The organism is Actinokineospora alba, assembly GCF_004362515.1.
Taxonomy (GTDB): Bacteria; Actinomycetota; Actinomycetes; order Mycobacteriales; family Pseudonocardiaceae; genus Actinokineospora; species Actinokineospora alba.
On the sequence record NZ_SNXU01000001.1, the window covers coordinates 1771374 to 1828505 of the forward strand.

Below are 57132 nucleotides of genomic sequence, written 5' to 3' on the forward strand. Positions count from 1 at the left end.
CGAGGGTCAACGCCGCCGAGCAGACGACCGTGGTGACCAAGACGACGGAGTACACCGTCTACCGCACGCCGACGGAGACGGGCGACCCCCGTGCGCTCATGTCCTCGCCGCCGCCCCCGGTCGACGAGACCACGCCGGAGGAGACGAAGCCGCCCGCGCCCGCGGAGACCTCCGAGGAACCGGTTTCGACGAAGCCCGAGCCGTCCTCGACCACGGCCGATCCCAAGCCGACGATGATCACAGCCAGTTGATCATCGCTTGGCCCGGTGGGACAATCGGTCGGGTGATTACCGCGGGATCGATTCACCCGTTGAGTCCACCGCTGACGCGGTAACGTGTCTCTCGGTGTAGTGACTGAATGTGGTGGCCCGGTTACCAACGCCGAGAGGCAGGACATGACGCGCCAGGTTCGCGACGTGAACGGCAGGCTGTGGACGGTGCACGGCACGCTGGAATGGCGTACCCCGGCAACTGAGGACGACTTCGAGCACGATGTCGCCGCCGGGTACGTGCCGGGGATCGTGATGATCATCTTGATCGCCGCGCTGGGGATCGTGCTGGTCTCCTGGATGCCGGGCGACGTGGTCGTTCCCGGCTGGGTGATTCTGCTGCTGCTCATGATCGCGCTGTTCTTCCCGGTCCGCTGGGCGCTGCGCAGGCCGTGGAAGCTCGTCGCCGAGACCGGCGACGACGGCGACGGCGAGCCGGTAGAGAAGTGGATCGGGACGGTCCGCGGCTACTTCACCGCCCGCGGCGAGATCGCCAAGGTGGCCAAGAGCATCACCCAGGACACCCAGCCCAGCTACGAGGGCGTCCTCAAGCCTCAGGCATGACAGGACCGCGGTTACCGGCAAGACTGGTGCCGTGCCGGAACTGCCCGAGGTCGAGGCTCTAGCCCACCATCTGCGCGAGAACGCGGTCGGTCGCACGGTCGCCCGCGTCGACGTGGCGTCGCTGAGTGTGCTCAAGACCGTGAGCCCGCCGTGGACCGCGTTGCACGGCCGAGAGGTCACCGCGGCCACCCGCCACGGCAAGTACCTCGATCTCGACTGCGAGGGCGTGCACCTGGTCACCCACCTAGCCCGCGCCGGGTGGCTGCGCTGGGCGGACACCATGTCGGCCGCGCCGCCGCGCCCCGGCAAGGGCCCGCTGGCGCTGCGCGTGCACCTCGGGCCACCGGGGCAGGGGCCGGGTTTCGACCTCACCGAGGCGGGCACGAAGAAGGGCCTCGCGGTGTGGATCGTCGAGGACCTCGCCTCGATCGAGCAGATCTCCACCCTCGGGCCGGACGCCCTGGCGCTGACCCGCGACGAGTTCGCCGAGCTGCTGTCGGATCGCGGTGAGCGGCTGAAGACGGTCCTGACCAGCCAGCGGGTGATCGCCGGCATCGGCAACGCCTACTCCGACGAGATCATGCACGTGGCCAAGCTGTCGCCGTTCGCCACGCCCGCACGGCTCGACGACGACGCGGTCGACACGCTGTACGCCGCGATGCGGTCGGTGCTGACCGACGCTGTCGACCGCTCGGTCGGCCAGGACGCCGCCCGACTCAAGGGCGAGAAGCGCTCCGGCCTGCGGGTTCATGCCAGGACCGGGCTGCCGTGCCCGGTCTGCGGGGACACCGTGCGGGAGGTCTCGTTCGCCGACAAGTCGTTCCAGTACTGCGCGACGTGCCAGACGGGCGGCAAGCCGCTCGCTGATCGCAGGATGTCCCGGCTGCTCAAGTAGCCTTGCCACACCTTCGGTGGAACAGGGAGCATGATCCGGTGGCCCAGCTGCTGACCGAGCGCGCGTTCGTCGGTGTGCTCGCGACGCTTCTCGTGCTCGGCCTGTTCGTGGTCCTGTGCCGACCCCGCAAGTCCGGCTCCGTGCACGACGCCGTCCTGGACGCGGTCCAGCGGCTGTCGAAGGCGGCGCCCGAGCTGCGCAACGGTCTCACCGAACAGGCCGCGGACGAGGCGACCAAACACCTGCTCGAGATGCTCAAGTGCGTGGCCATCGGCATCTCCGACGCCGAGGGCAGGCTGCTGTCCTGGGACGGCGCCGCCAACGAGCACTACGTGGACCTCGCCGAGCCGACGGTCGAGGCCGTGCGGCGCAGCCAGCGGGCGCACATCCAGCACGAGAACCTGCAGTGCCGCCACCGCGGCAGCTGCCCGATGCGCACCGCGGTGATCGTGCCGCTGATCATCGACGGCCAGGTCGAGGGCGCCCTGATCGTCGTCGGGGGCGTCGACAGCAAGCGCTTGATCCGCGCGGCCGACGAGGTCGCCACCTTCCTCTGCATCCAGCTGGAACTGGCCAAGCTCGACGAGTCGAAGCAGCAGCTGGCCCGAGCCGAGATCCGGGCCCTGCGCGCGCAGATCTCGCCGCACTTCATCTACAACACGCTCAACACGATCTCGTCGCTGATCCGCACCGACCCCGAGCACGCCCGTGAGCTGCTGCAGGACTTCGCCGACTTCACGCGGTACTCGTTCCGGTCGTCCGGGCTGTTCGCGACCCTGGCCGACGAGCTGAGCAACATCGACCGCTACCTGACCATCGAGTGCGCGCGGTACAAGGAACGGCTCAACGTCCGGCTGCGGATCGCGCCCGAGGTGCAGTCGGTCGTGGTGCCGTTCCTGGTGCTGCAGCCGCTGGTGGAGAACGCGGTCCGGCATGGGATCGCGAAGAAGCCCGGGGGCGGGACCGTCAGCGTGTTCGCGCACGACAACGGGTCCGAGGCGTTGATCGTCATCGAGGATGACGGCGTGGGGATGGACGCCGATCGGCTGTTCGAGGACTTACGGGACGCGCACAAGACCGGGTCACATGTGGGTGTCGGGAACATCAACCAGCGGATGCGGCAGGTGTTCGGCGACGAGTACGCGCTGATGGTGGAGACGGCGCCGAACGCGGGCATGAAGATCACTTTGCGGGTGCCGAAGTACTTCCCCGGGGTGCGGCCGGATCTTCCGGACTTCAGTGAGGACTCCGAGGAGATGGACGGGCCTTCGGGGCCGCCGCAGCCTGGGCCGTTGGCTCCGCTGCCGAGTCCGCTGCCCATGCCGCAGCCGGGAAGCTGACGCGTCGCCGCCGCGTCCTCAGCTTCCCGAACGTATCTTGGGGCCATGAGTGTGACCGACAGGCTGGCAGCGAAACTTCCGCGCATCGGTGACCGGGGGGACCGGTCCCCGGTCGTCTCCGTGATCAAGCTGCACGGCGTCATCACGCCCACGCCCTCTCCGCTGGCCCGCGGCACGATCAACATCAACACCGTCGAGTCCGCGCTGACCAGGGCCTTCGACCACGACCGGCTCTCCGCTGTCGCGCTGGCGATCAACTCGCCCGGTGGCGCGCCCACGCAGTCCGCCCTGGTGGCCGAGCGGATTCGGGAGCTCGCGGACAAGAAGGGCGTCCCGGTCCTCGCCTTCTGTGAGGACGTGGCCGCGTCCGGCGGGTACTGGCTGGCCTGCGCGGGCGACGAGATCTTCGCCCACCGGTCGTCGCTGGTGGGGTCGATCGGGGTCGTGTCGGCGGGGTTCGGGCTCGCCGGCCTGTTGGAGCGCTTCGGGGTGGAGCGGCGGGTGCACACCGCGGGGACGCGCAAGGTGCGGCTCGACCCGTTCCAGCCGGAGAACCCGGAGGACGTGGTGTGGCTCAAGAGCCTGCAGTCGCAGCTGCACGACCAGTTCGTCGGGTGGGTGAAGGAGCGCCGCGGGGACAAGCTGACCGGGGCCGAGGAGGACCTCTTCTCCGGTGAGGTGTGGACCGGGGGCAAGGCGCTGGAGCTCGGACTGGTCGACGGCGTCGGCTCGCTGCGCGGGGTCATCGCGGAGCGGTTCCCGGACGCGGAGATCGCCGTGGCCGAGCCGAAGCGGCCACTGCTGGCCCGGCTGGGGATGGCGGGCTCCACCATGTCAACGTCCGATCGGGTACTCGCCGCTATGGAAGCGATGGAAACGCGGGCGATTTGGTCACGCTTCGGGTTGTAAAACGGGCCTGAATCGAACGCTCGGTCACGGAAATTCACCCGGAGGGTTGGCCTGTGGATTGACCATGGACAGGTGCCCGACGCGGTGGGCAAGATGCTGCTCACAGTGAGTACTACAAACAACACCTCAGGGCTCGTCGTCCTGGCCGTCGACGACGAGCAGGACGGCATGGCCATGCTCGAGGAGCGCCTCGAGGGCAACCGGCACGTGCGGCGCATCCTCAAGGCGTTCGACGCCACCGAGGCGTTGCAGGTGCTCGCGGGCGACGACACGGAGCTGGCCGCGCGCAAGGAAGCCGGTATGCCGGTGGTCGACGCCGTGTTCGCCGACCTCGACATGCCCGGCCTCACCGGCATGGAGCTGGCCAAGCTCCTCGCCGGGTTCAAGCCCGCGCCCGTCCTCGTCTTCGTCACCGCGCACAGCCATGAGGCCGTCGCCGCGTTCGAGCTCGGCGCGGTCGACTACCTGCTCAAGCCCGCCGAGCAGCCGCGGATGAACAAGGCCATGGAACGGGTGCTGGCCAAGATCCACCAGAACAGCGCCAACGGCTCCTCGGCCGCGGTCCCCGAGACCCGCGACGACGAGGTGATCCCCGTCGAACTCGCGGGCACCACGAAGCTGGTGTCCCGGGCCACCGTGCGCTGGGTCGAAGCACAGGGCGACTACGCCCGGCTCTACACCTCCGACGGCTCCCACCTGGTGCGCATCCCGCTGGCGCAGCTGGAGGAACGCTGGGAGAAGGCGGGCTTCGTCCGCATCCACCGCTCCTATTTAGTCCCGCTCGCGCTGATCACCGAGCTGCGGATGGGCGGGTCCGGCTACTCGGTCGTGATCGGCCACGAGGAGAAGATCCTCCCGGTCAGCCGCCGCCACACCCGCGAACTCAAGGACCGCCTCGTGCGGGGCGCCGGGCCGTGAGCAAGCACGCGGCCACCGGTCCCTCGGACGGCGAACCGCCGACTCCCCGGCCCCGCCGCAAGCGGGTCGTCCTCGCGGATTCGCGCGCCCCGGTAACGGTTCTGCGCACGGTTACCGAACTCGAAGAGCAGACCAGCTGGGCCGAGGAAGTCGTCCGCGGCTTCATCCGCACCCAGTTCCGCACCGCCGTCGCGCTCGCCCTGCTCGTGTTGCTGCTGTTCGGCAGCCTGCCGCTGCTGTTCTTCCTCATCCCCACGATGTCGCAGGTGAGCGTCGCGGGTGTCGCCCTGCCGTGGGTGCTGTTGGGAATCGCGCCCTTCCCAGTGCTGTTCGGCATCGGGTATTGGTACAACGTGCTAGCCGAACGGCACGAGCGCGACTTCGTCGACATGGTCGAGAAGTAGCGCTCCCGGACAAGACAGAGACCGGTCGACTTGGAACTGAACGCCTGGGCGATGGCCGGGATCCTGCTCGTCGGTCTCGCCACGTTCTCCATCGGCTTCCGCAGTTCCCGCCTGGCCAACACCACCCAGGACTTCCTCGTCGCCCGCCGCACCGTGCGGTCCCGGCGCAACGCGGCGGCGATCTCCGGTGAGTACCTGTCGGCGGCGTCCTTCCTCGGTGTCGCGGGCCTGGTGCTCAAGGACGGCGCCGACGCACTCTGGTACCCGATCGGCTTCACCGCGGGCTACCTGCTGCTGATGCTGTTCGTCGCCGCGCCGCTGCGCCGGTCGGGGGCGTACACGCTGCCCGACTTCTGCGAGGCCCGGCTCGGGTCGACCGGGATGCGCAAGCTCGCCGCCGTCTTCGTGATCTTCATCGGCATCCTGTACCTGGTCCCGCAGCTGCAGGGCGCCGGTCTGACGGTCCACCAGATCCTGCCGGACGCACCGGTCTGGGTGGGCGCGGCGGTGGTCTCGGGTGTCGTGTTCGTGAACGTCTTCGGTGGCGGCATGCGCGCGATCACCGTCGTGCAGGCGTTCCAGTACTGGCTCAAGCTCTTCGCGATCGCCGCCCCGACCTTCGTGATGGTGGCCCTGTTCTTCGGCGACGGCGGTGTGCGGGGTGCGGGCGTGACGGGGCTGACCGAGCCGCTGCCGCCGCGGTTCCCGACCGACGTAGTGATCACCGTCGAGACGCCCGTGGTCCTCACCGTCACCGAACCGGTGACGCTCACCGCGACCGGCGGCCGGGTCGACGGCGCCCTCGGCGGACGGGTCTACTGGGGCGCAGGACAGCACACGGTCGGCGAGGGCACCGAGCTTCGCTTCACGGCCGGGTCGCCGGTTCCGGTGGTGCGGGGAGCGCCGTCGGACAATGAGTCCTGGCTGCGGCCGGTGTCCGGCTCGGGCGACCTGTTCACCACGTACTCGCTGATCGTGGCCCTGTTCCTGGGGACGATGGGCCTGCCGCACGTCCTCGTGCGCTTCTATACGAACCCCGACGGCCGCGCCGCGCGCCGCACGACGCTGCACGTGCTGATGCTGCTCGGGCTGTTCTACCTGTTCCCGATCATGCTGGGCGCGCTGTCGCGGCTGTACGTGCCGGAGCTGCTGGTGACGGGCCGGACGGACGCGGCGGTTCTCGCGCTGCCGATGAAGATCGCGCCCGGCCTGCTCGGGCAGATCCTGGGTGCGGTCACGTCGGCGGGCGCGTTCGCGGCTTTCCTGTCGACGTCGTCCGGGCTGGTCGTGAGCGTCGCCGGGGTGCTGTCGACCGACGTGTTCAAGGGCAAGATCCGGGACTTCCGGTTCGCCACGTTCATCGCGGTGGCCGCGCCGTTCACCATCGCCTGGCTGCTTCGCCCGACCGACATCACGCTGTCGGTCGGGCTGTCGTTCGCCCTGGCCGCGTCGACGTTCTGTCCGTTGCTGCTGCTCGGCATCTGGTGGCGCAAGATCACTTGGGTCGGCGCCGCGGCCGGGATGCTCCTCGGCGGCGGGCTGGTGCTCGCCGCGCTCATCGCGAACATCGTCAGCGGGTACACCGGCGGCTGGGCGCCCGCGTTCTTCCAGCAACCCGCATTGGTGACGGTGCCCGCGGCGTTCCTCGCGGTGCTGATCATGAGCAAGGCGACCCAGAGCCAGCTGCCGCTCGACGCCAACCGGATCCGGATGCGGATGCACGCCCCGGACCGGCTCGGATTCATCCGCGACCGCGACATCGCCCGCTTCGGGGCAGCTGAGGACCGCGCCCGGCTGGCCAATGGCCGACACCGCCGCTGACTCGCCGCGAAATCACTGTAAACCCGTTTGGGTGGTGGGAATTTCACCCTTTCGAGTCATAAGCTGGTCCGACGGGTAGTCGCACGTGTGCTGCCGTGGGACTGTGTGCCCGCTACGGAGTCGATCACGTGCGGAGGGTCACCAGTGACCAGTTCAGAAGAGACCGACTGGATACAGGTTCAGGAGAGCCCGGAGTTCGTCGAACTCAAGCGGAGGCTCCGCCGTTTCGTCTTCCCGATGACCCTCGCGTTCCTCGGCTGGTACCTGCTCTACGTGGTCCTCGCCGACTACGCGCACGGGTTCATGGCGACCAAGGTCGTCGGCAACATCAACGTCGGACTGGTGTTCGGGCTGCTTCAGTTCGCCTCCACCTTCCTGATCACCTTCCTCTACGTCCGGCACGCCGACCGCAATCTCGACCCGCTCGCCGAGGAACTCCGCGAGCGCCTGGAAGGTGACCGGCGATGAACTCCAACGCGCTGCTCAACGGCGGGATCTTCGCCGCGTTCGTCGCCGTCACGCTCGTGGTGGTGTTCCGCGCGAGCAAGAACACCCGCACCGCGTCGGACTACTACGCCGCGGGGCGGGCCTTCACCGGCCCGCAGAACGGCATCGCCATCTCCGGCGACTACCTCTCCGCCGCGTCGTTCCTCGGCATCGCCGGGGCGATCGCGCTCTACGGCTACGACGGTTTCCTCTACTCGATCGGGTTCCTCGTCGCCTGGCTGGTGGCGCTGCTGCTGGTCGCCGAACTCCTGCGCAACACCGGCAAGTACACGATGGGCGACGTCCTGAGCTACCGGATGCGCCAGCGCCCGGTGCGCGCCGCGGCGGCGACCTCGACGCTGGCGGTGTCGTTCTTCTACCTGCTCGCGCAGATGGCGGGCGCGGGCGGTCTGGTGGCGCTGCTGCTCGGCATCGAGAGCAAGGCCGGGCAGGCGGTCGTCATCGCGATCGTGGGCGCGCTGATGATCCTCTACGTGCTCATCGGCGGCATGAAAGGCACCACCTGGGTGCAGATCATCAAGGCCGTCCTGCTGATCTCGGGCGCGGCCGTGATGACGGTGTGGGTGCTCGCCAAGTACGGGATGAATCTGTCAACCCTGCTCGGCGCGGCTGTGGACAACAGTCCCGCCGCGGGGGAGAGGGTGCTTGGCCCGGGCCTTCAGTACGGCGCCAGCGGGATCAGCAAGCTCGACTTCCTGTCGCTGGCGATCGCGCTCGTCCTCGGCACCGCGGGCCTGCCGCACATCCTGATGCGCTTCTACACCGTGCCGTCGGCCAAGGAGGCCCGCCGCTCGGTGGTCTGGGCGATCGTCCTGATCGGCATCTTCTACCTGTTCACCCTCGTCCTCGGCTACGGCGCCGCCGCGCTGGTCGGCCCGGAGGCGATCAAGAACGCGCCCGGCAAGGTCAACTCCGCGGCGCCGCTGCTCGCCGAGGCGCTGGGCGGACCGATCCTGCTCGGCTTCATCGCCGCCGTCGCGTTCGCCACGATCCTGGCCGTCGTCGCCGGGCTGACGATCACCGCGTCCGCGTCGTTCGCGCACGACATCTACGCCAACGTCATCAAGCGCGGCGCGGCCGACGACAAAGACCAGGAGGTCCGGGTCGCCCGGATCACCGCCGTGGTCATCGGCGCGGTCGCCATCGTCGGCGGCATCGTCGCCAACGGGCAGAACATCGCGTTCCTGGTGGCACTCGCCTTCGCGGTCGCCGCGTCGGCGAACCTGCCGACGATCCTGTACTCGCTGTTCTGGAAGGAGTTCAACACCGCGGGCGCGCTGTGGAGCATCTACGGCGGGCTCGGCGTCTGCGTGACGCTGATCGTGTTCTCGCCCGCGGTCTCGGGCAAGTCGACCTCGATGTTCCCGACCGCCGACTTCGACTACTTCCCGCTGGCCAACCCCGGCCTGGTATCGATCCCGGTGTCGTTCTTCCTCGGCTGGCTGGGCACCGTCCTGTCACTGGAACACGACAAGGCCAAGTTCGCCCAGATGGAGGTCCGCGCCCTGACCGGGATCGACTCGGAGAAAGCCACCACGCACTGACCTTCCTTCATGCAACCTGATCCGGCGCGGGCGCGTATCAGGGATGACACGAAGGGGGCCTCGGGTGCGCACACGCGACACAGAGGAGTTCGCCGAGTTCTTCTCGGCGCGCTTCGACACCTACCGACGCATCGCGCACGCGTTGTGCGGCGACTGGGACGAAGCCGAGGAGATCACGCAGGAGTCGTTCGTCAAGGTCTACGCCCGCTGGTCGAAGATCCGCCGTGACACCGTGGACGCCTACCTGCGGACAGTGCTGACCAGGTCGTTCCTGGACACGCGGCGGCGCAAGCGGGCGCGCGAGGACGTCGTCGCCGAGGTGCCCGACGCCGGCTCCCGCGACCCTGAGACCGCCGAGCGGCTCGCGCTGGGCTCGGCGCTGCTGTCCGTTCCGCCTCGGCAGCGGGCCGTCCTGGTGCTGCGCTTCATCGTCGACCAGTCCGTGGAGCAGGTGGCCGCGACCATGGGCTGCTCGGTCGGGACGGTCAAGAGCCAGACCTCGCGCGGGCTCGACACCCTTCGTGCCGCCTACCCCGAGACCACGAGGAGTGCCTGATGGAACGCCTGCGAACCCTGGTGGACGGACCGGCGCCCACCCCCAAGACCACGCTCGACACGGTGATCCGCCGCGGCAGGCGCCGAGTGTGGGCCCGGCAGGCCGGGACCGGCCTCGGGGTTCTCGCACTGGTCGGCGTCGTGGGCGCGGGCGCGCTGGTGCTGCGCCCGGCTGCACCCGACCAGATCATGCCCGCCGACACGCCGACCACCGTGGACTGGCCGCGGATCGACGCCCGGACCGACGTGCGGCCCGAGCCCTTCCAGCCTGCGATGAGCGCGCCGGTGCCCCCCGGCCGAGCCCTGGTAGACGCACCGTCCTGCTACCAGAACATTCCGGATGGCCGCATGATGACCCGACCAGGGGTGGTCGACTCATCTCCCGAGCTGCGACAGGCGTTCGTAGAATCGGCGCAAGTGCTCGCCCCACCCGCGAAGGTCGGCGAACTCACCCAGAACCCCGGGCCCAACAACCTCGGGTACTACCGCTACGAAGTCGACGTGACCGACTCGCACGGCACCGGAAGTGTGTCGATCAGGACGGGCACCTTCACCGGTGACCCGGTCACCGCCGCCGACGAACGGGCCTTCGAGCTGTCCAACTGCGACCCGCCCCAGCGCAAGGTCCTGCCGGACGGGACCGTCCTGCAGCTGTACTCGGTGCGCGCCTCGGAGCCATTCCAATCATTGACCCGGTCGGTGTTCGTGTTCCGTCCGGGCGGCAAGCTCTACGAGGTCGCGATGCACAACTTCGGCAGCCCGGACTTCGCTCCCAATCCGGTTCAGCCGGAACACCCGTCCAGGGTCCGCGCGGGTCGCGACACGCTGCCGCTGACCGAGGTGCAGCTCGCGGGCATCGCCGAGCGGATCGCTCAGGTCGGGTGAGCCTTCACGACCGTTCTACGGGTGGGCGTGGCAGCATCGTCGCTGTGATGCCTAACAACGTGCCGAGCGTGGACGTCCCGGACCTGCCCGTCGAGCTGCCGACCGACGTGACGCTCCTCGACGTGCGTGAACAGGACGAGTGGGACGCCGGGCACGCGCCCGACGCGCTGCACATTCCGATGGGCGAGCTGGCCGGAAGGCTCGACGAGCTGCCCGCGGACAACGCCGTCTACGTGATCTGCCGTTCTGGCGGCCGGTCGGCGCGGGTCACCCAGTACCTCAACGCCAACGGCTGGGACGCGACCAACGTCGACGGCGGAATGCAGGCGTGGGCGCACTTCAGCAGGCCCATGTCGTGCGTGTCCGGCCAGGAGCCCGAGGTCCTCTAAGTGCAGTACCCACCGCCGCGACGGATGCCGATGGACTGGGTGGCGACCCCGCCACCCGGCCCGTCGACGCCCGCGCCGCCGCGCCGGTTCACCCGCTACACCGGCCCACCGTCCTACCGGACCCCGCCACGCTGGGGCTTCCCCGCCCTGGCCTGGCGCTGGCCGACGGCCGTGCCCACCGGCACCGAAGCGGCACCGATCGCCGAGTGCCTGCGCGTCCGGGCACGGTTCGCGGTGGTGATGCTGACGATGCTGTCGGTCTTCGCGGTCCTCACCGCCGCCGCGGAGATCTGGCGCTACGTCCTGCTGGTCGAAGCCCGAACCAGCGCCCTGCGCGCCGGGACAGTGGACCTGTCCGACAGCCTGGTGATCACCGGCGCGTACCTGACGCTGTTCGTCGGCGCGGCCGCGATCGCGGCGACCCTGTGGTGGCTGGTGCCCGCGAGGCAGGCGGCGGCTGAGGTCTCGGGCTACGAATCGGCCCGGCCCGCCACCCACGTAGTGCTCGCGTTGCTGATCCCCGGCCTGAACCTCCTCGTCCCCGGCGCCGCCGCGGCCGAACTCGAACACGCCGCGCTGCGAAGGCCAGCCGACGAACGTCCGTCGCCGAGCAAGTTTGTCCGCTGGTGGTGGGCGACCCTGTGCGTCAGCGGAGCACTGTTCGCCGCAACCCTCCTGTGGCGCCTGCGCGACGGCGTCCAAGCGCGGGCGGACGGGGTGCTGCTGACGGCGGCGACCGATGTGGCGGCGGCGGTGTTCGCCGCGATGACGCTGGTGCTGGTGGTCAGACTGTCGGCGCTGTTGGCACCAGTCGACCCCGCGTCGGCACGACTGATGCGAGTGATTCGGGTGGAGGGCGCACCCGCCCCACCACTGCGGACCTCACGACAGCCGGGTGCCAAGCGCTGAGTTGCCGGGCTAGCGCCCGACCGGCAGTGCGCGGAGGCCCCTGATGACGAACTCGGGTCGCCGGACCACCTCGCCGCTCAGCCTCAGGTCCGGAATCCGCCGGGTCAAAGCCCCCAGCGCGGCGGCGATCTCCACCTTCGCCAGTGGAGCGCCGACGCAATAGTGGATTCCGGCCCCAAACCCCAGGTGCGGATTGGGCGACCGCCCGACGTCGAACCTGTCCGGAGAAGCGAACACCGCGGGATCACGCGCGGCGGCCCCCAACAGCGCGGCGATCTTCTGCCCAGGCTCGAGCACGTACCCAGCGACCTCGACCCGTTCAGTGGCAGTCCGCTCAAAGAGCTGCAGGGGCGCGTCGAACCGGATCATCTCGTCGACTGCCGTGGACACCAGCCCAGGATCGGCGACGACCCGATCCCACTGCTCTCGGTGAGTGAGCAGCGCGTACATCCCATTGCCGATCACGTTGACCGTCGCCTCATGCCCCGCCATCAGCAGCAGGATCGCGGTCGCCACCAGTTCGTCCTGGCTGAGCCGGTCACTCCCGTCGCGAACCGACACGAGGTCGCTGACCAGGTCGTCGCCGGGGTGTCGGGCTCGTTCGTCGGCCAGCGCGCGCAGGTAGTCGACGAATTCCTGGGCCGCCGTCTCCGCCGCCCGGGTCTGCTCGTCGGTGAGCCCGTACTCGTACATCTTCACGATCGCGTTCGACCACGGCCCCAGCAGTCGGCGGTCGGCCGTGGGGACCCCGAGCAGTTCGCCGATGACCTCGATCGGCAGTGGCGCGGCCACGTGCGTGAGCAGGTCTGCGGACCCGTCGGCGTCGATATGGGCCACCAGGTCGGTCACCATGCGGTCGGCGAGGTCCTCGACCCACGGCCGCAGGCGCTCGGTGTGACCACGGGCGAAGGCTGTCGAGATGAGCCGGCGCAACCGGGTGTGCGTCGGGGGTTCGTTCTCCAGCAACGAATTCCGGTGCACCAGGTTGAACGCGGTGAACGCCTCGGCCGGTGCCGCGTCCGTCCACAGTCGACCGAGTGACCGTTCGCGCAGGACGGTCGAGCACGCCGCGTGCGATACCGCGACCGCCATGCCGAGGCCGTCGTGCCAGTGCACCTGCGCCCGCGCGCGCAGTTCGGCGAAGGCCGGGTACGGGTCGGCGACGATGGCGGGGTCGCTCGGGTCGAACGTCATGCCGCCACGGTGGCATGATCCCTCGCGTGCAGCTAGTGGCTCACCGGGGCGCGTCGGCCCTCCGGCCCGAACACACCCTCGCCGCGTTCGAACTCGCCCTGGAACAGGGGGCGGACGCGCTGGAGTGCGATGTCCGGCTCACCAGCGACGGGCACCTGGTCTGCGTGCACGACCGGACCGTGAACCGCACGACCGGCACCACTGGCGTCGTCAGCGAACTCACCCTCGCGCAGCTGTCCGAACTCGACTTCGGCGGCGAGCGCGGTGTCGTCACCCTGCGCACGCTGGTCGAGTTGGCTCTCGACCACAAAGCGGGCCTGTTCATCGAGACCAAGCACCCGGTGCGGTTCGCGGGCCGGGTCGAGACGGAACTCGTGGCCCTCCTCGACGAGCACGGGCTGGCCGAGCAGCCGACGAAGGACGACTCACCGGTGGTCGTCATGTCCTTCTCCACCCGGGCCGTCCGGCGGGTCCGGGCGCTCGCGCCGAGCGTGCCCACGGTCCTGCTGATCGATCGCATGTGGCCGTGGCTGCGGGCAGGCGCCCAGCCCGCGTTCGCCGACTACACCGGCCCCGGCCTGTCCCTGCTCCGCGCCGACCCCGGCTACGTCGCGCGCGCCGCCGCGGCCGGTCACGGCACGTACGTCTGGACCGTGGACGACCCCGAGGACATCCGCTTCTGCCGCGACATCGGTGTGCGGTGGTTGGCCACCAACGACCCGGCCGCCGCCCGCACCGCCCTGGCCTGACCGGTGTGCGGACGGTTAGGTAGCGTCCTGCGCATCAATTGACCGGCCGGCAAGGAGTTCGACGATGTCCAGGCGTACCGCGGTGAAGAACACCCGCAAGGTCAAGGCAGAGGACTCATCGGGCATCAACCCGCGCCAGCCCTGCCCGTGCGGTTCGGGCAAGCGCTACAAGGCCTGTCACGGGCTGGCGGGCGGCGTCGTCGACGTCCCGGTCGCCCGGCCGTTCGAGGGACTGGCGGGCGAGACCGAGCTGATCGCGCTGCGCGAGTTCGTCCCGTCCGGCACCGCGAAGCTGACGCTCAAGGACGGCGGCCGCGAGGTCACCCTGGCGACCGTGCTGCCGATGGCGGCCGCCGCGCTGGTCCGCGCCGACGACGTCGCGTTCGTCGGGCTGCAGGTGCAGACCCGGTCCAACGACATCAGCCGCGACCTGGCCCGCGCCCTGCGCTGGGTGCTCGACGCCAAGCCGGGTGACGTGCTGCCCGTCGTCGGCCCCGAGACCGAGGCCGTCGAGGACCGCGAGCGGCTGCAGGACCTGATCGACCCGGAGGCGGCGTTCGAGCCGGAGGTGCACTCCGACTTCACCTGGTGGATGCCCGAGGGCACCGAGCCCACCAGTGAGGTGGCGCTGTCGCTGGAGCGCGCCAACAGCGCGATCCTGCCGACCGAGCGCATCGGCCCGTCGGCCTACTGGGTCGACGCGGGGGAGAAGGCGCACCTGCGCTGGGTCCGTCCCGAGCCGGAGGAGCAGCTGCTCGCCGCCATGGCCCGCCTCGCCGCGCGCGGCGAACTCACCTTGGGTGAGGGGTCGCGCTACGCCGGGTCGTTCCGCGCGCACGGCCTGCTCGTCCCGGTGTGGGACCTCGACCGCGAGCTGCACGCCCGCGAGTGGGTCACGGGCGCGGAGGAACTGGGCAAGCGCCTCGACACCGCGCTCGCGTCCCTCGACGCCGAGCCCCTGACCGTTCCGGAGCGCCGCTCCCGCGACGGCCTGCTCGGCAGGCAGATCACGATCCGTTGATCCTGCACATCACCCCTCGCGACTCCTGGCCCGCCGCCGAGATCACGGCGGCGAGCCTGGAGTCCGAGGGGTTCATGCACTGTTCCGACCCGGGCACGGTGCACCTGCCCGCGAACCGGCTCTTCGCCGGTCGGACCGACTTGGTGCTCCTGGAGATCGACCCGGCGCTGGTCGGTGTGCCGGTGCGGTGGGAGCCCGGTGTGCCCGCGATCGAGAACGGGCCGTGGTTCCCGCATGTCTACGGCCCGATACCGGCGAAAGCCGTGGTCGCCGTGCATGACTTCGTGCCGGGGCCGACCGGTGAGTTCGAACTGCCGGAGCCACTCGCCAAGCGGTAGATATACCCGGCCATGACGAAGAACCCGAACGCCGCGCCCGGTGGCGCGAACACCGACCGAGTGAGCCAGATCACTGCTTCGGGTAGGCAACCCGTCGCCTTCCCCGCGCGTGGATGTTGAGAGCACGCACCCAGGGGAGGAGGTTCACCGATGGCTACGATTTCTCCCGAGTTGATTGGGGGCGTCACGTGGTTCAGTGGCGTCGACTGGGGGAAAGGCGCGACAACGGTGGACGACTTCGCCGAATTCGTCGGCGCCGCCATGCCGGGACTTCTCCGGTACGGGCACGCGCTGACCGGCAATCCGCACGATGCGGCGGATCTTGTCCAGGGTGTCCTGGAGAAGATCGGCTCTCGGTGGGGCGTGGTGGTGCGCAAGACGGGGGATCCGCTGGCCTACACCCGGCGGGCGATGGCGAACGCGCACGTCAGCCGCTGGCGGCGGTCGAGGCGCGAGAGCCTGGTGTCCGACATCCCCGACACGGCAGTCACCCGCGAGCGTTATGCGTTCGAGGATGAGCCGCTTTGGCACGCGTTGCGTGACCTCCCACCACGTCAGCGCGCGGTGGTCGTGCTGCGGTATTACGAAGGACTGTCCGAGATCGAGATCGCCCAGACCCTCGGCGTCAGCCAGGGCACGGTGAAGAGCCAGGCCAGCAAGGCGATGGCCACGCTGCGCACGAAACTCGCCGCGACAGTCGAAGGCAGGTACCAGTCGTGAACCTCGATGACGAACTCCAGCGGTTGTTCGCTGACGAACGCCTCGACGTCCCCGTTCGCCACGGCGCGGCGGAGGCTGTCGTGGCCGGTGCGCGCCGGGTTCGCAGGCGTCGGATCGCGATGAGCGCGGTCGGCGGCGCCGCCGCACTGAGCCTGCTGGCGGGCACGGCGATCGTGCTGGCCAAGCCTGGTCCCACGCAGTCGGTGCCCGGCGCGGAGATCAGCGCGACCGGCGACGTCACGGCGCCACCCACCGAGCGAAGCGCTGACCCGGTACCCACCTCGGTGAATGCGCCCGGCAACAGCGGCATCCGGACCGGCTCGGTCACGGGGAAGCCCACGAGTTCGACCGCGACCCCGTCGTCGGACTTCCAGCCCGAGGACGGGACGGACGGAACCGTGCCGTTCGGCCCCGACGGGTATCTCGCGCTGCGGCTGGGCATGACCGCCGAGCAGGCCGAGGCCACCGGGCTGATCACGCCGAACGTGCAGCCGATCTCGTCGAAGGGCTGCAAGGGGTACGACTACAAGGGCACGCCGAAGGAGGCCGCCCGCTACGCCGTCGTCATCTCGCCCAAGTACGGCCTCGTCCGCCTCGCCAACGGGCCCGCGCGGCCGCTGACCGCCGAGGGGCTCATCCTCGGATCGTCCGAGGGCGACATGAAGAAGGCGTATCCGACACCCGCGGGCAGCCATGGCGCCGTCGGCGAGTGGGTGACGCAGGTCCCGGGCCACGAGGACAAGCGGTTCTGGTTCCTCGTGCGGGACGGCAAGGTCTCGGCGATGCGCCTGGAGCTCGCGGTTCAGGACTGCTACTTCTGATTGTGAGCAGTACTCGCATCTCTTGATGCAAATATGCGCACATCTGTACTGTGTCGACGCTTCCGCCCTGCGAAGAGTGAGACGGACCGTCGACCCTGTGACGCGAACGCTTCGTTCCGTGAGACCGCCCGGCCGACCGCTGGTCGGCCGGGACGAGCTGTTGGTGCTCCTCGAAGCGTGTCTCGCCGCCGGTGACAGCCTGGTGCTCGACGGGCCGCGCGGCATCGGCAAGTCCGCGCTGCTCGACGCGCTCGGCGCCGCGGCCCGCGCGCGGGGGGAGCTGGTGCTGCGCGCTTCGGGTGCGGAGGCGGAGCGCTGGATGGGCTACCAAGGCCTGGCCGATCTGCTCGGGCAAGTGCCCGATGAGCATTTCGCCGCCCTGACCAGCCAACATCGACTCGCGCTGCGGGCGGTGCGGCGGGGGAAGCGGTCCGGCGGCGACGGCCGGGCCCGGGTGGTCCGGCGGCTCGCCTGGCACGCGCTGCTCACCCACTGCGCCGCGCGGACCCCGGTGCTGCTGATCATCGACGACGCGCACTGGCTCGACGCGGCCACCGCCGACGTCTTCGCCTATGCGGCCCGCAGGCTCGACGGACTCGCGGTGCGGGTCGTCCTCGCGGACCGCGGATCCGAGGCGGGCCACCGGCCGCACGCGCTCGCCCCGCCCCCGGTCACCGAGGCGACGGTGCCACCGCTGACCGCCGCCGACCTCGCCGAACTGCTCGACCCGCACGGCCTGTCCGCCCGCGCCACCATGAAGATCCACGCGGACTCGGCGGGCAATCCGTACCTCGCGCTGGCGCTGGCCGCCTGCTCCGACGGCCGCGAAGTACCGCGGCTGCGGGCCTTGACTCAGGACAAGCTGCTCGGTCTGTCCGACCAGGTCCGCGAGACGCTCCTGGTGTGCGCCTTGGCCGCGCGCCCGTCGATGCGGCTGCTGCTCCGGGCGGGCCGCGACGAAGCCGAAGCCGACATCGCCGCCGCGGCCGAAGCGGGGCTGCTGGTGTCCGACGGGGTGAACCTCCGGTTCACCCCGCCCGACGCGGCGACCGTGGTGGCGCAGAGCATTCCGGCCGCGCGCCGCTCCCAGCTTCACCTCGACCTCGCCGAGGTGGCCACCTCCGCCGCCGAAGCCGAGCGGCACCGCGCGCTGGCTTGCGCCGACCCCGACGAAGAAGTCGCCCGGTCACTGGTCGCCGCGGCCGAGGCGGCAGTGCGGGGCGGGGCCCGTGCCCTGGGCGCCGAGCTGTACCTGCTCGCCGCCGACCGCACCCCGCCCGCACTGGAGAGCCTGCGGATCGACTGGCTGGTCGCCGCGGCCGAGGTCGGCGCCACGGCCGGTGTGCCGGAGATCGTGCACCACGCCGTCGAGACCGTGCTCGGCGCGGAAACCGAGCCCGCGCAACGGTTTCGCGCGCGGATCGCGCTGATGTACCTGGCCGGTCAGGGGGTGGCGCTGCTGGAGGAGACCGTCGCCGCCGCGTTCGCCGACGCCGAGGGCGACCCGGCGGCCATGGCCTTCATCCAGCTCTGGCGTTCGTGGGCGTCGATGGTCGCCGGGTCGCCCCGCGCGGCCGACGATGACGCCGCCCTCGCCGTCGAGCACGCGCGGGCCGCGGGCGCGGCGGGCACCGAGGCGATGGCGCACGCGGTGCGCGCCCAGGCGCGGAACCTGTTGGGGCACAAGGATTACGCGACCTTCCTCGACCGCGGCCTGGCGTTGGCCGTGCCCGCCGCCGACGGGTACCGGCACCTGGGGCCGCGCTTCACCGCCGCCCGGTTCGCCATCCTCGACGACCGGCTCGACGAGGCCCGCGAGGACCTGCTGCGGATGTTGGCGCTGGTGGAGCGCGGTGCCGCCGAGGAACACGTCGCGGTGCTGTGCGGGCTCGCCGAGGTCGCCGCCAAACTCGGCCGCTGCCGGGAATCCCTCGACTTCGCGAATCGCGCGATGCGCATCAGCGGTGAAGCGGGACTGAGTCCGGGCCCCGCGTGGTGCGCGGGCGCGATAGCCGAACTGGCGGGTGGAAATCTCATTCGCGCGCGGTCTTACGCCGAACGCGGAATCGTGGCGTGTCGGCAGGAAGTCGACACGCTCTATGAGCTCAGACTTTTACACCTTTTGGCCCAGGTCGATTTGCGGTGCGGCGAAATCGCGGGCGGAGTGGGCGCTCTCCGGCGTATCCAGGAATTCGAACGCGCGCACGGCTGGGACGATCCGACGACGCTGCGCAGGCACGGCGACATGGTGGCCGGGCTGATCGCCCTGGGCGAGCCCGAGGAAGCCGATGAGCTGATCTCGTCGGTGCGCCGGGTGATCGCCGCGCGCCCACACGGTCCCGGGATGGCGGCGACCCTCGACCGGGCGGAGGCGGCGGTGTGCGCGGCCAAGGGCGACTACCCGACCGCGATGCGCCTGCTGACCAGTGCGAAAACAACGTTCGCCGTGGTGCGGCAGCCGATCGAGCACGGCCACTGCCTGCTCGTGGAGGCCAAGGTCGAGCGCAGGCGCAGGCACTACACGGCCGCGCGCGTCGCCGCCGAGGCCGCGCTGGAGCTGTTCACCGCGGCGGGCGCCCAACCGTGGATCGAGGAGTCGCGCGCCCTGATCGTCCGGCTCGCCGAGATCGGCGACACCGGCGGCGCGCTCACCGCGTCCGAGGCGCGGATCGCGGCGATGGCGGGCGAGGGCGCGACAAACCAGGAGATCGCCGACCAGCTCTTTCTAAGTCGTAAAACGGTGGAAGCGACACTCACGCGCATCTACCGAAAACTGGGAATTCGGTCCCGGGCCCAGCTGATCAGGCATATCCACGTTCACTGAACATCAAGTGGGAATCGAGCAAGGGTTTCCCCGGCATCCCTGTCGCCGCGGCTGTCAATAGCTTCGCTCACGGTGGGTTCGGTTACGCGAGGGAAACACGCGACCGGTCCGCCGACCCTGCACACCTGATCACCCGGCACGCGCCGGGTGAAAGGAGTAAGTCGTGAGACGAAGCATGTCGACAGCACTCCTGGCGGCCGTGGTGGCCGCCGGGGCGCTCGTCGTATCCCTGCCCGCGGGGGCCGCCCCGCCGCCGCAGAGCCTGGCACAGCAGGCGCAGGCCGCCGCCGTGTCCGCGGCCGACGCGCATGTCGCGGCCAACCGCGCGCGGTTCCACGCCACCAACGACGACGAGATCCTCCAGACCGGTGTGACGAGCGCCCAGAACGGCCTCAACTACATCGCCTACGAGCGCAAGCACCGCGGCCTCCCGGTCGTCGGCGGCGACTTCGTCGTCGTCACCAACGCCGGCGCGAACGTCGTCAGCTCCAGCGTCGCGCAGGACCGCCCGCTCAACGTCGCCGCCGCTCCGCGGATCACCGTGGACGCCGCGCGCGCGACCGCCAAGCGGCACCTTCCGCGGGTCGAGAGCGAGAAGGACGCGCGCCTGGTCGTGCTGGCCTGGGGCACGCCGAAGCTGGCGTGGGAGATCGTGCTGAGCGGCCACACCGCCACCGACCCGAGCGTCCTGCACGTGTTCGTCGACGCCCTCAACGGCTACGTCATCGACGAGTACGACGAGGTCAAGGCGGGCGACGGCCACGGCCACCACTACGGCAACGTCACCATCGACACCTCCGGCTCCGGCTCCTCGTACTCGATGACCGACCCCAACCGGCCGGGCATCACCTGCAAGCCGTACCAGGGCTCCACGTACACCGGCCCCGACAACAGCTGGGGCAACGGCGGCGCCACCGACGGCGAGAGCGCCTGCGTCGACGTCATGTACGGCGTGCAGAAGCAGTGGGGAATGCTCTCGGAGTGGCTGGGCCGCAACGGCATCGACGGCTCGGGCCGCGGCTTCCAGGCCGAGGTCAAGCTGGGCGCGGTCAACGCGTACTGGACCGGCAGCGGCACCCAGTTCGGCAACAACAGCGCGAACACCAAGCAGCTGACCGTCATGGACGTCGTGGGCCACGAGTACGGCCACGGCATCTTCCAGAACACCCCCGGTGGATCCGGTTCGGGCAACGAGATGGGTGGCCTCAACGAGTCCACCGGCGACATCTTCGGCGCGATGCTGGAGCAGTACGTCAACCACCCGAACGACACCCCGGACTACCTGGTCGGTGAGCTGATCAACCTCAGCGGCAACGGCCCGATCCGCAACATGTACGACCCGTCGCAGAAGAACCACCCGAACTGCTACTCGTCGTCGATCCCCAACACCGGGGTGCACGCCGCGGCCGGTCCGCAGAACCACTGGTTCTACCTGCTGGCCGAGGGTTCCGCCCCGGCGGGCAAGCCGGCCAGCCCGATCTGCTCCGGCGGCCCGGCCTCGGTCACCGGCATCGGCATCCAGAACGCGGGCAAGATCTTCTACAACGGTCTGCTCGCGAAGACCTCGTCGTGGACCCACGCCAAGGCCCGCGTCGCGACGCTGAACGCCGCGAAGAACCTGTGGCCGAACGACTGCACCAACTTCAACGCGACCAAGGCCGCGTGGCTGGCGGTCTCGGTTCCGGCGCAGACCGGGGAGCCGACTTGCACGGGCACCCCGAGCAACGACTTCTCGATCAGCGCCTCGCCCACCTCGGGCACCATCCCGGCCGGCGGCGGCTCGGTGACCAGCACGATCGGCACCGCCACCACCTCGGGCACGGCGCAGACGGTCAACTTCTCCGCCTCGGGCCTGCCTTCCGGTGTGACCGCGGCGTTCAGCCCGACGTCGGTCACCTCCGGCTCCTCGTCGACGCTGACGTTGACCTCGACCTCGGCCGCGGCGGCGGGCACGTACAACGTGACCATCACCGGCGCGGGCGCGGTGAGTCGGACGGCGACGTTCGCGCTGACCATCGGCTCGGGCGACCCGGGCGGCACCTGCTCGGGCACGAACGACACCGATGTCAACATCCCGGACAACACCACGGTGGAAAGCTCCATCACCATTTCCGGCTGCTCGGGCAACGCCTCGGCGTCGAGCACGGTCCCCGTGGACATCACGCACACCTGGCGCGGTGACCTGGTCGTCGACCTCGTCGCCCCGGACGGCACGGCCTACCGGCTGAAGAACTCCAGCTCGAACGACAGCGCCGACGACGTGAAGCAGACCTTCACCGTCAACCTGTCGAGCGAGACGGCGAACGGAACCTGGAAGCTGCGGGCGCAGGACATCGCGTCGCAGGACACCGGCCGGATCAACACGTGGTCGCTGACCCTGGGCACCGGCACGCCGACCAACGAGTTCTCCATGGCGGTCTCGCCCACCTCGGGCAGCGTGGCGGCGGGCGCTTCGGCGACCACCACGGTCTCCACGACCACCACCAGCGGCAGCGCGCAGGACGTCTCGCTCGTCGCGTCGGGCCTGCCGTCCGGTGTGACCGCGAGCTTCAGCCCGCAGACGGTCACCTCGGGCAACTCGTCCACCCTCACGCTGGCCACCACGGCCGCCGCGGCGCCGGGCACCTACCCGATCACCATCACCGGCACGGGCTCGGTCACCAAGACCGCGTCGTACTCGCTGACGGTCACGGGCACCACGCCGACGCCGGGTATCCCCGACATCGACATCGCGAAGGTCGAGGCGCACCTCACCCAGTTCCAGCAGATCGCCACCAACAACGGCGGCAACCGCCGCTCGACCAGTGCGGGCTACCGCGCTTCGGTGGCGTACGTGAAGGGCAAGCTGGAGGCGGCCGGCTACACGGTCACCGAGCAGACCTGCACCTCGGGCTGCACCAGCGGCTCGGGCAACAACCTGATCGCCGAATGGCCGAAGGGCGACGCGAACACCGTCTACATGTTCGGCGCGCACCTCGACAGCGTCTCGGCGGGCGCGGGCATCAACGACAACGGCTCGGGCTCGGCGGCGCTGCTGGAGACCGCTCTCGTGCTGGCGGAGAAGAACCCGACCATGACCAACCGGGTCCGCTTCGGTTGGTGGACCGACGAAGAGCAGGGCCTCAACGGCTCGGAGTTCTACGTCAACAACCTCGGGTCGACGGAGAAGGCGAAGATCAAGGCCTACTACAACTTCGACATGATCGCGTCGAAGAACGGTGGCTACTTCATCAACAACCTGAACTCCACCGCGTCCGCCCCGATGAAGGCGTACTACGACTCGCTCAACCTGCAGCCGGAGGAGAACACCGAAGGCCAGGGCCGCTCGGACGACTACTCGTTCCAGCAGGGCGGAATCCCCACCTCGGGCTACGCCATGGGCGCCAGCGCACGGAAGACGTCGGCGCAGGCCACCAAGTGGGGCGGCACCTCGGGTGCGGCGTACGACGCTTGCTACCACCAGTCATGCGACACCACGAGCAACATCAGCAACACGCACCTGAACCGTGCGGCTGACGGCATCGCGTACACCCTGTGGAAGCAGGCCGTCAGCGGCACCACCACCCCGCCGCCCCCGGGCTGCACCGGCAGCAACACCACGCCGGTGACCATCGCGGACAACACCACGGTGGAAAGCTCGATCGTCATCTCCGGCTGCTCGTCGACCCCGTCGGCGACGGCAACGGTGCCGGTCGACATCACGCACACGTGGCGTGGTGACGTGGTGATCGACCTGGTCGCCCCGGATGGCACCACTTTCCGGTTGAAGAACTCCAGCTCGAACGACAGCGCCGACGACGTGAAGCAGACCTTCACCGTCAACCTGTCGGGCGAAACGGCGAACGGCACCTGGAAACTGCGCGTGCAGGACATCGCGACCAATGACACCGGTCGCATCAACAACTGGTCGCTGAACCTCTAGCGACAAGCAAGAGCGCCGCCACCCCGACCCTCGGGTGGCGGCGCTTTTGTTTTGTGGGAGCCAAAGCTCGCACACCCGCTACCCATGCCCCGCCAACCCAAGATGCGCGACCTCACCCCCGCACCAACAACCCCAAGACGAGCCGGCACAGCCCAACAACACCGTCCACACCACCATCACTTGGCCTGCATCCCACCAACGCAGTCCGAGCCGCATAGCCCAACTGCGCCGCGCGCACCATCATTCGGCCTGCATTCCACCAACTCGGCCCGAGCCGCCCAGCCAAACAACACAGCCCACACCACTACTCAGCCTGCATCCACCAACTTGGGCCGAGTCGCACAGCCCAACCAAACCGCCCACAGCCCCACCCTGAATGGGGTTGCCTTGGCGGTCTTTGGCTTTTAATCCCTGCTCTACCCCCTGCCCCCTCGTCCTGGCCATCTTTAACTCTCGATCATCGGTGTCAAGGGTCGGCTTGCCGATCGCGCAGCGACGGCCGTTTACGGCCGCCCTTGACAGCGATGATCGAGAGTTAAACAATTGTGGCCGAGGGGGACTTTTCTTGTTGGTACCAAAGAGAAGTGGGTGGGCCCCTCTGGCGCGATTGTTTAATTCTCGATCATCGCTGTCAAGGGCGGCCGCAAGCGGCCGTCGCTGCGCGATCGCTGCGCGACCCTTGACAGCGATGATCGAGAATTAAAAGCGGCCAGGACGAGGGGCAAGGGGGAAGTGCAGGGGCGAAGAGCCGTCCATCGAGGCTCGCTCGTCCCTGGGTTCAGGGATAAAGAGCGTCCCTTAAGGCTTGCTGGGCCAGGGTCAGGCGACTGTTCCACCTGCGGCGCGAGGAGCAAGCGGGTCCGGGGCCTGGGGGCCGACCGATTCGCGGGCCAAGTAGTTCTCGACGTCGAACAAATTGCCATTCGCGCGTCGGACCACGTTGAGCAGGGTGGACATGGACGAGACTTCTTCGACCTGTTCCTTCAAGAACCACTGCATGAACTGTTCGCCCTTGTAGTCGTCCTCGTCCCGGGCGACCTTTGCCAAGGCGATGACGTCATCAGTCACGCCGCGTTCCTGCTCCAAAGCGAGGGCGATCAGTTCGGCGGCTTCCTCGAACTCGTTGCGCACATCGTCGACGCCGGGGATGGTGATGGCGATGTCGTTGTCCAGCAGGTACTGGACGATCATCATCGCGTGGTTGCGCTCCTCAAGCGACTGGCGATAGAAGTGCTTCGCCAATTGCGGCAGGTCCTGGCTGTCGAACCACACCGCGAGGGCGACATACTGCTGGGACGCGGTGAACTCGTTGCGGATCTGTGCCTGCAGCAGCTTGTGGAACTGGGAAGTCATGGCAAGACGATACGCCCGGCCCACACCCACCGTGTTCACCGGATTCACCGAATCGTGGGAACCGTTCCGTCCGGCGCGGGCTCCCACTGAGTGCCACGATCGGCCGGACAACGGAGGTTTCCCATGGTGACGGACTGGCGCTCATGATGCGTACCGCACAGACCGGGGCGGTGCTGGCGCTGCTCGCGGTGTTCGGCGTGGTGACGTTCCTGGTGATTCGCGCACTGTTGGGTTGATCACCCCATAGCCGGCGCGCGCCACGACAACCCTCTTGAATTCAGACGGTCACCGTGGCGTCGCGCTGCGTTTCCGACTCTCTAGATCGCGTCGCGGGAGACCGGGCAGGACATGCAGCGGGGGCCGCCGCGGCCGGTGCCGAGTTCCGAGCCGCTGATTCGCAGGACCTCGATGCCCGCGTCCTCCAGTCGCGAGTTCGTCTCCACGTTGCGCTCGTAGGCGACGACCACGCCCGGCGCGACCGCCAGGGTGTTGTTGCCGTCGTCCCACTGTTCGCGTTCGGCGGTGACCGGGTCGAGGCCGGTGTCGATCACCCGGAGGCGCTCGATGCCCATGGCGGTGGCCGCCGCCTCCAGGAACGGGGTGGGGCCTTCGACGTGGACGCCGCCTGCCTCGTCGGGGCGCATGGAGTAGGCGACCAGGGTGTCGCGGACGGCGGGATACATGACCACCGCGTCGCGGTCGACCATGGTGCAGACGGTGTCCAGGTGCATCGTGGCCCGGTCCTGCGCAATCGGCACCGCCAGCACCGTGTGCGCCAAACCGTCGTGGAACACCGAGCGGGCAAGGGATTCCGCGCCCGCGGGCGTGGTGCGCTCGCCCACGCCGATGGCAAGGACGCCGGGAGCCAGCAGCAGCACGTCGCCGCCCTCGACCGGGGCCGAGTGGGCGCCGTACGCGCGGCCGGCCGCCCGGAAACGTGGGTGGTAGGCGTAAATGAGGTCCAGCAGCGCCGTCTCCCGCATCCGCGCGGGCATCGACAGCGACGCGATGGCCACCCGGTTGCCGATCCACACCGACGAGTCGCGGGTGAACAGCAGGTTGGGCAGCGGGTCGACGACGAAGTCGTGCGGGTGGTGCATCTTGCGCACCAGGGACGCGCCCTCGGCGGCGGGGAGTTCCTCGAAGGTCATGCCCGCGGTGAGGACGTCGGCGAGACCCTTGGCGTCCACTGTGGACAGATAACCCGCGAGTGACTCGGCGAGCTCGTTGCCCAGCCTGCGGCGGTCGACGGCGGTGGCAGCGGCGGCGGCGTGCGCCCGCTCGTCGGTGAGCGCCTCGACCAGGGTGTCGGACAGCCGTAGCACCTCGACCCCGCGTCCGCCCAGGATGTCGGCGAACGCGTCGTGCTCGTCCTGGGCGCGGTCGACCCACGGGATGCTGTCGAACAGCAGCTGGTCGTTGTTGCGCGGGGTGAGCCGCTTGAGCTCGTTGCCCGGCCGGTGCAACAGCACGGCCCGCAGCGGGCCGACTTCGCTGTCCACGCGGGGCGCGGGGGCCACCTGCTCGGCGTCGGGGACGTCCGGAATCTGACCTGTCACAAGTCGCAGCGTAACCACTCGGTAAGGAAAATGCGGCCCGCCAACCGGCAGAATGGAGAAGAAAGCCAGGCATCGTGGTTTGAGTATTCGAAACGTTAAGCGAAAGGTCGGTTTGATGCGCGACTTGTTGCGTCGAAGGGCGACCAAGGTGGTGCTCGTCGCCGCGCTGGTGCTGTTGGCCGGTGGATTGTGGGCGTTCCAGCCTTGGAAGATCTTCACCCGAAGCACCGTCGACGAAGCGCTCCCGGCAGGTTTCGCGGCGACAACCTCCCAGCAGGCCCCCGCGACCACCGAGCCGATGGCGCCTGCGAGCACCGAGCCGATGGCGCCCACGTCCATGGCGCCTCCCGCGGGCCCGAAGGTGCTGGCCGAGGGCGCGTTCCGCAGCCACGAGCACCCGACGGCGGGCACCGCGCGGGTCCTCGAACAGAACGGCACCCGCCTGCTCCGCCTCGAAGGCTTCTCCACCTCCGACGGCCCGGACGTGCACGTCTGGCTCAGCGACGCCAAGGCGGGCGCTCCCGAGGGCGCCTTCGACGACGGCCGCTACGTCAAGCTCGGCAAGCTCAAGGCCACCGACGGCAACCAGAACTACGAGATCCCGGCAGGCACCGACCTGGCTGGCCTGTCCAGCGTCGTCATCTGGTGCGACCGCTTCAACGTCGCCTTCGGCGCCGCCCCCCTGCCCCTCTAACCCGCAGGCTGTCGCGAGTTCAACGTTCAGGACAACGAGTTCAACATTCAGAACATCACGCTCTGGTTCGCGATCTCGCGAACGTTGGTCTCGATGTTCTGAATGTTGAACTCGTTGTCCTGAACGTTGAACTCGCGACGCGCGGTTAGGGGAGTTTGGGGCCCTTGGTCAGGAGGGGTTTGAAGAGGTCGCCGTGGTCGTCGACGCGGTCCAGGACTTCGTCGGCGGTGAACGACAGGTCCGCGGGCTTTCGGCACGCGGCGACTTCGTCCCAGGTCACCGGGGTCGACACGGTGGGTGTGGGGCGGGCGCGCAGCGAGTAGGGCGCCACGGTGGTCTTCTTCGGGTTGTTCTGGCTCCAGTCGATGAACACCTTGCGCCGCCGCAGGTCCTTCGCCATCCGGGACACCACCAGCTTCGGCAGCTCCTCCTCGAGCCGCTCGGCGAGCCCCTTGGCGTAGTCGGACGTGCGCTCCGCCGAGGACGTGGTGACCGAGGCGTAGAGCTGCATCCCCTTGGACCCGCTGGTCTTCGCGACCACCTCCAGCCCGTCCGCCACCAGCAGTTCCCGCAACCGCAGCGCCACCTCGGCGCACTCCACGATCGTCGCGGGGGCGCCAGGGTCGAGGTCGAACACCAGTCGGTCCGGCCGCCGGGCCGCGCCCCGCGGCCCGACTGTCCACTGTGGAACATGCAGTTCCAGCCCGGCGAGGTTCGCCGCCCACACCAGCGAGGCGAGATCCCCGAGGACCGCGAAGTCGAGGCTCTCGGCGCCGGTGCTGCTGCCCGGTGTGTCGATGGTGACCGTGCGGACCCACTCCGGCGCGTGCCGGGAGGCGTTCTTCTCGAAGAACCCCGCTTTGCCCACCCCGTCCGGAAAACGGCGGAAGGTGACCGGTCGCTCGGCCAGGTGCGGCAGCATGACCGGTGCGATCCGGCTGTAGTAGTCGATCACCTCGCCTTTGGTGAACCCGTCCTCCGGGTAGAGCACCTTGTCCAGATTGGACAGTCGCAGCCGCTGCCCCTCGACCTGGACCAGCACGTCACCGGCCATCCGGATCCCGCCCTTCGACGTCCTCTGGCCGCTTGTCCGGCCGCAGCCCGCGCCAGGCGGGCGCCCGGAGTCTGCCGTCGTTGGTCCAGTCGCGGAACACGACTTCACCGACCAGCTCCGGTTTCACCCAGTGCGCGCCTTTAGCCCGATCGCGCGGCACTTCCCCGTGGTACGGCGACTTCTTGCGTTCCAGCTTGTGCAGCTTCGCGGTCAGCGAGCGCAGCATCTCCTCAGTGAACCCGGTGCCGACCTGGCCGATGTACTGCAGCCCCTCAGGTGTCGGCAGCCCGAGCATCAGTGAGCCGAACACGTCGCTGCGCCGCCCCTCACCGGGCCGCCAGCCGCAGATGATCACTTCGAGCGGCCGCACCTCGGCGATCTTGACCCACTCCGCGGAGCGCCTGCCGGGGAAGTACCGCGAGCTCATCCGCTTGGCGACGATCCCTTCGAGGGACTGCTCGCGCGCGGTCTCCAACACGGCCGCGCCCTGCCCGGGGAAACTCGGTGAGATGTTCCAGTGCGGGCCGCGCAGCTCCAGCCGCTCCACCAGCTCCCGGCGCTTCTCGTAGGGCAGGTCGACGCACGAGTGGCCGTCGAGGTGCAGCACGTCGAACACGATGTAAGTGACCGGGACATCGGCCATCAGCCTGCGGGCGAGCCGCTCGTCGGAGACGTGCATCCGCTTCTGCAGCGCCGAGAACGACGGCTTCCCGTCGACGAACGCGACGATCTCACCGTCGAGCCACACCCGCGTGCTGCCCAGTTCCTCACCCAGCGCGCGCAGCTCGGGGTAGCTGTTGGTGACGTCGTTGCCCACCCGGGACAGCAGCCGGATCCGCCCACCCTCGACCCGCGCCACCGCGCGCACGCCGTCCCACTTGAACTCGTACGCCCACAGCTCGTCGTCGTCGGTCGGCGGCAGCGACCCCGCCGTCGCGAGCATCGGCAGCAGCGTGGCGGGCAGCGGCTCCCCGTCGGCGCGTCGCGCGGGCTCGGAGCGGCGGACCATCCAGTCCTTGGCCGACTTGCCGCCGTGGAAGAACGTGTAGCGGCCCTCGGCCCGCTCGCCGTGGAAGATGACCGCCACCTCGCGGTCGCTCCACTTCAGGGTCTCGTAGCGGCCCCGGTCCCAGATGACCATCCGCCCGCCGCCGTACTCGCCCTTCGGGATCTCGCCCTCGAAGGTCGCGTACTCCATCGGATGGTCCTCGGTGTGCACCGCGAGCCGGATGTCGCCCTGCTCGGTCGGCAGCCCCTTGGGCACCGCCCACGACACGAGCACGCCGTCGCGTTCGAGCCGGACGTCCCAGTGCAGGCTGCTGGCGTGGTGCTCCTGGATGACGAAGGTGTCGTTGTTCCCAGTCGGCAGGGCGTCGTCGGTCGGGATCGGCTCGGGCGTGCGCCCGGCGTCCCGCTTCCGGCGGTATTCGCCGAGTCCTGCCATGCCGTCATTGGTACCTGGGCGTCAGACCTACGGCAACCAGGACACCTTGCCGCGCAGCAATGAGTAACCGACGAAGGCGACGAAGTCGAGCAGGGTGTGCGCGATGACCAGCGGCCACAGCCGGTTGGTGCGCTGCCAGATCCGGCCGAAGACCAGGCCCATGATCACGTTGCCGATGAACCCGCCGAATCCCTGATACAGGTGGTACGACCCGCGCACGATCGCGGCCGTCACCAGCGACGTGTTCTCGCGGAAGCCGAGGTGGCGCAGCCTGCTGATCAGATAGCCGACGACCAGCATCTCCTCGGCCCACGCGTTGCCCGCAGCGAGGATGGTCAGGATGATCGGCCGCCACCATGTGTCGTCCAAAGTGGACGGGGCGACGGCCAGGTTCAGCCCCAGCGCGTGGGCGAGCAGGTAGAGACCCAGGCCCGGCACGCCGATCAGCGCGGCCAGACCGACCCCGGCGGCCGCGTCGGCGCCCAGCCGGGTGCGGTCGAGGCCGACCGCCGCCAGCCGCATGCCGGAGCGGTAGAGCAGGTACGCGCCCAACCCGCCCCACGCGACCAGGCGGACCGCGCCGAGCAGCTGCTTGAGCAGGTCGATCACGCTGACATCGGCCTGCGGGACGTTGATCGCCACCGTCTGGTCGCTCAGCGCCACCGGCTGCAAGAGCGCGTCGACCAGGGACAGCAGGCTGCTCAGGCCCGAGAGGCCGAGGGTCACCGCGAGGACGATGACCAGCTCGATCCACACCATGCGCCGCTCGCGCTGGTCGGTGATCAGGTCGTCGCCGGGTCGCTCCGGGGCCAGCCAGGCACGCAGGTTCGCCACGGACGGCAAGTTACCCGCGCGCCGCCAGGAAGGGGCAGCCGACCAGCCTGCGCAGCTCGTCACTGAGCTCGTCGGGGGTGCTCACCGGGCGGGAGAAGGCCAGCCGGACGTCGTGGTCGGCGTCGATCGCCTCGACCCGCAGCCGCAGGCCGAACCGGTCGAGCCCGAGCGGGCGCAGGTGTCCGCCGCGCAACTCCTTGGGCAGGTGCCGGGCCAGGGCGCCGACGACGTCGGTGTGCGAGATCTCCAGGTGCCGCAGCCAGCCCGCCTCGAACGTGACGAACGGGTCGGGTGCGGCCTCGATGAAGGTGTCGAGCTGCACGGAGTGGGTGCTCTCGGCGTCGGCCAGGACCATCGTGGCCGGGTCGAGCCGCAGCATCGTGGAGCCATGGCCGAGGTCGAGCAGCCGCGGGTCGGGCCGGTCCTCGGCGACCAGCACCGCCAGCGCCCGTGCCTCGTAGGCGGACAGCGCGCGCAGCCAGCCGGTGATCCACAGCAGGCCGCGTACCGGTTCGCGCAGCGGGACCGGCGCCTGGTCGGCGATCTCGACCATCGTCGGCAGCTCCCCGCGCGGGGCCTGCCAGGCGGCGCCGACGAGCGGGTGGTCGTCGGTCATCAGCACGCTGACCGAGCCGTCGCCGTGGACGTGGTGCAGTAACGGGGTGATGCGGTCGGCGCCGCAGGCGGGGAGCAGGGTGGCGCGCCCGCCCAGGGCGGCGATCGTGCGGGCGCGCTCGGCTGGATGTGGTGCCGGGGGACGCTGACTGCTCACGCTCGACCTCCTGAGTTAGGTAACCCTAACTTCTCGGACGGCTGGGTGGGAAGTCCTGCACCGGATATCCCACGAACTGGTTACGCTGCCGCCTCGGTAGTACCGGATCGGAGGACGCATGGGCAAGGCACAGCGGCGCGAGGCTCCAGCGGTGGAGCCGCCGACGGACATCCCCGCCATGACCGACCCGCACACCGCCCGCGCCTACCGTGACCTGCGCGTCCCGCTGCTCGGCCTGCCCGTCGGCGCCGTCGTCTTCGGTGTCCCCGCGATCTTCCTTCGCGTGGGTTGGGTGGCGACAGCGGTCCTCGGCGTCATCGCGCTGGCGTTCCTCATCGCCACGGTGGTCAGCTTCAGCCTGGTCGGCACCTGGCTGCGGCCCGCCGAGAAGCTGCTCAAGGAACAGCCGTGGCGCGAGGCCACGGTGAAGGTCTACCGGTCCGGCCGCGGCCTGCCCCGGACGAAGATGCGGGTCGACGACGGCAAGACCAAGTTGAGCCTGCGCGCCAACGCCCTCCCGTGGGCCGCCCAGCAGGTCCTCGCCCGCACCGGCCGCATCTGGATCGTCGGCCCGAGCGCCGACGGCTGGGTCGCGATCCGCTCGGCAGGCCTCGCGCTCCCACTGGGCCCGGCCCAGGTCGTCAAGGAGGACGTCTCCAACGGCTACGAGATCGCCGTCGAGCAGGAAGCCCCGCTCAGGGTCCCGCTCGCCGCCGCGGACGCCGTCCTCGCCAAGTCCATCGCCACCCCGCGCCGGCAGGCCAAGACCGACCTCATCGGACCCGCGATCCTGCTGCTCATCGCGGTGGTTCTGGTCGTCGACCTGATTCAGCGCGGGGCCTATGGCGCCCATCTCGGCGCGTCCATCGGCCTGGGGATCGGCACCCTCGCGTTCGCCGCGCTGCTGGTGTGGCGGATCCGCAAGCTGCGCTACTGGATCACCCTGGACCGCCTGCTCGGCAGCGGACCGTGGCGCTCAGTCCCGGTCACCGCCGACGGCCACGGTTTCGTGGCGACCCTGGACGACGGGAAGACCGCCAGGGTCAAGCTCGGTCACCGCGCCAGGCAACTGCGCGCCAACGTGACGGCGACCGGGCTGCTGTGGATAGCCGGACCGACCGACGGCAAGGCCGCCGCCGGGCTGCCCGGCTACCCGTTCCTCACGATCGCGGTGTTTCAGGACCAGTCAGGTCCGCGCTTGGCCCAGGACCAGGCGTAGCGCGGGTCTTCGCTCTCGGTTCCGGCCTCGCCGAGTTCCAGCGGGCGGAAGGTGTCGATCATGACCGCGGTCTCGTCGAAGAAGTCCGCGCCGATCGATGCCTCCGCCGCGCCCGGCTGCGGCCCGTGGGTGAACCCGCCGGGGTGCAGCGACAGCGACCCGATCTCGATGCCCGAGCCCTTGCGCGCCTCGTAGTTGCCGCGCACGTAGAACATCAGCTCGTCGGAGTCCACGTTCGCGTGGTTGTAGGGCACCGGGATCGAGTCCGGGTGGTAGTCGACCTTGCGCGGGACGAACGAGCAGACCACGAAGTTCGGGCCCTCGAACGTCTGGTGCACCGGCGGCGGCTGGTGCACGCGGCCGGTGATCGGCTCGAAGTCGCGGATGTTGAACACCCACGGGTAGAGGCAGCCGTCCCAGCCGACCACGTCGAACGGGTGGTTCGCGTAGGTGAACTTCGTGAGCCCCGCGCGGTGCCGGACAAGAACCTCGACATCCTCGCCGTCGACGAGCAGCGGCTCGGTCGGGCCGCGCTGGTCGCGCTCGCAGTACGGCGCGTGCTCCAGGAACTGGCCCTTGGTCGAGAGGTAGCGCCGGGGCGGGCCGACGTGGCCGCTGGCCTCGATGGTCATCAGCCGCAGCTCGTCGTCGGGCACCACGCGGTAGGTGGTCGACGTCGGCAGGACGACGTAGTCGCCGTCCTCGACGCGCAGCGCGCCGTAGATCGTCTCGATGGTGCCGGTGCCGCCCTGGCAGTAGAGCAGCTCGTCGCCGACCGCGTTGCGGTAGAGCGGGCTGGGCTCGGTGGCCACGACGAACCCGATGACGACATCGGAGTTGCCGAGCAGTGTCCGCCTGCCGGTCACCGCGTTCGCGCCGGACCACTTGAGGTCCTGCGAGCGGAACGCGCGCGGCTTGAGCGGGTGGTTGGGCACGAGCGGCCCGCGGAAGTCCTCCGCGACCTCGGCGTTCACGATCGCCGTGGGCAGGTGGCGGTGGTAGAGCAGAGCGGAGTCGGAGGAGAAGCCCTCTACGCCCATGAGCTCTTCGGCGTAGAGCTTGCCCTCCGGTGAGCGGAACTGGGTGTGCCTTTTCGGGGGAATTTCCCCGACTCGGCGGTAGTACGGCATTGCTCCTCCGGGCGTTCGTTCTCCGAACATTTTTGTTCAGTTGCCGATACACTACTAGCGTGTCAGCCGTGTCAAGCGCCGTTCCACTCCCAGCGCCCGGTCCCCGTGGCATCCCGCCCCTGTTCGCGCGGCTTGTCGACGACGCCGCCCTGTTCCCACCGGGCAACGCCGCCATGCCCGACGCGGTGCGTCTGCACCTCGCCGGACGTGACGGCGAACGCTCCGGGGTGATGGGCGTCTTCCTCTGCCAGGCCTCGCGGTTGCCAGAGCTGATCACCGAGCTCATCAAGGCCAAGCCTGGCAAACCCGTCGCACTCTCGCTCGTCATCGACACCGGCCTGGGCGGCGTGCCCAAGGCGCTGTCGATCGTCGAGTCCCGTGCCGAGTTGCTCGCCCTGCGCATGGTCGAGATGCCCGCGCCCGCCGACGTCGACGACGTCTGGCTGGAGCGGGTCAACGAGTTCGTGCCCGAGGACGTCATCCGGGTCGTGGAGCCGCGCCGCGGCGGGCCCGAGTGGCTCGAAGGCATCCGCCGCGTCGTCGAGCACGGCAGCTGGCCCAAGATCCGCTGCGGCGGACTGAGCCACGAGCAGTTCCCCAGCGTCGACGAGATCGCCGACTTCCTGTCGGTCATCAGCGCGGGGGAGGCCTCGTTCAAGGCGACCGCCGGCCTGCACAACGCCGTGCGGCACGCCGACGACGCGACCGGGTTCGTCCACCACGGGTTCCTCAACCTGCTGGTCGCGACCTCCCGGCTGCTCTCCGGCGGCGACGTCCGCGAGGCGCTGTCGATCACCGACGGCAAGGCGCTGGCGGCCGAGGCGGCCGACCTGTCCGACCAGGCGGCGCACGCCGTCCGCGCGGTGTTCGGCTCCTACGGTTCCTGCTCGCTGACCGAGCCGGTCGAAGACCTCGAAGGATTGGGCCTGTTGTGAGTAGCTGGATCGAGGACCCCGCGTTCGCCGCGGACCGGCCCTTCGGCCCCCAGACGCTGCCCTACGGCGTCCTGGACGGTCTGGGCGTCGCGGTCCGCGTGGGCGACCACGCGCTGCCCCTGCGGCCCATGGCGGCCGCGTTCGGCGAGCTCTCCGGGCTCGTCGCGGCCGACACCCTCGACCCGCTGCTCGCCGCGGGCCGCCCCACGTGGTCGGCGCTGCGCGCGCGGCTGCGCGAACTCGTGACGGCGACGGCCGCGCCCGAGGGAGCGGTGCTCGTCCCGCTGACGGACGTGCGCCCGGTCCTGCCGTTCACCGTCGGCGACTACGTCGACTTCTACTCCTCGCGCGACCACGCCGAGAACGTCGGCAAGATGTTCCGCCCCGACGGCGACCCGCTGCTGCCGAACTGGACGCACCTGCCGGTCGGCTACCACGGCCGCGCGGGCACCGTCGTCGTCTCGGGCACCGACATCGTGCGCCCGCACGGGCAGCGCAAGGGCCCGAACGACCCGGCGCCGGTGTTCGGCCCGAGCACCCGCCTCGACATCGAGGCCGAACTCGGCTTCGTCTGCGGCGGCCCGGTCGCGGGCCGGGTCTCCACCTCGGCGGCGGCGGAGCACATCTTCGGCGTCACCACGGTCAACGACTGGTCCGCGCGCGACATCCAGGCCTGGGAGTACGTGCCGCTCGGCCCGTTCCTCGGCAAGTCGTTCGCCACGTCCGTCGGCGCGTGGATCACCCCGCTGGAGGCGTTCACCGCCGCGCGGATCCCGGTGCCGGACCCGGGTCACCCCCGGCAGGAGTACCTCGTCGAAGACCGGCCGTGGGGCTTGGACGTGTCGCTGACCGTGGAGTGGAACGGCACCGTCGTCTCCCGCCCGGAGTTCGCGGGCATGGCGTTCTCCTGCGCGCAGCAGCTCGCCCACATGACCGTCAACGGCGCGACCGTGCGGCCGGGCGACCTGTTCGCCTCGGGCACCATCTCCGGCCCGGAGAAGCACCAGCGCGGCTCGTTCCTGGAGCTGTGTTGGGGCGGCAAGGAGCCGATCACCCTCGACGACGGCAGCGAGCGCACCTTCCTTCAGGACGGCGACACCGTGGTCATCACCGCGACCGCGCCCGGCCCGGAGGGTTCGGTGGTCGGCCTGTCCGAGGTCACCGGCACCGTGCAGGCGGCCAACTGATGCCCGGCATCCGGTCGACCGGTCCGATAGCCCGCCAGGCGAACCCGGCGGGCAAGGAGAGTTCGCTGACCCTCGACCGGGGCCTGGCGCTGCTGCAGGCGGTGGCCGACTCCGACACGGAGGCGCCGACGATCAGCGACCTGGCGACGGCCATCGGCGCCAGCCGGGCGGCCATCTACCGGCTGCTGGTGCCGCTGCAGGCGCGCGGGCTGGTCCGGCGGGAGGGGTCTCGGGTCCGGTTGGGCCTGGGACTGCTGCAGCTGGCGGCGAAGGTGGCTCCGCAGTTGCGGATCGCTGCTCTGCCCGCGTTGCGGGCGTTGGCTGAGCAGGTGGGGGCTACGGCTCACCTGACTGTGGCTGACGGGGATGAGGCTCAGGCGGTGGCCGTTGTCGAGCCTTCGTGGACTGCGTATCACGTGGCTTATCGCGTGGGGACCCGTCATGCGCTGCACAAGGGTGCTTCGGGGAAGGCGATCGGGCTTCGGTCGGATGAGCAGGGGTGGATTGGGACTACCGGGGAGTTGCAGCATGGGGCGCATGGGATTGCCGCGCCGGTGTTGGGGGTTCCTGGGTTGCGGGCGAGCGTTGGGGTTGTGACGTTTGAGCCGCTTGACGGCTCGACCGTCGGACCCAAAGTGATCGCCGCTGCCGCTGCTGTGGCGGAGGCGCTGAAGTAATCGCGTAGCCTCCGGGTTCATTCCTGGGGAGGCTTTCGTGCGTCGTGTTGTGTATTCGCTCGCCCTTGTGCTGTTGGTGACGGCCTGCGGGTCGCCACCCGCTGCCGCGCCCGCGCGGTCCTCGTCGACGACCGCGAAGCCGACGGCGACGAAGTTCGTCCATCCGGCGGGCTCGGCCGTCCCCGGCACGAAGGCCAAGTTCGGTGAACCGGTCGTGCTCGCCATCCGCTCGGTGGGTGAGGTGGGCCTGGTCTCGGTGACCGTCACGGCGGAGAAACAACCTGCCTCGGCGCTGGCGGACTACGTGAACGAAGACGGCTCGAAGATCAAGAACGAGTCGGTGCACTTCGTCCGGCTGGCGTTCCGCAACGAGAGCGACGTCGACATGTCAGCCCTGGACCCGGTGTTCTTCAAGATCACACTCTCCGATGGGAAAGTCCGGCACCGGGACTCGATCATCGAGCCGCCGCTGCCCAAGTGCGCGGTCAAGCAGGTCGCCCCGCAGAAGCTGATGACCAAGGGATCGACCTTCGAGCTCTGCTACGGGCACGTCATGGCCGACGGCGTTTCCGTGGCCGAGATCGACTACCACGGCCACCATTACTCCGAGAAGCCCGTCGTCTGGTCGTAGCTCACCCAAAGATGGCCTGGTAGGCCGCGACCAGCGCGAACCCGGCGAACACCAGGCCCGCCACCCGCTGGATCAGGTGCGGCTTGATCCGCTCGGCGATCTTGCTGCCCACCAGCACCGCGATTCCCGCGACCGACACCAGCGCCACCCATGCGCCCAGTCCCACCCACACCGGTTCCGCGTAGCGCGCGCTCAATGCGGCCGTGGCGATTTGGGAGGCGTCACCCCATTCGGCGGCGAACAGGACGCCGAAGGAGGTCAGAGCCGCACGCCAGAACGACACCGGGACGTTCGGTCCCGTCTCGTCCAAGCCGTCGTCGTCCTGGTTCGAGAATCCCTCGCGCAGGAGCAGCGCCGCGCCGATGCCGAACAGGGCGGCGACCACGGCGGCCACCACCCGATCCGGTAGCAGTGTCAGCACGCCACCGAATGCGGCGGCGATCACAACCTGCACGGCGAAGGCCGCGCTGACGCCGAGGAAGACCGGCCAGGCCCGGTAGCGGGTGGTCAGGATCAGGGTCGCGACCAGCGTTTTGTCGGGCAGTTCCACGACGAAGACCAGGCCGAACGCGGCCGCGAAAGCGATCAATGCTGTACCCACGACCTACCCTAACCGGGACCTAGGTCCCGCCCAGGCAGGACCCGGGGACATGGCGGCCGGGCCGCCCGTGCCCGACGCTGAGCGGGTGGACGTACTTGATCTCGCGAGGTGGCAGTTCGGCATCACCACCGTCTACCACTTCCTCATGGTCCCGCTGACCATCGGCCTGTCCGTGCTCGTGGCGGGAATGCAGACCGCCTGGGTGCGCACCGGCGACGTGAAGTACCTGCGGATGACCAAGTTCTGGGGCAAGCTGCTGCTGATCAACTTCGCCATGGGCGTGGTGACCGGCATCGTGCAGGAGTTCCAGTTCGGCATGTCCTGGAGCGAGTACTCCCGGTTCGTCGGCGACGTCTTCGGCGCCCCGCTGGCGATGGAGGGGCTGGTCGCGTTCTTCGTCGAGTCGACGTTCCTCGGGCTGTGGATCTTTGGCTGGGACCGGCTGCCCAAGCGGGTGCACCTGGCCTGCGCGTGGGCGTTCAGCCTGGCCACGATCGCCTCGGCGTACTTCATCCTGGCGGCGAACTCGTGGATGCAGCACCCGGTGGGCGTCGTCATGGACGAGGGGCGGCCGCGGCTGACGTCGATCTGGGCGGTGCTGGCCAACAACACCGCGGTCGCCGCCGTGCCGCACACGGTGGCGGGGTGTTTCGCGGTCGCGGGGGCGTTCCTGGTCGGGATCGGCGCCTGGCACCTCTGGCGCGACCGCGGTGACCAGCCGGTGTGGCGGTCGTCGATCAAGCTGGGCAGCTGGGTCGGCGTCGTGGCGTTCTCCGCCCTCGCCATCACCGGTGACCTGCAGAGCAAGCTGATGTTCGAGCAGCAGCCGATGAAGATGGCCGCCGCCGAAGCGCTGTGCCACACGGAGAAGCCCGCGGGTTTCTCCGTGTTCGCGATCGGTGACGTGGGCAGGCCAGACTGTGAGAGCGTCAAGTCGATCACCGTGCCCGCGCTGCTGTCCTTCCTGGCGCACAGCGACTTCGACACCGAGGTCCGTGGGGTCGAGGACCTCGTCGTCGAATACCAAGAGCGGTACGGCACCAACTACCCCGTCGACGAACGGCTCGGGGAGCTGTCCGGGAAGCCGATCGACTACGTCCCGGTGCTTCCGGTCACCTACTGGGGTTTCCGGCTGATGATCGGCTTCGGCGCGGTGTCGGCGTTCATCGGCGTGGTCGTGCTGTGGTTGACCCGCAAGGGAAGGCTGCCGCGGACGAAGTGGTTCCCGCGGCTGGCGCTGGCAGGCATCGCGACCCCGTTCATCGGCAACAGCATGGGGTGGATCTTCACTGAGATGGGCCGCCAGCCGTTCGTCGTCGTGCCCAATCCGTCCGGTGTGGACGGTGTCTGGATGTTCACCGCGCGCGGGGTGTCGGGGCTGACCGTGGGTGAGGTGCTGACCTCGCTGATCGCGCTGACGCTGGTCTACGCGGCGCTGGCGGCGGTCGAGGTGTTCCTGATCGCGCGCTACGTGCGCGCCGGGGTCGCCGGTGTGATGCCCGAGAAGCCCGACAAGCCCGACGAGCCGAGCGACACGCTCGCGTTCGCGTACTGAGGAGAGACGATGGATCTCGCGGTCGTCTGGTTCTGCGTCATCGCCGTGCTGTGGCTGGGCTACCTGTTCTTGGAGGGCTTCGACTTCGGCGTCGGCATGCTGCTTCCGGTGCTGGCCAAGGACAACACCGAACGCCGAGTCATGATCAACACCATTGGGCCGGTCTGGGACGGCAACGAGGTGTGGGTGATCGTCGCGATCGGCGCGACCTTCGCCGCGTTCCCCGGGTGGTACGCGTCCCTGCTCAGCGCGGCGTTCCTGCCGCTGCTGGTGGTCCTGCTCGGGCTGATCGGGCGCGGGGTCGCGTTCGAGTACCGGGGCAAGGTCGACACCGAGCGGTGGCGGCGCTGGTGGGACCGGGTGATCATGACCGGTTCCTGGACCGCCGCGCTCGGCTTCGGCCTGATCATCGCGACCACCGTGTTCGGCCTTCCGCTGGACCAGAACGGGAACCGGGTCGGCTCCGTCTTCGCCGCCATCCGCCCGGCGACGGTCCTCGGCGCAGTGGCGCTCGCCGGGTTCTCCCTGGTCCACGGCGCGGTGTTCCTTTCGCTCAAGACCGACGGCGAGATCCGGCTGCGGGCGCGGCGGCTGGCCACGCGCTTCGGCCCGTTCGCGTTGCTGCCACTGGGCGCGCTGCTCGTGTGGGTGCAGGTCGACTCGGGGTCGGTGTGGACCTGGGTCGCGGTCGCCGTGGTGGTCGTGGCCGCGGCGAGCGCGTTCGAACGGCTGGAGAAGGGACGGGAAGGGCAGGCGTTCGCGGCGCTCGGCGTGGTCATCGCGGCGTCGGTGGTGGGCCTGTTCGGGGCGCTCTACCCGAACGTTCTGCCGTCCACTTTGGATCCGGCGTTCTCGTTGACGGTCGAGAACACCGCGTCGAGCCCGTACACGCTGACCGTGATGAGTTGGGTCGCCCTGTTCGGCACGCCCGCGGTGCTCGTCTACCAGGGGTGGACGTACTGGGTGTTCCGCAAGCGGGTGAGCGCCGCGCACATCCCGCCGGTGCACGTCCCGTGAAGCCGCTGCGGGCACTGTCCGCTTCGGCGCGGCGGGCGTTGGCGGCCTGCGCCGTGCTCGCCGTGGCAGCCGGCGCGGCCGTCGTCTGGCAGGCGTGGGCGCTCGCGTCCGCGATCACGGGCGGACCGCTCGCGCCCCTGGCCGTCGCGGTGGTGACGCGGGGCCTGCTCGGCTGGGCGACCCAGGTCGTGGCCGCCCGGGCCGCGGCGGGCGCCAAGGCGGAGTTGCGCGCGGTGCTCCTTGACCGGGCGCTCGCCACCGGACCCGAGTGGATCGCCGCGCGCGGCGCCGGTGAGCTGACTTCCTTGGCCACCAAGGGTTTGGACGCCCTCGACGACTACTTCGGCACGTACCTCCCGGCGCTCGTCACCGCGGCGGTGACCCCGATCGGCGTCGGCGCGGTCATCCTGTTCGTCGACTGGCCCTCGGCGGTCGTGGTCGCGCTGACGGTGCCGCTGGTCCCGCTGTTCGCGATCCTCATCGGGCGCTACACCCAGGACCGGGTCGCGGGGGCAGCCGCCGCCACCGAGCGGCTGTCCGGTCACCTGCTGGAACTGGTCCGGGCGCTGCCGGTGCTCACCGCGTTCCGCCGCGCCGCCGCCCAGGCCGAGGCGGTGCGCCGCACGTCGGAGTCCCATCGGCGCGGCACGCTCGGGGTGCTCAAGGTCGCGTTCGTGTCCGCGCTCGCGCTGGAGCTGATCGCGACCCTGTCGGTGGCACTCGTCGCGGTCGTCATCGGGCTGCGTCTGGTGACCGGCGACCTCACGCTCGTTGTGGGGTTGTTCGTGCTGATCGTCGTGCCCGAGTGCTACCTGCCGCTGCGTGCGGCGGGGGCGGCGCACCACGCGGCGGAGGACGGCGTGGAGGCCGCCCGCCGGGTCGCCGCCGTGCCCGAGGGGCCGGTCGTCGCGGGGCAGACGGTGTCCGGCTTCGGCGAACTCCGGGTCGAGGACCTTCGCGTCGAGCGGCGCGAAGGGTTCGCGCCGGACGGGGTGTCGCTGGTGGTCAGGCCGGGGGAGATCGCCCGGCTGGACTCGCCGAGCGGTAGCGGAAAGTCGACATTCTTCGCGGTGCTGCTGGGCTTCGTGTCCCCGACTAGTGGAAACGTGCTGGTAGACGGCGTGCGTTTGAGTGACGTCGATATGTCGACTTGGCGGCAAATCGTCTCCTGGGTGCCGCAGCGGCCGACCTTCGCCGAGTCGCTCGTGGCCGACGAGGTCGGTCCACATCCGGCCGAGTTGGCGCGCGACCTCGCCGTCGCACACCTGCTGGACCGTCGGGTTGACGACCTGTCGGCGGGTGAACGCCAGCGGGTCGCCCTGCTGCGGGCCCTCGCTCGGCCCGACACCCGGCTGCTGATCCTGGACGAGCCGACCGCCCACCTGGACCCGGCGACGGCGGCCCAGGTGATGTCGGTGATCGAGCGGGCGGCCGAGAGGGGCATCGCGGTCCTGCTCGCCACCCACCGGGCGGTGGAGGCGGGCGAGACGCCGGTGACCGGTAGGGCCGTCACCGTCGCGGACGCGGCCGAACGACCAGGCGCTCCACTGTGGACACTGCTGACCCGGCGGACACTCGCGGGCGCGGCACTGGGTGCGGCGGCCCTGATCTCCGGCGTGGCCTTGACGGCCCTGTCGGCGTGGCTGATCGCGAAGGCGGCCCAGCAGCCCCCGATCCTGGTGCTGTCGGTGGCGATTGTGGGGGTGCGGACGTTCGGCCTCGCCCGCGCGGGCCTGCGCTACGCGGAGCGCCTGGTCACCCACGACGCAGCCTTCCGGACGGCCACCGACCTGAGGGTCCGGCTGTGGACCGCCCTGGTCGCGCGCGGGCCGGCCAGGTTGCCCAGAAACGACGAGGGCCAGCGCAGACTCGTCGACGACGTAGACTTGGTGCGCGACCTGACCCCGCGTGTCCTGGTCCCGCCGCTGATCGCGGTGGCCGTGATCATCGCCGCCGTCACCGTCCAAACGGCGATCCTGCCCGCCGCGGGACTGGCCCTCGCCGTCGCCGCGCTCGCCGCCCTGATCGGCGCGCCTGCCCTGACCCTCGTCATCGACCGCCGCGCCACGACCGCGATGGCCCACGACCGCCGGACCCTGGCGGCCAGTGTGCTCACCCTGCTGGACGGCGCCGCCGACCTCATCGCCTTCGGCCGAGACAGCCGCCGTCGAGCCGCCATCGCGGCACTCGACACCAGCCTCACCACCCGCGCCCGAACCCAGGCCCTCGGCGCCGGGGCAGGAGCGGCCCTGATCACCCTGACGTTGGGCCTCGCCAGTGTCGCCTGCATCGCACTGGCCGTACCGGTCCTCGACCCGGTCCTGATCCCCATCGTCGCCCTACTCCCACTGGCCCTGACCGACGCGCTAGCCACCCTCCCCACCGCCGCGACCCACCTGGCCCCCCTGCGCTCAGCCCACCACCGGGTGACATCACTGCTGGCGGAACACCCGTCCCAGACGAGAGCACCGCTCCACTCCGAGAGCACTGCTCTCGCAAGTGAGCACCGCTCTCCGCTGGGCGCACTGCCCGCAGGCGAGAGCACTGCTCTCGCTGGTGAGCACCGCTCGCCAGTCGGGGTACCGCACCGACTCGAGAGCACTGCTCTCGGAAGTGAGCACTGCTCTCCGTTGGGCCCACTGTCCACAGGCGAGAGCGCTGCTCTCGGAAGTGAGCACTGCTCTCCGTTGGGCCCACTGTCCACAGGCGAGAGCGCTGCTCTCGCTGGTGAGCGCTGCTCGCCGGTCGGGGTGCCGCACCGTGTCGAGAGCACTGCTCTCCGAAGTGAGCACTGCTCTCCCGAGCGAGCGGTGCTCCGGAGCGAGAGTGCGACTCACGGGGATGAGCACGTGCGACTGACCGGCGCGGACATCCGGTGGGACGGCGCCGATCGGCTCGCGCTCAGTGGGGTGGAGCTGCGGGTCGCCGCCGGGACGCACGTCGCGGTGGTGGGGCCATCGGGGGCGGGTAAGTCGACGTTGCTGGCCTTGTTGCTCGGGTTCCTCGAACCCGAGCGCGGCCACGTGCGTCGACCGTCCTCGACCGCGTGGTGTCCGCAGGACGCGATGCTCGTCTCCACCACCGTGCGGGAGAACCTTCGCCTGGCCAAGCCGCACGCCACCGACGCCGCGCTGCGCGTTGCGCTCGATCAGGTCGGGCTGCCTGACCTGCTCGACGCCCAGGCCGCCACCCTCTCCGGCGGGGAGGCGCAGCGGGTCGCGCTCGTGCGCGCGTTGCTCGCCGACGCCGATCTCCTCCTGCTCGACGAGCCGACCGCGCACCTCGACGCCGTGGCCGCCGAGCGGGTGATGGCCAGCCTGCGGGACGTCCGCGGGACCGTCGTGCACGTCACGCACCGGGCGGAGGAAGCGGCCGCCGCCGACCTGGTCGTGGAGATCACCGACGGCGAACTACTGGTGAGGCCCTAAAGTTGAACCCGACCATGGACCCAAGCCTCGCCGCGCGCACCCTCACCGCGGCCACCGAGATCGCCACCGCCGCGCTGTCCGGCGACGATCCCGAAGCCGTGCTCGACCTCGTCGTGCGCAGTGCCGCCGCCCTGGCCGAAGCCGATCTCTGCCTGGTCATGGCCCGCGGCGTCGACGGTTCGCTCACCGTCGAAGCCGCCCACGGTGCCCGGGAGCCGATCGGGCTGGTGCTCTCGCCGCGTTCGTCTGCGGCTCGGGTCGCGCGTGGGGGTGTGCCGATCGTCGCCGATGACGTCACCACCGATCCGCGGACCTCGCCGTACGTGCCGCGTGAACTGCAGGGGTACGGGCCGTTCGCGGCGGCGCCGTTCGGCACCCGGGAGCGCAGGCTCGGCGCGCTCACGGTCTACCGGCGGCGCGGCGGGCCGCCGTTCACCCCGGCGACCGTGGACGTCCTGACCGCGTTCGCCGCGCAGGCCGGGCTCGTCCTGGTGCTGGCCGAGGGCGCCACCGCCCGGCAGCGGGTCGACCTCTACGAGGAGCGCGAACGCATCGCCCGCGACCTCCACGACGTCATCGTGCAGCGCCTCTACGCCGCCGGTATGCAGCTCGACCTGCTCGCCCGCAAGCCGTCCCGCAAGCTCGCCAAACCCGACGCGACCCGTCTTGGCGACGCCGTCGACCAGCTCGACGCCGCCATCGAAGACGTCCGCGCCGTCGTGCGCACCCTGCGCCAACCCGACCCCGAACAGCCCGCCGCGCGCCTGAGCGACTCGGCCCGCGCGGAGATCGAGACGGCCCGTGAGCTGCTCGGCTTCGCCCCGACCTTCCACCTCATCGGCGAACTCGACGACCTGCCGCCCACCGTGGCCGACAACGTCCGAGCCGCCCTGCGCGAAGCCCTGTCCAATGTGGTCAGACACGCGGGCGCCCTGCGCGTCGCCGTCCACTTGCGACGGGAGGGCGGCGTCCTGCGCCTGACCGTCGCCGACGACGGCTGCGGCATCCCCGAGGGCGTCAGCCGCCGCGGCCTGAACAACCTGCGCGAGCGCGCGGAACTCGCGGGCGGTCGCTGCGAGGTCCGCTCGTCGCCACGCTCGGGCACATCCGTGACGTGGGAGGTTCCCGTTCCCTGACCGGTGTGCCAAAATTCGGGCGCATCGAAACTGGGGAGTGGGTCATGTTCTATCTGGGTGGGTTCTTCGGCGTCATCACGCTGGCTTTGTGGATCTTCGCGGTGGTCGATGTGATCACCACCGACGAGGGCTCGTGCCGCAACCTGCCGAAGTTCGGCTGGCTGATCCTGGTGTTGTTCTTCCCGCTGGTCGGGTCGATCGTGTGGTTCGTGGCCGGACGTCCGCAGACTTCCGGGCGGGTCTACCGGGGGGCTTACGAGCGGGAGACGCCCCGCTTCCCCGAGTACGACCGGCCCGGCCGGTTCGCCGCGGGCAGCCCCGACGATGACGAGGACTTCCTGCGCCGCTGCCGTGAGCGCGCCGAGGAGCAGCGCCGCAAGGGTCGCGAAGAGGGTTAGATCGCCGGCGGGAACCCGCACAGCCGCGGGTTCTCGTCAGGGCTTGCGCCGCGCCACCCAGGCGACCGCCTGGGTGCGCCGCTGCATCCCCAGCTTCGCCAGCACGCTCGTCACGTAGTTCTTCACCGTCTTCTCCGCCAGGAACAGCCGCTCGGCGATCTGCCGGTTCGACAGGCCCTCCCCGACCAGCGTCAGCACCTCACGCTCGCGGTCGGTCAGGCCCGCCAGATCATCGGGCCGCCGCATATGGTCGAGGACGTGAGCGGTCGTCAGCGGGTCCAGCAGTGACCGGCCCGCCGCCACCTCGCGGATCGCGGTGACCAGATCCTGGCCGCGCACCTGCTTGAGCAGGTACCCGGCCGCGCCCGCCATGATCGCCTCGACCAGGGCCCGCTCGTCGTCGAAGGCGGTCAGGACCAGGCAGTGCGGGGCGGGGTCCATCGCCCGCAGCGAGCGGCACAGTCCGACCCCGTCGCCGTCGGGCAGGCGGACGTCGACCACCGCCACATCCGGCTTGGTCGCCCCGGCCCGGACCAGTGCCTCGGCGACCGAGCCCGCCTCGGCGACGACCTCGATGCCGTCCTCGCTGTTGATGAGGTCGCGCAGGCCACGGCGGACGACCTCGTGGTCATCGACCAACAGCACATGGATCATGCGTGGAGCCTAGAGCTTGCGGAGCCTTACCCGACTGATCCGGTGGTCGGCGTCCTTGCGCAGGACCAGGGTCGCGCGCGGGCGCGTGGGGAGGATGTTGTTGACCAGGTTCGGCTGGTTGGTGCGCATCCACAGCCGCCTGCCCTCCTCCTGGGCCTCTTCGTCGCTCAGCGCGGCGTAGTGGTGGAAGTGCGACGCCGGGTCGGCGAACGCGGTGCCGCGGAACGCCAGGAAGCGGTCGATGTACCAGCGCTCGATGTCGTCGGTGTGCGCGTCGACGTAGATCGAGAAGTCGAACAGGTCCGACACCGCCAGCCGAGGGCCGGGCTGCAGCACGTTGAGCCCCTCGACGATCAGGATGTCGGGGCGGCGGACGACCTGCTCCTCGCCGGGCACGATGTCGTAGAGCAGGTGCGAGTACACCGGCGCGCGGACCTCGTCGGCGCCCGCCTTGACCTCCGAGACGAACCGCAGCAGCGCCCGACGGTCGTAGCTCTCGGGGAAGCCCTTGCGGCTCATCAGGCCGCGCCGGATCAGCTCGGCCTTCGGGAAAAGGAAGCCGTCGGTGGTCACCAGATCCACGTGCGGGTGGTCCGGCCAACGCGCCAGCAGCGTGCGCAGCAGTCGGGCGGTGGTCGACTTGCCGACGGCGACGCTGCCCGCGATGCCGATCACGAACGGCACCTTCGTTGCCTCGTGGATGTCCTCGCCGAGGAACGCCGTGGTCGACTCGTAGAGCCGCTGCCGGGCCGCGACCTGCAGCGAGATCAGCCGCGACAGGGGCAGGTAGACGTCGACGACCTCCTCGAGGTCGACCGGGTCGCGAAGACCGCGCAGCTGGACCAGCTCGTCGAGGGTGAGGGGCAGCGGCGTCGATTTGCGCAGCTGCCGCCACTGCTCGCGACGGAGTTCGACGTACGGGCTCAGCTCGCGCACCCGCGCCATAGGGACTCCCTCGCCTGCGATGTGAGGACTTACCGCGCAAACGTAGGCGTTGCGGAGGGGTTTTCGCTGTGACGGATTACACCGTTTGAGGGACAGAAGGTGTGTCGCACATGACGGCGAGATGACGGTTGATCCTGTGGTAAGTGCTCTGGCCTGCGGGAACGTCTCAGGCGGCGGGGAACGCCTCGTCCCAGGCCGCCACCACCTGGCGGGCGCAGACCTTCGGGTCCACGCGTCCCACGCCGGTGCCTAGGCCAGGCATCGCGATCTTCCTGACCGCGGCCCGCACCGCGGTGCCGTCGTCGAGGACGCCCTCGCGCCACAGGCGGAAGACCGCCCGGGCGGCGAGGTACGGGTGCACGGTGTCCGCGGGCAGGACCGTCGACGGTTCACGCATGGTCGGCGCGCTGATGAGCCACGCGGGCGCCGCCGCCCCGGTCGGGACGATCAGCGCCTCGCCGACCGGCAGCTCACCGCCGTGGGTGGCCAGCACCGCGCTGCGCACCCGCTGCTCGATCGCCGGGAAGGTGTCGGCGTAGACCGCGTCGATGCCGCCGCGCATCCAGCCGAAGGAATTGGCGGGGGAGACCACCGCGTCCGCCCCGGTGTCCACAATGGACCCGCGGTGCACGTGGATCTCGGGCCTGCCCGCCGCCGCGGCCGCCCATGCCTGCGCCATCGCGTCGCTTACCGCGCACAGCACCAGATCGAGGGTGCCCGCGCGCGGTCGTAGGTCGGTCACCTGTCCGGTCTCCGAATCCGCGGTCACGACTCCCAGCATGACACCGAACGCCGCCGCCGGGTAACCGCCATTTGGCCGGCGCACCACACGTTCGGGTGGTCTGCCTGGACCGACCCGGTGCTGCGTACTGTGGAGCCGTGCCGAGAATCGCCTACTTCGGACCGCAGGGCACGTTCACCGAACAGGCCGCCCGTGCGTTCGACGAGCACGCCGACCTCGTGCCGCTGTCCACGATCCCCGAGGTCGTCGCCGCGCTGCGCGCGGGAGCGGCCGACTTCGCCTGCGTGCCCATCGAGAACTCCGTCGAGGGGTCGGTGTCGGCCACGATGGACACCCTCGCCGCCGACGACCCGGTCGTCGCGGTCGGCGAGCACGTGCTGCCGATCCGGTTCTCGCTGCTGACCAGGCCGGGGACCGCCGCCGCGGACATCACGACCGTGGCCAGCCACCCGCACGCGCTCGCCCAGGTCCGCGACTGGCTGGGCAAGAACCTGCCCGGCGCCCGGCAGCTCGCGTCGACCTCCACCGCGGCCGCCGCCGTCGGCGTGCTCGACGGCGAGTTCGACGCCGCGATCACCGCGCCCGTCGCCTCCGCGCACTACCCGCTGACCGTGCTGGCCTCCGACCTCGCCGACGAGGGCGACGCCGTCACCCGGTTCCTGCTGCTGGCCCCGCCCGGCACGGTGACCGAGCCGACCGGGTCCGACCGCACGTCGGTCATCGTCGTGGTGTCACACCGGCCCGGCGAGCTGGCCGCCATGCTCACCGAGTTCGCGCTGCGCGGGCTCAACCTCTCCCGGATCGAGTCGCGCCCGCTGCGCGCCCGGTTCGGCGAGTACCGCTTCTACCTCGACTTCGACGGCCACGTCAGCGAGGCGAGGGTCGGCGACGCCCTCGCCGCGCTGCACCGCCGCAGCCAGGACGTTCGTTTCCTCGGCTCGTACCCGAAGGCCGACGGCTCGGCCTCGGTCGCCGTGCCCGGCTCGCAAGACACCGATTACGAAGCGTCCGCCGCGTGGCTCGCCGCGCTGCGAAGAAGGGAGCAGGAGTGAGCGGTATGCGGCTCATGTTGGTCAGACACGGCGAGACGCCGTCCAACGTCCGGCACGTGCTCGACTCCCGCCCACCCGGCCCCCCGCTCACCGAACTCGGCCGCAGGCAGGCCGAGGCGCTGGCCGACCGGCTCGCCGACCACCCGGTCGTCGCGGTCTACGCGAGTACCGCTATCCGCGCGCAGGAGACCGCCGAGCCGGTCGCGAAGTTCCACGGACTGCAGGTCGACGTGCTCGACGGCGTGCACGAAGTCCAGGTCGGCGACCTCGAGGGACTTTCCGACCCGGACTCGATCCGCCGCTTCGGCGAGATCTTCCTGCGCTGGACCGCGGGTGACCTCGCCGCGGCCATGCCCGGCGGCGAGACCGGCCAGGAGATCCACGACCGGTTCCTCAAGGCCGTCTCGCTGATCTGCGAAGAGCATTCCGAGGGCATGGTCGTCGTGGCGACGCACGGTGGTGTGATCCGGCTGATCGCCGAGTACCTCGCCGACAACGTCGGGCCCCAGCTCGCCAACGCCGGTCTCATCCCCAACACCGGGCACGTTCTGCTCGAACCTCGCGAATCGGGCTGGCACTGTGTCGAGTGGACTGGGGTTGAAATCTAGGTTGAGTTCCAGCCCTGTGCGAAATTCGGAGGGAATTGTCGGCGGGTCGGTCTAGCCTCGCGAGTGATTCATTCTTCGACCAAACGCCCGGGAGACTCGCTCATGCCCCCCTCCGCGTCCCAGGTCGCGGTGCACGCCGAGGCGCTGGTGAAGACCTACGGGTCGACCCGCGCCCTCGACGGTGTCGACCTGGAGATCCGCTCCGGAACCGTGCTCGGCCTGCTCGGCCCCAACGGCGCCGGGAAGACCACCACGGTCCGGATCCTCACGACTCTGCTCAAACCCGACTCCGGCCGGGCGTTCGTCGCGGGCCACGACGTGCTCGCCGACCCGGCCGCGGTGCGGCGCAGCATCGGGCTCTCCGGCCAGTACGCGGCCGTGGACGAGAACCTCACCGGCTACGAGAACCTCTACATGGTCGGCAGGCTCTACGGCATGTCGCGGTCCGATTCCGGCGCCAGGGCCCGCGCGCTGCTCGACCGCTTCCGGCTCAAGGACGCCGCCGAGCGCCCCGCCAAGACGTACTCCGGCGGTATGCGGCGCAGGCTCGACCTCGCGGGGGCGCTGGTCGCCGAGCCCACGGTCGTCGTCCTGGACGAGCCGACCACCGGGCTCGACCCGCGCGGCCGGATGGACACCTGGGACGTCATCGGCGAACTCGTCGCCGACGGTGCCACGGTCCTGCTCACCACGCAGTACCTCGAAGAGGCCGACCAGCTCGCCGACAACATCCTGGTGATCGACCGCGGCAAGGTCATCGCGGGCGGCACGCCCGACCAGCTCAAGAACGGCGTCGGCGGCGAGCGCATCGAGGTCGTCGTCGGCGAGGCGAGCGAGGTCGAGAAGACCCGCCAGATCCTGTTCAGCCTCGGTTCCAGCGAGCCGTCGGTCGACGAGCACCAGCGCCGCGTGTCGGTCAAGGTCGACACCGGCCCGAAGGCGCTGGTCGAGGCCCTGCGCAGGCTCGACCAGGAGGGCATCGCGGTGCTCGACGTCGCGCTGCACCGCCCGACGCTCGACGACGTGTTCCTCTCGCTCACCGGCCACGCGGCCGAAGAAGTCGCCGAACCTTCGGAACCGCAGTCCAAGGGCCGCAAGAGCAAGAAGGGGGCCTCCTGATGAGTGTCATCACCGCGAGCGCCCGCGACAGCGGCGTCGTGACCTGGCGAAACCTGATGAACGTGCGCCGCCAGCCCGACCTGCTCCTCGGCGCCACCATCCAGCCGATCATGTTCGTGCTGCTGTTCGCCTTCGTGTTCGGCGGCAGCATCGGCGACAACCCGGACGCCTACCGCGAGTTCCTGATGGGCGGCATCTTCGCCCAGACGGTGGCGTTCAACTCGGCGTACACCACCCTCGGCATGGCGGCCGACCTGGAGAAGGGCGTCATCGACCGGTTCCGGTCGCTGCCGATGTCGCGCGGGGCCGTCCTGCTCGGGCGCACCACCTCCGACCTCGTGGTCAGCGCCCTGGGCCTGCTGGTCATGTCGATCTGCGGGCTGCTCGTGGGCTGGCGGATCCGGGGCAGCTTCCTCGACGCGGTCCTCGCCTACGCGATCCTGCTGCTGTTCTCGTTCGCGATGTCGTGGGTCGGCGCGTTCGTCGGCATGGCGTCGGGCAACGTCCAGGTCGCGCAGAGCGCGGGCTTCATCTGGATGTTCCCGCTGACGTTCGTGTCGTCGGCGTTCGTCTCGGCGAACTCGTTGCCCGGCCCGCTCAAGGTCTTCGCGAACTGGAACCCGGTCACGGTCGTGGCCGACGCGGTCCGCGACCTGTTCGGCAACCCACGTCCCGGCGTCCTGCAGGCGACGTCGGACTCCTGGCCCGCGCAGCACTCGATCCTGTGGTCGATCGTGTCCTGCCTGCTCATCCTGGCGATCTTCGCGCCGATCGCGGTCGCCAAGTACCGCAAGGTGGCCAGCAAGTAGGGCGAGCAGTCGGTCGGCGGGCGCCCTACGGGGTGCCCGCCGTCGACATGCTGTCGACCTCGCCGCGGTGGCCCGCCAGGGCGAACCACACCGCCGCGGCGAGGGCGAGCTGCAGCACGCCCGAGATCGCGAACACCGCCCGCGTGCCGAGCCAGGTCGCGAGCAGGCCGCCGAGCAGCGCGCCGACCGGGATGGCCCCCCACACCGCGGTCCGCCAGACGCCGAGGACCCGGCCGAAGAGGTGGTCGGGGACCAGCGCGTGCCGCAGCGATCCCAGGATCACGTTCACCACCACGACGGCCGCGGCGAACCCGCCGAACAGCAGGCTGGCCGTCACCGGGTCCTTCGACACCGACATCGCGGTGAACGCCAGCCCGCAGCACACGATCGAGCCGACGAGCACGGTCCGCCGCGACAGCGCCCGGGTCAACCGGGGCGCGGTGAACGCGCCGATGATTCCTCCCGCGCCGCCGACCAGCGCGAACACGCCGAAGGTCGCCTCGCTGAGGTGGATGTCCTGCAGCGCGTAGAGCACCAACAGGGCCTGCGCCAGTTCGGTCGCGAGCGCCATGGTCGCGGCGAACACCGCGAGCCGCACCATCAGGGCGTTGCCCCGCAGCCAGCGCACGCCCTCGCCGAGCTGTACGCGCAGCGACTGGGTCGGGCCGGTGACGACCGGCCGGAAGCGGCCGTTGATGCCGATCAGCAGCACTGCCGCGATCGCGAAGCCCGCCGAGTTCAGCAGGAACGGCATCGCGGCGAACACGGCGAAGGTGAGGCTGCCGAGCGGGCCGCCGAGGAAGGTCTGGCCGACGATCTCGACCGACTGCAGCTTCCCGTTGGCCGATTCGAGTTGATCGCGCGGCACGACGGCGGGAACAAGCGCTTGCGCCGCGTTGTCGGCCACCGTCTCCACGGCGCCGAGCAGAAGCGCCATTACGTAGAGTAGCCAAATTGTGGTCGCGTCGGCCAGGACGAGCAGGCCCAGGCCGCCGACGATCACGGCTCTGGAGAGGTTGGCGATCAGCATCGCGCGTCGTCGGTCCACCCGGTCGACCAGCGCGCCACTGACCGTCGCGAACAGCAGCCAGGGCAGGAACGCGGTCGCCGAAAGACCGGCGATCAAGATCGGATCTCGGGTGATACTGGCCGCGAGCAGGGGAAAAGCCACCTTGCCGATGCCGTCGCCGAGGTTGGACAGCGCACTGGAACCCAGCAACCAGCGCAGTCGCCTGTCCTTCACACCGTCGCCCCCCATCGGCACGACGGGTAATCGTGCCGAGCTGGTTCCCACCATGCCGAGGACGCTACTGAGGGCTTACGCGCGGTTACTACCTCCGAACGGGCGTTGTCCCTCCCCGGCGATTGCGCCGAACACCCGCACGTGCGCCCGCCCGCCCGGAGTTTCCGAAAGTAACCCGCCGCCTTTGGAACCGCGACTCGTCGCAGGTCAGGGGGATATCGAGGCCGCGTACGGGACCGATCCGGCCGGTGATCACCGCGCGGCGCGGTCGTGATCACTGACAGACTGGAAGATCACCGTCGCCGACCCGGGAGTCGTCATGCGCGTTGCCATGATCGCGATCCTCATCGCCGCGCTGTCCGCGTGCGGCACGACCTCGGCCCCGGAGCCGCTGCCCGCGGTGAGCGCGGACCCGTCCGCGGTTCCCGGCCAGTCGCCCGCCCCCGGCAAGTCACCCGCCCCCGCCACCTCGGAGGTGGCCGCCCTGCCCGATGTCGTGGGCATGAACCACCAGTCCGCCCAGGACGCGCTGCAGGCGGCGGGCTTCTACTACCTCACCGAGGAGGACGCGACCGGCCAGGGCAGGCTGTTGGTGTCCGACCGCAACTGGGTGGTCGTCGAACAGGTCCCGGCGGCGGGCACCAAGGTGGCCAAGACCGAGAAGATCCTTCTGCGATCGAAGAAGAAGGGGGACTAGTGACTCTCGAGGAGCTCGCCGAGCGCCAGCGCGCGTTCATCACCGCCCGCGAGTGGGAGCCGTTCCACACGCCGAAGAACCTGGTCATGGCCCTGACCGGCGAAGTCGGCGAACTCACCGAGCTGTTCCAGTGGCTCACTCCGGAGCAGGCCGCGGCGGCGGGCGCGGACCCCGACCTGCGCCCCAAGATCTCCGACGAACTCGCCGACGTCCTGCTCTACCTGGTCCGCCTCGCCGACACGCTCGACGTCGACCTCATCGAGGCCGCCAACGCCAAGATCGACCGCAACGAACACCGCTTCCCCGTCGGCGATGGCGCCCACTCCGGCCTGCGCCGAGTCCCGGACAGTTCGACCCGCTGAACGAGTCAGGCGACAGCGAGCGTCTTGCGCAGGCGGTTGAGCGCCCGGTGTTGCGCGACGCGGATGGCTTCGGCGGTGGTGCCCATCGTGTCGGCGGTCTCCTGGGCGGACATGCCCAGCACGATCCGCATGATCAGGATGTCGCGCTGGCGCTGGGTGAGGGTGCGCAGCAGCGCGCCGGTGTGCTCGGCCAGCTCGTGGCGCAGGGTGATCTGCTCCGGCCCGTCGTCGAGGCTCATCACGTCCGGGTTCTCCGCGGTGGGGTCGGACTTGTCCCGGGTGTTGGCCCGGTGCACGTCGGCGATCTTGTGCGCGGCGATGCCGTAGACGAAGGACAGGAACGGCCTGCCCAGCTGCTGGTAGCTCGGGAGGGCGCGGAAAACGGCGACACAGACCTCCTGGGCCACGTCGTCCGGGCTGCTGAACGAGCGCGGCATCCGCCCGAGCTTCACCCGGCAGTACCGGACGATGAGCGGCCGCAGGAACAGCAGCAGCGCGTCGGTGGCACCCCCGTCGCCCGCGATGGCGGCCGCGACGGCTTCTTCCACGTTGTAGCGGTCGACCGGCCCCACGAAGCGCGGCCGGGGTCTCACGGTTCGAAGCGATGCTTCGAGTTCCGCGAGTTCGTCGTCAAGCTCCACCGTGCACAACATCGCGTCCTCCTGCGCCAGTGACTCTCACCCCTAAGAGAGCCGGGCAGGACACGCGAAATACATGCCGGATGGTTCTTTCTGACCGATCCGGCCGATTCTCCTGATTCGGTAGCGGAGTGCTCTCAGTCGGTCACTGGGGGATATCCAGGCGGTAGAGATCGTGGGTGCGCATCACCCGGATGACCTTTTCGGCATAGTGCGGGTCGGTGGCGTACCGCTTGGCGACCTCGGTGATGAAGGCGTCCGGGTCGGCGGCGAGCGGCAGCGCGGCGGCGTAATACGGGCTGGTCGAAAGGTGTCTGCCGTAGTCGCGGAACGAGTCGGTCATCGACGCGTAGACCCGGAACTCGCCGACGGCGGGGTGGCAGTCCGGGGTGCACTCGGTCGTCGGGTGCTCGACGCAGCCGACCGCGATCGGCCCCGGCACGCCGGGGGCCTTGCATTTGTAGCCGAAGTAATTGCGGGCCTTCGTGGCCAGCGGGCTGCGGCCCCACCCGGATTCGACGATGGACTGCGCCGCCGTCACCGACGCGGGGATCGCGAATTCCGCGGCCACCGCCCGGGCGGCGGGCATCGCGGCGGCCAGGTACTGCTCGTCGGTGGCGTCCTCGGCTGCCGCGGGCACGGACCACAGTGCCAGCAGGGCCAAGGCGAGAACTGTGGCTCGCATGCCAAGAAGCGTCAGCGCGGTGCGCCGGACGTGCAACCGCGCGTCACTCGAACGAGTGGGTCTTGACATCCGCGCGCGCTCGCGCCAGCCTGGAGAAGTAACTGTTACCGGTCGTAACAGATAACGGCGACGTGGCCGTGAGAGGTGGACACCGATGGCTCGTGCTCTCGAACCCAAGGAATCCGACCAGGTCGGAGCCCGGCTGCTCGAAGCGTCCGTCCGCAACAGCTACGACCCGCACCTCGACATCGACTGGGACGCGCCGCTGGCCGTGGGCAAGGCGTACATGCCGTTCGAGCGGGTCTCCCTCTACGGCACCGACCTGTGGCGCGGGCTCGGCGAGGAGCAGCGGATCGAGCTGTCGAAGCACGAGATCGCCAGCATCGCGGGCGTCGGGCTGTGGTTCGAGATCATCCTGATGCAGCTGCTCGTGCGCTACGCCTACGACCTCGACCCGACGAGCCCGCACGCGCAGTACGCGCTGACCGAGATCGGCGACGAGACCCGGCACTCGATCATGTTCGCCAAGGCGATCGCCCGGTTCGGCGCACCCGTCTACGGCCCGGGGCGGACCATCCACGAACTCGGCCGGATCTACAAGACGATCGCGGGCGGCCCGTCGATGTTCGCCGCCGTGCTCGTCGCCGAGGAGACCACCGACCGGCTCCAGCGGTCCACAATGGACAACCCGGACATGCAGCCACTCATCCGCATGGTCAACCGGATCCACGTCGTGGAGGAGGCCCGGCACGTCCGCTACGCCCGCGAGGAAGTCATCCGCGCGGTGCCCAAGCTCAACCGCGCGCAGCTGGAGTTCCACCGGCTCGCGACCGCCGTCACGGCCTTCGCGGTGATCGACTCGCTGGTCAACCCGCGGGTGTACCTGTCGGTCGGGATCGACCCGCGGGAGGGGCGCGCGGCCGCGCTGGCCAACCCGAACTTCCGCGAGACGCGGCGGTGGATGGCGGAGAAGGTGATGGAGTTCCTGACCGACGTGGGCATGGTCGGCGGCCCGTCGAAAGCCATCCTGCGCCGCGCCCATCTGCTGCGCTGAACTAAACTCGTTCGGCAAAAACCCAAGGCACACTTAGGCTTTCCCCATGTCAGCGACCACGATACCCGGCAAGCACGTCGACATTCGCCTGTGGACCCAGCCCGAAACGGTTGAGGGACAGGCGATGGCGCAGCTGCAGAACATCGCCGCGCTGCCGTGGGTCTTCAAGCACGTCGCCGTCATGCCCGATGTGCACTACGGAAAGGGCGCCACGGTCGGCTCGGTCATCGCCATGCGCGACGCCGTCTCGCCCGCGGCGGTCGGTGTCGACATCGGCTGCGGGATGAGCGCGGTCCGCACGTCGCTCACCGCGAACGACCTGCCCGCGGGCCTGGCCAAGCTGCGCTCCGACATCGAGGCCGCCGTGCCGGTCGGTTTCGCCGCGCACAAGGCGGAGGCGTTCACCGGGCGCGACGCGGCGGACTGGCCGACGTTCTGGAAGGCGTTCGACGACCTCACCCCGCTCGTGCGGCGCAACGAGGGCAAGGCGCACCAGCAGATGGGCACCCTCGGCGGCGGCAACCACTTCATCGAGATCTGCCTGGACGAGTCCAAGCAGGTCTGGGTGATGCTGCACTCGGGTTCCCGGGGGATCGGGAACATCCTGGCGCAGCACCACATCGAGGTGGCCCGCAAGCTCGCGCACAACCAGGACCTGCCCGACCGCGACCTCGCCGTGTTCCTCGCGGGCACCCCGCAGATGGCGGCCTACCGGCACGACCTGACGTGGGCGCAGGAGTACGCGCGCCGCAACCGCGCGGTCATGCTGCGGCTGATCTGCGACGTGCTGCGCAAGCAGTTCTGGACGGTCAAGTTCGACGAGCCGATCTCGGTGCACCACAACTACGTCGCCGAGGAGACCCACTTCGGCGAGCAGGTCCTGGTCACCCGCAAGGGCGCGATCCGGGCGGGCCGGGGCGAGCTGGGGGTCATCCCGGGTTCGATGGGGACGGGGTCCTACATCGTGCGCGGGCTCGGCAACCCGGACTCCTTCGAGTCGGCGTCGCACGGCGCCGGTCGGCGGATGTCGCGCAACAAGGCGAAGCAGCGGTACACCCGTGAGGACTTGATCGAACAGACCAAGGGCGTCGAGTGCCGCAAGGACTCGGGTGTGGTCGACGAGATCCCGGCGGCCTACAAGGACCTGGACGAAGTGATCCGCAACCAGGACGACCTGGTTGAGGTCGTCGCCAAGCTCAAGCAGATCATCTGCGTGAAGGGCTGAGACCCGCGCGTCCGGATTAATTCGGGTGCGCGGGTCCCGACCCGCTTGTACATTTCCGGCATGGCGTTCCAGGTTTTCTACCTCTGATACCGGCCGCGAGCCCGCGCGGCTCGTGCTGCCCATCCGCACCTCATCAGATTCCTGGAGTTCTCCCATGCCACATGTGGCTTTCCTGGC

Annotated in this window: 56 protein-coding genes (2 of these 56 running past the window's edge); 41 read left to right on the top strand and 15 right to left on the bottom strand. The window is 69.9% G+C overall.

Annotated elements, in window-relative coordinates; genetic code table 11:
- The 14 genes from C8E96_RS08465 to C8E96_RS08530 all read left to right on the top strand — a co-directional run.
- Positions 1-251, top strand: partial view of a sigma-70 family RNA polymerase sigma factor gene (locus tag C8E96_RS08465; protein WP_228770328.1) — the end only. 1318 nt of this gene lie to the left of the window's left edge; the window shows 251 of its 1569 coding nt (coding positions 1319-1569); its start codon lies beyond the left edge, outside the window; it ends in the stop codon at positions 249-251.
- 144 nt (positions 252-395) lie between these two features.
- A complete protein-coding gene (locus C8E96_RS08470; protein ID WP_091383648.1) occupies positions 396-833 on the top strand; it encodes a DUF983 domain-containing protein in 438 nt (145 codons plus the stop codon).
- Between the two features lie 31 nt (positions 834-864).
- On the top strand, positions 865-1728 hold the full coding sequence (locus C8E96_RS08475; RefSeq protein WP_091383647.1) for a DNA-formamidopyrimidine glycosylase family protein: 864 nt from the start codon (positions 865-867) through the stop codon (positions 1726-1728).
- A 38-nt stretch (positions 1729-1766) separates the two neighbouring features.
- Entirely contained in the window at positions 1767-3068 is a 1302-nt protein-coding gene (locus C8E96_RS08480) for a GAF domain-containing sensor histidine kinase (RefSeq protein ID WP_091383646.1), read from the top strand.
- A gap of 45 nt (positions 3069-3113) precedes the next feature.
- Complete coding sequence (locus C8E96_RS08485) at positions 3114-3977, top strand: S49 family peptidase (RefSeq protein ID WP_091383645.1); 864 nt, start codon at positions 3114-3116, stop codon at positions 3975-3977.
- A gap of 93 nt (positions 3978-4070) precedes the next feature.
- Positions 4071-4895 (top strand): LytR/AlgR family response regulator transcription factor, encoded by an 825-nt coding sequence (locus C8E96_RS08490; protein ID WP_091383721.1) that lies wholly within the window; start codon positions 4071-4073, stop codon positions 4893-4895.
- Positions 4892-5299 (top strand): hypothetical protein, encoded by a 408-nt coding sequence (locus C8E96_RS08495; RefSeq protein WP_091383644.1) that lies wholly within the window; start codon positions 4892-4894, stop codon positions 5297-5299. Before C8E96_RS08490 ends, C8E96_RS08495 begins: the two co-directional genes overlap by 4 nt.
- Before the next feature lie 30 nt (positions 5300-5329).
- Positions 5330-7120 (top strand): sodium/solute symporter, encoded by a 1791-nt coding sequence (locus tag C8E96_RS08500; RefSeq protein ID WP_091383643.1) that lies wholly within the window; start codon positions 5330-5332, stop codon positions 7118-7120.
- Positions 7121-7264: 144 nt separating this feature from the next.
- Complete coding sequence (locus C8E96_RS08505) at positions 7265-7588, top strand: DUF485 domain-containing protein (RefSeq protein WP_228770327.1); 324 nt, start codon at positions 7265-7267, stop codon at positions 7586-7588.
- Positions 7585-9171, top strand: a complete 1587-nt coding sequence (locus C8E96_RS08510; RefSeq protein WP_091383642.1) for a solute symporter family protein — start codon at positions 7585-7587, stop codon at positions 9169-9171. Before C8E96_RS08505 ends, C8E96_RS08510 begins: the two co-directional genes overlap by 4 nt.
- Before the next feature lie 64 nt (positions 9172-9235).
- Complete coding sequence (locus C8E96_RS08515; RefSeq protein ID WP_091383641.1) at positions 9236-9727, top strand: SigE family RNA polymerase sigma factor; 492 nt, start codon at positions 9236-9238, stop codon at positions 9725-9727.
- Positions 9727-10611 carry a hypothetical protein gene (locus tag C8E96_RS08520; RefSeq protein WP_091383640.1) on the top strand — a complete coding sequence of 295 codons (885 nt, stop codon included), beginning with the start codon at positions 9727-9729 and terminating at the stop codon, positions 10609-10611. Before C8E96_RS08515 ends, C8E96_RS08520 begins: the two co-directional genes overlap by 1 nt.
- Positions 10612-10658: 47 nt before the next feature.
- Complete coding sequence (locus C8E96_RS08525) at positions 10659-11000, top strand: rhodanese-like domain-containing protein (RefSeq protein ID WP_091383639.1); 342 nt, start codon at positions 10659-10661, stop codon at positions 10998-11000.
- The gene (locus C8E96_RS08530; RefSeq protein ID WP_228770326.1) at positions 11001-11909 is read left to right on the top strand and encodes a DUF4328 domain-containing protein; all 909 of its coding nucleotides are present in this window, start codon (positions 11001-11003) and stop codon (positions 11907-11909) included.
- A 9-nt stretch (positions 11910-11918) separates the two neighbouring features.
- Here the strand turns inward: C8E96_RS08530 and C8E96_RS08535 are convergent, their stop codons facing one another.
- The gene (locus C8E96_RS08535; RefSeq protein ID WP_091383638.1) at positions 11919-13103 is read right to left on the bottom strand and encodes a cytochrome P450; all 1185 of its coding nucleotides are present in this window, start codon (positions 13101-13103) and stop codon (positions 11919-11921) included.
- Between the two features lie 26 nt (positions 13104-13129).
- Between C8E96_RS08535 and C8E96_RS08540 the strand changes: the two genes are divergently transcribed.
- From C8E96_RS08540 to C8E96_RS08570, 7 genes are all read left to right on the top strand, one after another.
- Positions 13130-13852 (top strand): glycerophosphodiester phosphodiesterase, encoded by a 723-nt coding sequence (locus C8E96_RS08540; RefSeq protein ID WP_324187101.1) that lies wholly within the window; start codon positions 13130-13132, stop codon positions 13850-13852.
- 64 nt (positions 13853-13916) lie between these two features.
- Complete coding sequence (locus tag C8E96_RS08545; protein ID WP_091383636.1) at positions 13917-14873, top strand: DUF5926 family protein; 957 nt, start codon at positions 13917-13919, stop codon at positions 14871-14873.
- Complete coding sequence (locus C8E96_RS08550; protein ID WP_091383635.1) at positions 14870-15211, top strand: DUF952 domain-containing protein; 342 nt, start codon at positions 14870-14872, stop codon at positions 15209-15211. Before C8E96_RS08545 ends, C8E96_RS08550 begins: the two co-directional genes overlap by 4 nt.
- Before the next feature lie 261 nt (positions 15212-15472).
- On the top strand, positions 15473-15931 hold the full coding sequence (locus C8E96_RS08555) for a SigE family RNA polymerase sigma factor (RefSeq protein ID WP_228770332.1): 459 nt from the start codon (positions 15473-15475) through the stop codon (positions 15929-15931).
- Complete coding sequence (locus tag C8E96_RS08560) at positions 15928-16752, top strand: hypothetical protein (protein WP_091383633.1); 825 nt, start codon at positions 15928-15930, stop codon at positions 16750-16752. The genes C8E96_RS08555 and C8E96_RS08560 overlap by 4 nt, the downstream gene beginning before the upstream one ends.
- 118 nt (positions 16753-16870) lie before the next feature.
- Positions 16871-19576 carry an AAA family ATPase gene (locus C8E96_RS08565; RefSeq protein ID WP_166657922.1) on the top strand — a complete coding sequence of 902 codons (2706 nt, stop codon included), beginning with the start codon at positions 16871-16873 and terminating at the stop codon, positions 19574-19576.
- Between the two features lie 163 nt (positions 19577-19739).
- Positions 19740-23498: a M28 family peptidase gene (locus C8E96_RS08570; protein ID WP_324187102.1), complete on the top strand. Its 3759-nt coding sequence runs from the start codon at positions 19740-19742 to the stop codon at positions 23496-23498.
- An 819-nt stretch (positions 23499-24317) separates the two neighbouring features.
- Here C8E96_RS08570 and C8E96_RS08575 read toward each other — a convergent pair.
- Together C8E96_RS08575 and C8E96_RS08580 are read right to left on the bottom strand one after the other, a co-directional pair.
- Positions 24318-24851 carry a ferritin gene (locus C8E96_RS08575; RefSeq protein ID WP_091384216.1) on the bottom strand — a complete coding sequence of 178 codons (534 nt, stop codon included), beginning with the start codon at positions 24849-24851 and terminating at the stop codon, positions 24318-24320.
- Positions 24852-25168: 317 nt separating this feature from the next.
- Positions 25169-26353: an arginine deiminase gene (locus tag C8E96_RS08580; protein WP_166658229.1), complete on the bottom strand. Its 1185-nt coding sequence runs from the start codon at positions 26351-26353 to the stop codon at positions 25169-25171.
- Positions 26354-26525: 172 nt separating this feature from the next.
- On the opposite strand from C8E96_RS08580, the gene C8E96_RS08585 reads away from it, so the two are divergent.
- Complete coding sequence (locus C8E96_RS08585; RefSeq protein WP_091384219.1) at positions 26526-27104, top strand: DM13 domain-containing protein; 579 nt, start codon at positions 26526-26528, stop codon at positions 27102-27104.
- A 145-nt stretch (positions 27105-27249) separates the two neighbouring features.
- Here C8E96_RS08585 and ligD (C8E96_RS08590) read toward each other — a convergent pair whose 3' ends face one another.
- The 4 genes from ligD (C8E96_RS08590) to C8E96_RS08605 are packed head-to-tail and all read right to left on the bottom strand — an operon-like array spanning position 27250 to position 31208.
- Positions 27250-28158, bottom strand: a complete 909-nt coding sequence (ligD, locus tag C8E96_RS08590; protein ID WP_091384222.1) for a non-homologous end-joining DNA ligase — start codon at positions 28156-28158, stop codon at positions 27250-27252.
- Positions 28148-29602: a non-homologous end-joining DNA ligase gene (ligD, locus tag C8E96_RS08595; RefSeq protein WP_091384226.1), complete on the bottom strand. Its 1455-nt coding sequence runs from the start codon at positions 29600-29602 to the stop codon at positions 28148-28150. The genes ligD (C8E96_RS08590) and ligD (C8E96_RS08595) overlap by 11 nt, the downstream gene beginning before the upstream one ends.
- Before the next feature lie 27 nt (positions 29603-29629).
- Positions 29630-30436, bottom strand: a complete 807-nt coding sequence (locus tag C8E96_RS08600) for a CPBP family intramembrane glutamic endopeptidase (RefSeq protein WP_228770372.1) — start codon at positions 30434-30436, stop codon at positions 29630-29632.
- A gap of 10 nt (positions 30437-30446) precedes the next feature.
- A complete protein-coding gene (locus C8E96_RS08605) occupies positions 30447-31208 on the bottom strand; it encodes a DUF2470 domain-containing protein (protein ID WP_091384229.1) in 762 nt (253 codons plus the stop codon).
- Between the two features lie 118 nt (positions 31209-31326).
- Between C8E96_RS08605 and C8E96_RS08610 the strand changes: the two genes are divergently transcribed.
- On the top strand, positions 31327-32427 hold the full coding sequence (locus C8E96_RS08610) for a hypothetical protein (RefSeq protein WP_091384231.1): 1101 nt from the start codon (positions 31327-31329) through the stop codon (positions 32425-32427).
- Here C8E96_RS08610 and C8E96_RS08615 read toward each other — a convergent pair.
- Complete coding sequence (locus C8E96_RS08615; protein WP_091384233.1) at positions 32385-33557, bottom strand: homogentisate 1,2-dioxygenase; 1173 nt, start codon at positions 33555-33557, stop codon at positions 32385-32387. The two genes, C8E96_RS08610 and C8E96_RS08615, sit on opposite strands and share 43 nt — an antisense overlap.
- Positions 33558-33625: 68 nt before the next feature.
- Here C8E96_RS08615 and C8E96_RS08620 point away from each other — a divergent pair, with 68 nt between their 5' ends.
- Genes C8E96_RS08620 through C8E96_RS08635 form a run of 4 tightly spaced genes read left to right on the top strand, consistent with a single transcriptional unit; the run spans position 33626 to position 36987 of the window.
- On the top strand, positions 33626-34492 hold the full coding sequence (locus C8E96_RS08620) for a hypothetical protein (protein ID WP_267463850.1): 867 nt from the start codon (positions 33626-33628) through the stop codon (positions 34490-34492).
- Entirely contained in the window at positions 34489-35679 is a 1191-nt protein-coding gene (gene fahA, locus C8E96_RS08625) for a fumarylacetoacetase (protein WP_091384239.1), read from the top strand. Before C8E96_RS08620 ends, fahA begins: the two co-directional genes overlap by 4 nt.
- A complete protein-coding gene (locus C8E96_RS08630) occupies positions 35679-36356 on the top strand; it encodes a helix-turn-helix domain-containing protein (protein WP_091384242.1) in 678 nt (225 codons plus the stop codon). The genes fahA and C8E96_RS08630 overlap by 1 nt, the downstream gene beginning before the upstream one ends.
- 37 nt (positions 36357-36393) lie before the next feature.
- The gene (locus C8E96_RS08635) at positions 36394-36987 is read left to right on the top strand and encodes a hypothetical protein (RefSeq protein WP_133794271.1); all 594 of its coding nucleotides are present in this window, start codon (positions 36394-36396) and stop codon (positions 36985-36987) included.
- Position 36988: 1 nt separating this feature from the next.
- On the opposite strand, the gene C8E96_RS08640 is transcribed toward C8E96_RS08635, so the two are convergent.
- Positions 36989-37576 carry a TMEM165/GDT1 family protein gene (locus tag C8E96_RS08640; RefSeq protein WP_091384248.1) on the bottom strand — a complete coding sequence of 196 codons (588 nt, stop codon included), beginning with the start codon at positions 37574-37576 and terminating at the stop codon, positions 36989-36991.
- A 97-nt stretch (positions 37577-37673) separates the two neighbouring features.
- Between C8E96_RS08640 and C8E96_RS08645 the strand changes: the two genes are divergently transcribed.
- Genes C8E96_RS08645 through C8E96_RS08665 form a run of 5 tightly spaced genes read left to right on the top strand, consistent with a single transcriptional unit; the run spans position 37674 to position 45122 of the window.
- On the top strand, positions 37674-39143 hold the full coding sequence (locus C8E96_RS08645) for a cytochrome ubiquinol oxidase subunit I (protein ID WP_091384314.1): 1470 nt from the start codon (positions 37674-37676) through the stop codon (positions 39141-39143).
- 9 nt (positions 39144-39152) lie between these two features.
- On the top strand, positions 39153-40160 hold the full coding sequence (gene cydB, locus C8E96_RS08650) for a cytochrome d ubiquinol oxidase subunit II (protein ID WP_091384251.1): 1008 nt from the start codon (positions 39153-39155) through the stop codon (positions 40158-40160).
- Complete coding sequence (gene cydD / locus C8E96_RS08655) at positions 40157-43588, top strand: thiol reductant ABC exporter subunit CydD (protein WP_228770373.1); 3432 nt, start codon at positions 40157-40159, stop codon at positions 43586-43588. Before cydB ends, cydD begins: the two co-directional genes overlap by 4 nt.
- Before the next feature lie 14 nt (positions 43589-43602).
- On the top strand, positions 43603-44724 hold the full coding sequence (locus C8E96_RS08660) for a GAF domain-containing sensor histidine kinase (RefSeq protein WP_091384317.1): 1122 nt from the start codon (positions 43603-43605) through the stop codon (positions 44722-44724).
- A 44-nt stretch (positions 44725-44768) separates the two neighbouring features.
- The gene (locus tag C8E96_RS08665) at positions 44769-45122 is read left to right on the top strand and encodes a PLD nuclease N-terminal domain-containing protein (RefSeq protein WP_091384257.1); all 354 of its coding nucleotides are present in this window, start codon (positions 44769-44771) and stop codon (positions 45120-45122) included.
- A 36-nt stretch (positions 45123-45158) separates the two neighbouring features.
- On the opposite strand, the gene C8E96_RS08670 is transcribed toward C8E96_RS08665, so the two are convergent.
- The 3 genes from C8E96_RS08670 to C8E96_RS08680 form a co-directional block, all read right to left on the bottom strand.
- A complete protein-coding gene (locus tag C8E96_RS08670; RefSeq protein ID WP_091384260.1) occupies positions 45159-45776 on the bottom strand; it encodes a response regulator in 618 nt (205 codons plus the stop codon).
- Between the two features lie 9 nt (positions 45777-45785).
- A complete protein-coding gene (gene coaA / locus C8E96_RS08675) occupies positions 45786-46721 on the bottom strand; it encodes a type I pantothenate kinase (RefSeq protein WP_091384263.1) in 936 nt (311 codons plus the stop codon).
- A gap of 166 nt (positions 46722-46887) precedes the next feature.
- On the bottom strand, positions 46888-47490 hold the full coding sequence (locus C8E96_RS08680; protein WP_407642611.1) for a macro domain-containing protein: 603 nt from the start codon (positions 47488-47490) through the stop codon (positions 46888-46890).
- 110 nt (positions 47491-47600) lie between these two features.
- Here C8E96_RS08680 and pheA point away from each other — a divergent pair, with 110 nt between their 5' ends.
- The 4 genes from pheA (at position 47601) to C8E96_RS08700 (ending at position 51051) form a co-directional block, all read left to right on the top strand.
- Complete coding sequence (gene pheA / locus C8E96_RS08685) at positions 47601-48515, top strand: prephenate dehydratase (protein WP_091384266.1); 915 nt, start codon at positions 47601-47603, stop codon at positions 48513-48515.
- Positions 48516-48520: 5 nt separating this feature from the next.
- The gene (locus C8E96_RS08690) at positions 48521-49123 is read left to right on the top strand and encodes a histidine phosphatase family protein (protein ID WP_091384269.1); all 603 of its coding nucleotides are present in this window, start codon (positions 48521-48523) and stop codon (positions 49121-49123) included.
- Positions 49124-49225: 102 nt separating this feature from the next.
- A complete protein-coding gene (locus C8E96_RS08695) occupies positions 49226-50242 on the top strand; it encodes an ATP-binding cassette domain-containing protein (RefSeq protein ID WP_091384272.1) in 1017 nt (338 codons plus the stop codon).
- Entirely contained in the window at positions 50242-51051 is an 810-nt protein-coding gene (locus C8E96_RS08700; protein ID WP_091384275.1) for an ABC transporter permease, read from the top strand. Before C8E96_RS08695 ends, C8E96_RS08700 begins: the two co-directional genes overlap by 1 nt.
- Positions 51052-51076: 25 nt before the next feature.
- Here the strand turns inward: C8E96_RS08700 and C8E96_RS08705 are convergent, their stop codons facing one another.
- The gene (locus C8E96_RS08705) at positions 51077-52309 is read right to left on the bottom strand and encodes an MFS transporter (protein ID WP_091384278.1); all 1233 of its coding nucleotides are present in this window, start codon (positions 52307-52309) and stop codon (positions 51077-51079) included.
- Between the two features lie 304 nt (positions 52310-52613).
- Between C8E96_RS08705 and C8E96_RS08710 the strand changes: the two genes are divergently transcribed.
- Positions 52614-52991, top strand: a complete 378-nt coding sequence (locus tag C8E96_RS08710) for a PASTA domain-containing protein (protein WP_091384282.1) — start codon at positions 52614-52616, stop codon at positions 52989-52991.
- Positions 52991-53353, top strand: a complete 363-nt coding sequence (locus C8E96_RS08715) for a nucleotide pyrophosphohydrolase (protein ID WP_091384284.1) — start codon at positions 52991-52993, stop codon at positions 53351-53353. Before C8E96_RS08710 ends, C8E96_RS08715 begins: the two co-directional genes overlap by 1 nt.
- A gap of 5 nt (positions 53354-53358) precedes the next feature.
- Here the strand turns inward: C8E96_RS08715 and shbA are convergent, their stop codons facing one another.
- Both shbA and C8E96_RS08725 read right to left on the bottom strand, forming a co-directional pair.
- The gene (gene shbA / locus C8E96_RS08720; RefSeq protein WP_091384287.1) at positions 53359-54006 is read right to left on the bottom strand and encodes an RNA polymerase sigma factor ShbA; all 648 of its coding nucleotides are present in this window, start codon (positions 54004-54006) and stop codon (positions 53359-53361) included.
- 130 nt (positions 54007-54136) lie between these two features.
- Entirely contained in the window at positions 54137-54676 is a 540-nt protein-coding gene (locus C8E96_RS08725) for a glucosaminidase domain-containing protein (protein WP_091384323.1), read from the bottom strand.
- A 154-nt stretch (positions 54677-54830) separates the two neighbouring features.
- Between C8E96_RS08725 and C8E96_RS08730 the strand changes: the two genes are divergently transcribed.
- The 3 genes from C8E96_RS08730 to C8E96_RS08740 all read left to right on the top strand — a co-directional run.
- Positions 54831-55730, top strand: a complete 900-nt coding sequence (locus tag C8E96_RS08730) for an AurF N-oxygenase family protein (RefSeq protein ID WP_091384290.1) — start codon at positions 54831-54833, stop codon at positions 55728-55730.
- Positions 55731-55776: 46 nt separating this feature from the next.
- Positions 55777-56955 carry an RtcB family protein gene (locus C8E96_RS08735; RefSeq protein ID WP_091384293.1) on the top strand — a complete coding sequence of 393 codons (1179 nt, stop codon included), beginning with the start codon at positions 55777-55779 and terminating at the stop codon, positions 56953-56955.
- A 154-nt stretch (positions 56956-57109) separates the two neighbouring features.
- A protein-coding gene (locus C8E96_RS08740; protein ID WP_091384295.1) for a macrolide family glycosyltransferase crosses the window boundary here: on the top strand, positions 57110-57132 show its start. It continues 1135 nt past the right edge of the window; only the first 23 of its 1158 coding nucleotides appear in the window; its start codon is at positions 57110-57112; the stop codon falls past the right edge of the window.

Bases quoted from the DNA above. Each gene is read 5' to 3' on its own strand.
- C8E96_RS08735 (WP_091384293.1), top strand. From the start codon at position 55,777: ATGTCAGCGACCACGATACCCGGCAAGCACGTCGACATTCGCCTGTGG.
- C8E96_RS08630 (WP_091384242.1), top strand. From the start codon at position 35,679: ATGCCCGGCATCCGGTCGACCGGTCCGATAGCCCGCCAGGCGAACCCG.
- C8E96_RS08555 (WP_228770332.1), top strand. From the start codon at position 15,473: ATGCCGGGACTTCTCCGGTACGGGCACGCGCTGACCGGCAATCCGCAC.
- C8E96_RS08725 (WP_091384323.1), bottom strand. From the start codon at position 54,676: ATGCGAGCCACAGTTCTCGCCTTGGCCCTGCTGGCACTGTGGTCCGTG.
- C8E96_RS08510 (WP_091383642.1), top strand. From the start codon at position 7,585: ATGAACTCCAACGCGCTGCTCAACGGCGGGATCTTCGCCGCGTTCGTC.
- C8E96_RS08695 (WP_091384272.1), top strand. From the start codon at position 49,226: ATGCCCCCCTCCGCGTCCCAGGTCGCGGTGCACGCCGAGGCGCTGGTG.
- C8E96_RS08710 (WP_091384282.1), top strand. From the start codon at position 52,614: ATGCGCGTTGCCATGATCGCGATCCTCATCGCCGCGCTGTCCGCGTGC.
- C8E96_RS08705 (WP_091384278.1), bottom strand. From the start codon at position 52,309: ATGGGGGGCGACGGTGTGAAGGACAGGCGACTGCGCTGGTTGCTGGGT.
- cydB (WP_091384251.1), top strand. From the start codon at position 39,153: ATGGATCTCGCGGTCGTCTGGTTCTGCGTCATCGCCGTGCTGTGGCTG.
- C8E96_RS08730 (WP_091384290.1), top strand. From the start codon at position 54,831: ATGGCTCGTGCTCTCGAACCCAAGGAATCCGACCAGGTCGGAGCCCGG.
- C8E96_RS08575 (WP_091384216.1), bottom strand. From the start codon at position 24,851: ATGACTTCCCAGTTCCACAAGCTGCTGCAGGCACAGATCCGCAACGAG.
- C8E96_RS08615 (WP_091384233.1), bottom strand. From the start codon at position 33,557: ATGCCGTACTACCGCCGAGTCGGGGAAATTCCCCCGAAAAGGCACACC.
- C8E96_RS08690 (WP_091384269.1), top strand. From the start codon at position 48,521: ATGCGGCTCATGTTGGTCAGACACGGCGAGACGCCGTCCAACGTCCGG.
- C8E96_RS08520 (WP_091383640.1), top strand. From the start codon at position 9,727: ATGGAACGCCTGCGAACCCTGGTGGACGGACCGGCGCCCACCCCCAAG.
- C8E96_RS08660 (WP_091384317.1), top strand. From the start codon at position 43,603: ATGGACCCAAGCCTCGCCGCGCGCACCCTCACCGCGGCCACCGAGATC.
- C8E96_RS08700 (WP_091384275.1), top strand. From the start codon at position 50,242: ATGAGTGTCATCACCGCGAGCGCCCGCGACAGCGGCGTCGTGACCTGG.
- C8E96_RS08485 (WP_091383645.1), top strand. From the start codon at position 3,114: ATGAGTGTGACCGACAGGCTGGCAGCGAAACTTCCGCGCATCGGTGAC.
- C8E96_RS08545 (WP_091383636.1), top strand. From the start codon at position 13,917: ATGTCCAGGCGTACCGCGGTGAAGAACACCCGCAAGGTCAAGGCAGAG.
- coaA (WP_091384263.1), bottom strand. From the start codon at position 46,721: ATGGCGCGGGTGCGCGAGCTGAGCCCGTACGTCGAACTCCGTCGCGAG.
- shbA (WP_091384287.1), bottom strand. From the start codon at position 54,006: ATGTTGTGCACGGTGGAGCTTGACGACGAACTCGCGGAACTCGAAGCA.
- C8E96_RS08585 (WP_091384219.1), top strand. From the start codon at position 26,526: ATGCGCGACTTGTTGCGTCGAAGGGCGACCAAGGTGGTGCTCGTCGCC.
- C8E96_RS08470 (WP_091383648.1), top strand. From the start codon at position 396: ATGACGCGCCAGGTTCGCGACGTGAACGGCAGGCTGTGGACGGTGCAC.
- C8E96_RS08525 (WP_091383639.1), top strand. From the start codon at position 10,659: ATGCCTAACAACGTGCCGAGCGTGGACGTCCCGGACCTGCCCGTCGAG.
- C8E96_RS08610 (WP_091384231.1), top strand. From the start codon at position 31,327: ATGGGCAAGGCACAGCGGCGCGAGGCTCCAGCGGTGGAGCCGCCGACG.
- C8E96_RS08490 (WP_091383721.1), top strand. From the start codon at position 4,071: ATGCTGCTCACAGTGAGTACTACAAACAACACCTCAGGGCTCGTCGTC.
- ligD (WP_091384222.1), bottom strand. From the start codon at position 28,158: ATGGCCGGTGACGTGCTGGTCCAGGTCGAGGGGCAGCGGCTGCGACTG.
- C8E96_RS08665 (WP_091384257.1), top strand. From the start codon at position 44,769: ATGTTCTATCTGGGTGGGTTCTTCGGCGTCATCACGCTGGCTTTGTGG.
- ligD (WP_091384226.1), bottom strand. From the start codon at position 29,602: ATGGCAGGACTCGGCGAATACCGCCGGAAGCGGGACGCCGGGCGCACG.
- C8E96_RS08670 (WP_091384260.1), bottom strand. From the start codon at position 45,776: ATGATCCATGTGCTGTTGGTCGATGACCACGAGGTCGTCCGCCGTGGC.
- C8E96_RS08535 (WP_091383638.1), bottom strand. From the start codon at position 13,103: ATGACGTTCGACCCGAGCGACCCCGCCATCGTCGCCGACCCGTACCCG.